This window comes from Flavobacterium nitratireducens (assembly GCF_029625335.1).
Classification (GTDB): Bacteria; Bacteroidota; Bacteroidia; order Flavobacteriales; family Flavobacteriaceae; genus Flavobacterium; species Flavobacterium nitratireducens.
The window spans coordinates 1,556,992-1,614,662 of the sequence record NZ_CP121111.1 but is presented as its reverse complement, the minus strand read 5'-3'; the positions used below and the strand labels follow the sequence as shown (position 1 = coordinate 1,614,662).

46 protein-coding genes, 4 pseudogenes and 1 riboswitch (2 of these 51 only partly in view) are annotated in these 57,671 nt (G+C 33.7%); of the genes and pseudogenes, 28 read left to right on the top strand and 22 right to left on the bottom strand.

Annotated features, from left to right (window positions below; all coding sequences use genetic code 11):
* Window positions 1–1,079: the 3' end of a carboxy terminal-processing peptidase gene (locus P5P90_RS07690; protein ID WP_278034162.1), read on the top strand. It extends 1,192 nt beyond the left edge of the window; only the last 1,079 of its 2,271 coding nucleotides appear in the window; its start codon lies off the left edge, out of view; its stop codon occupies window positions 1,077–1,079.
* A 73-nt stretch (window positions 1,080–1,152) separates the two neighbouring features.
* Entirely contained in the window at window positions 1,153–1,980 is an 828-nt protein-coding gene (locus tag P5P90_RS07685) for a DNA/RNA non-specific endonuclease (RefSeq protein WP_278034161.1), read from the top strand.
* A gap of 18 nt (window positions 1,981–1,998) precedes the next feature.
* On the opposite strand, the gene rodA is transcribed toward P5P90_RS07685, so the two are convergent.
* The 6 genes from rodA to purH all read right to left on the bottom strand — a co-directional run bounded on the left by rodA (window position 1,999) and on the right by purH (window position 9,203).
* Entirely contained in the window at window positions 1,999–3,231 is a 1,233-nt protein-coding gene (rodA, locus tag P5P90_RS07680; protein ID WP_278034160.1) for a rod shape-determining protein RodA, read from the bottom strand.
* A gap of 15 nt (window positions 3,232–3,246) precedes the next feature.
* Window positions 3,247–5,190, bottom strand: a complete 1,944-nt coding sequence (mrdA, locus tag P5P90_RS07675) for a penicillin-binding protein 2 (protein WP_278034159.1) — start codon at window positions 5,188–5,190, stop codon at window positions 3,247–3,249.
* Window positions 5,187–5,693 (bottom strand): rod shape-determining protein MreD, encoded by a 507-nt coding sequence (locus tag P5P90_RS07670; protein ID WP_278034158.1) that lies wholly within the window; start codon window positions 5,691–5,693, stop codon window positions 5,187–5,189. Before P5P90_RS07670 ends, mrdA begins: the two co-directional genes overlap by 4 nt.
* Window positions 5,686–6,513 (bottom strand): rod shape-determining protein MreC, encoded by an 828-nt coding sequence (gene mreC / locus P5P90_RS07665; protein ID WP_278034157.1) that lies wholly within the window; start codon window positions 6,511–6,513, stop codon window positions 5,686–5,688. Before mreC ends, P5P90_RS07670 begins: the two co-directional genes overlap by 8 nt.
* 80 nt (window positions 6,514–6,593) lie before the next feature.
* The gene (locus P5P90_RS07660) at window positions 6,594–7,622 is read right to left on the bottom strand and encodes a rod shape-determining protein (RefSeq protein ID WP_066328646.1); all 1,029 of its coding nucleotides are present in this window, start codon (window positions 7,620–7,622) and stop codon (window positions 6,594–6,596) included.
* A gap of 54 nt (window positions 7,623–7,676) precedes the next feature.
* Entirely contained in the window at window positions 7,677–9,203 is a 1,527-nt protein-coding gene (gene purH / locus P5P90_RS07655) for a bifunctional phosphoribosylaminoimidazolecarboxamide formyltransferase/IMP cyclohydrolase (protein WP_278034156.1), read from the bottom strand.
* A 195-nt stretch (window positions 9,204–9,398) separates the two neighbouring features.
* Between purH and P5P90_RS07650 the strand changes: the two genes are divergently transcribed.
* Window positions 9,399–10,649, top strand: coding sequence for an ABC transporter permease (locus P5P90_RS07650; protein ID WP_278034155.1), 1,251 nt, complete (start codon window positions 9,399–9,401; stop codon window positions 10,647–10,649).
* A gap of 259 nt (window positions 10,650–10,908) precedes the next feature.
* On the opposite strand, the gene P5P90_RS07645 is transcribed toward P5P90_RS07650, so the two are convergent.
* The 4 genes from P5P90_RS07645 to tamL form a co-directional block, all read right to left on the bottom strand.
* On the bottom strand, window positions 10,909–11,502 hold the full coding sequence (locus P5P90_RS07645) for a hypothetical protein (protein WP_278034154.1): 594 nt from the start codon (window positions 11,500–11,502) through the stop codon (window positions 10,909–10,911).
* Window positions 11,503–11,551: 49 nt separating this feature from the next.
* Window positions 11,552–12,406 carry an acetyl-CoA carboxylase, carboxyltransferase subunit beta gene (accD, locus tag P5P90_RS07640; RefSeq protein WP_278034153.1) on the bottom strand — a complete coding sequence of 285 codons (855 nt, stop codon included), beginning with the start codon at window positions 12,404–12,406 and terminating at the stop codon, window positions 11,552–11,554.
* Window positions 12,407–12,478: 72 nt separating this feature from the next.
* Entirely contained in the window at window positions 12,479–13,546 is a 1,068-nt protein-coding gene (gene fbaA / locus P5P90_RS07635; protein ID WP_278034152.1) for a class II fructose-bisphosphate aldolase, read from the bottom strand.
* 69 nt (window positions 13,547–13,615) lie between these two features.
* The gene (tamL, locus tag P5P90_RS07630; protein WP_278034151.1) at window positions 13,616–16,171 is read right to left on the bottom strand and encodes a translocation and assembly module lipoprotein TamL; all 2,556 of its coding nucleotides are present in this window, start codon (window positions 16,169–16,171) and stop codon (window positions 13,616–13,618) included.
* Between the two features lie 37 nt (window positions 16,172–16,208).
* Here tamL and P5P90_RS07625 point away from each other — a divergent pair, with 37 nt between their 5' ends.
* Entirely contained in the window at window positions 16,209–16,940 is a 732-nt protein-coding gene (locus tag P5P90_RS07625) for an RNA methyltransferase (protein ID WP_278034150.1), read from the top strand.
* 7 nt (window positions 16,941–16,947) lie between these two features.
* Here the strand turns inward: P5P90_RS07625 and porT are convergent, their stop codons facing one another.
* From porT to P5P90_RS07605, 4 genes and pseudogenes are all read right to left on the bottom strand, one after another.
* Entirely contained in the window at window positions 16,948–17,649 is a 702-nt protein-coding gene (gene porT / locus P5P90_RS07620) for a type IX secretion/gliding motility protein PorT/SprT (protein ID WP_278034149.1), read from the bottom strand.
* Window positions 17,650–17,661: 12 nt separating this feature from the next.
* Window positions 17,662–18,392: pseudogene (gene ubiE / locus P5P90_RS07615) on the bottom strand (bifunctional demethylmenaquinone methyltransferase/2-methoxy-6-polyprenyl-1,4-benzoquinol methylase UbiE).
* Window positions 18,393–18,920: 528 nt separating this feature from the next.
* Window positions 18,921–19,418, bottom strand: a complete 498-nt coding sequence (locus P5P90_RS07610) for a dihydrofolate reductase (protein ID WP_278034148.1) — start codon at window positions 19,416–19,418, stop codon at window positions 18,921–18,923.
* Between the two features lie 6 nt (window positions 19,419–19,424).
* The gene (locus tag P5P90_RS07605; RefSeq protein ID WP_278034147.1) at window positions 19,425–19,760 is read right to left on the bottom strand and encodes a 2TM domain-containing protein; all 336 of its coding nucleotides are present in this window, start codon (window positions 19,758–19,760) and stop codon (window positions 19,425–19,427) included.
* Window positions 19,761–20,000: 240 nt separating this feature from the next.
* Here P5P90_RS07605 and P5P90_RS07600 point away from each other — a divergent pair, with 240 nt between their 5' ends.
* Window positions 20,001–20,297, top strand: coding sequence for an isoamylase early set domain-containing protein (locus tag P5P90_RS07600; RefSeq protein WP_278034146.1), 297 nt, complete (start codon window positions 20,001–20,003; stop codon window positions 20,295–20,297).
* A 21-nt stretch (window positions 20,298–20,318) separates the two neighbouring features.
* Here the strand turns inward: P5P90_RS07600 and P5P90_RS07595 are convergent, their stop codons facing one another.
* The 4 genes from P5P90_RS07595 to P5P90_RS07580 form a co-directional block, all read right to left on the bottom strand.
* A complete protein-coding gene (locus tag P5P90_RS07595; protein WP_278034145.1) occupies window positions 20,319–21,143 on the bottom strand; it encodes a thymidylate synthase in 825 nt (274 codons plus the stop codon).
* A 58-nt stretch (window positions 21,144–21,201) separates the two neighbouring features.
* Window positions 21,202–21,822, bottom strand: coding sequence for a bifunctional nuclease family protein (locus P5P90_RS07590; protein WP_278034144.1), 621 nt, complete (start codon window positions 21,820–21,822; stop codon window positions 21,202–21,204).
* Window positions 21,823–21,956: 134 nt separating this feature from the next.
* The gene (locus P5P90_RS07585) at window positions 21,957–22,925 is read right to left on the bottom strand and encodes an electron transfer flavoprotein subunit alpha/FixB family protein (RefSeq protein ID WP_278034143.1); all 969 of its coding nucleotides are present in this window, start codon (window positions 22,923–22,925) and stop codon (window positions 21,957–21,959) included.
* Between the two features lie 108 nt (window positions 22,926–23,033).
* Window positions 23,034–23,780, bottom strand: a complete 747-nt coding sequence (locus P5P90_RS07580) for an electron transfer flavoprotein subunit beta/FixA family protein (protein WP_278034142.1) — start codon at window positions 23,778–23,780, stop codon at window positions 23,034–23,036.
* Between the two features lie 260 nt (window positions 23,781–24,040).
* Here P5P90_RS07580 and P5P90_RS07575 point away from each other — a divergent pair, with 260 nt between their 5' ends.
* The 4 genes and pseudogenes from P5P90_RS07575 to P5P90_RS07560 all read left to right on the top strand — a co-directional run bounded on the left by P5P90_RS07575 (window position 24,041) and on the right by P5P90_RS07560 (window position 30,779).
* A complete protein-coding gene (locus tag P5P90_RS07575; RefSeq protein ID WP_278036496.1) occupies window positions 24,041–25,027 on the top strand; it encodes a pyruvate dehydrogenase complex E1 component subunit beta in 987 nt (328 codons plus the stop codon).
* Between the two features lie 70 nt (window positions 25,028–25,097).
* A complete protein-coding gene (locus P5P90_RS07570; RefSeq protein ID WP_278034141.1) occupies window positions 25,098–27,587 on the top strand; it encodes a DUF5686 and carboxypeptidase-like regulatory domain-containing protein in 2,490 nt (829 codons plus the stop codon).
* 112 nt (window positions 27,588–27,699) lie between these two features.
* Complete coding sequence (locus tag P5P90_RS07565; protein WP_278034140.1) at window positions 27,700–28,230, top strand: inorganic diphosphatase; 531 nt, start codon at window positions 27,700–27,702, stop codon at window positions 28,228–28,230.
* Window positions 28,231–28,338: 108 nt separating this feature from the next.
* Window positions 28,339–30,779 (top strand): annotated as a pseudogene (locus tag P5P90_RS07560) (sodium-translocating pyrophosphatase).
* A gap of 63 nt (window positions 30,780–30,842) precedes the next feature.
* Here the strand turns inward: P5P90_RS07560 and P5P90_RS07555 are convergent.
* Both P5P90_RS07555 and metK read right to left on the bottom strand, forming a co-directional pair.
* Window positions 30,843–31,456, bottom strand: a pseudogene (locus P5P90_RS07555) (deoxynucleoside kinase).
* Window positions 31,457–31,626: 170 nt separating this feature from the next.
* Complete coding sequence (gene metK, locus P5P90_RS07550; RefSeq protein WP_278034139.1) at window positions 31,627–32,877, bottom strand: methionine adenosyltransferase; 1,251 nt, start codon at window positions 32,875–32,877, stop codon at window positions 31,627–31,629.
* Window positions 32,878–33,803: 926 nt separating this feature from the next.
* Here metK and P5P90_RS07545 point away from each other — a divergent pair.
* From P5P90_RS07545 to P5P90_RS07520, 6 genes are all read left to right on the top strand, one after another.
* Entirely contained in the window at window positions 33,804–34,010 is a 207-nt protein-coding gene (locus P5P90_RS07545) for a hypothetical protein (protein ID WP_278034138.1), read from the top strand.
* Between the two features lie 172 nt (window positions 34,011–34,182).
* A riboswitch (SAM riboswitch) is annotated at window positions 34,183–34,289 on the top strand.
* Window positions 34,290–34,353: 64 nt separating this feature from the next.
* The gene (locus P5P90_RS07540; RefSeq protein WP_340696381.1) at window positions 34,354–35,316 is read left to right on the top strand and encodes an alpha/beta fold hydrolase; all 963 of its coding nucleotides are present in this window, start codon (window positions 34,354–34,356) and stop codon (window positions 35,314–35,316) included.
* A 23-nt stretch (window positions 35,317–35,339) separates the two neighbouring features.
* Window positions 35,340–37,751, top strand: a complete 2,412-nt coding sequence (gene thrA / locus P5P90_RS07535; protein ID WP_278034136.1) for a bifunctional aspartate kinase/homoserine dehydrogenase I — start codon at window positions 35,340–35,342, stop codon at window positions 37,749–37,751.
* A gap of 130 nt (window positions 37,752–37,881) precedes the next feature.
* Window positions 37,882–38,316 (top strand): OsmC family protein, encoded by a 435-nt coding sequence (locus P5P90_RS07530; RefSeq protein WP_278034135.1) that lies wholly within the window; start codon window positions 37,882–37,884, stop codon window positions 38,314–38,316.
* A 110-nt stretch (window positions 38,317–38,426) separates the two neighbouring features.
* Window positions 38,427–39,599 (top strand): trans-sulfuration enzyme family protein, encoded by a 1,173-nt coding sequence (locus P5P90_RS07525; RefSeq protein ID WP_278034134.1) that lies wholly within the window; start codon window positions 38,427–38,429, stop codon window positions 39,597–39,599.
* 161 nt (window positions 39,600–39,760) lie between these two features.
* Window positions 39,761–40,171, top strand: coding sequence for an RrF2 family transcriptional regulator (locus P5P90_RS07520; RefSeq protein ID WP_278034133.1), 411 nt, complete (start codon window positions 39,761–39,763; stop codon window positions 40,169–40,171).
* A 74-nt stretch (window positions 40,172–40,245) separates the two neighbouring features.
* On the opposite strand, the pseudogene P5P90_RS07515 reads toward P5P90_RS07520, so the two are convergent.
* Window positions 40,246–40,970, bottom strand: a pseudogene (locus P5P90_RS07515) (sulfite exporter TauE/SafE family protein).
* 390 nt (window positions 40,971–41,360) lie between these two features.
* Between P5P90_RS07515 and P5P90_RS07510 the strand changes: the two are divergent.
* From P5P90_RS07510 to metF, 10 genes are all read left to right on the top strand, one after another.
* A complete protein-coding gene (locus P5P90_RS07510; RefSeq protein ID WP_278034132.1) occupies window positions 41,361–42,071 on the top strand; it encodes a phosphoadenylyl-sulfate reductase in 711 nt (236 codons plus the stop codon).
* Between the two features lie 87 nt (window positions 42,072–42,158).
* The gene (gene cysD, locus P5P90_RS07505) at window positions 42,159–43,058 is read left to right on the top strand and encodes a sulfate adenylyltransferase subunit CysD (RefSeq protein WP_278034131.1); all 900 of its coding nucleotides are present in this window, start codon (window positions 42,159–42,161) and stop codon (window positions 43,056–43,058) included.
* Window positions 43,059–43,160: 102 nt separating this feature from the next.
* Window positions 43,161–44,405 (top strand): sulfate adenylyltransferase subunit 1, encoded by a 1,245-nt coding sequence (locus P5P90_RS07500; RefSeq protein WP_278034130.1) that lies wholly within the window; start codon window positions 43,161–43,163, stop codon window positions 44,403–44,405.
* Between the two features lie 77 nt (window positions 44,406–44,482).
* On the top strand, window positions 44,483–46,573 hold the full coding sequence (locus tag P5P90_RS07495) for a nitrite reductase (RefSeq protein WP_278034129.1): 2,091 nt from the start codon (window positions 44,483–44,485) through the stop codon (window positions 46,571–46,573).
* Window positions 46,574–46,583: 10 nt separating this feature from the next.
* Window positions 46,584–47,213, top strand: coding sequence for a precorrin-2 dehydrogenase/sirohydrochlorin ferrochelatase family protein (locus P5P90_RS07490; RefSeq protein ID WP_278034128.1), 630 nt, complete (start codon window positions 46,584–46,586; stop codon window positions 47,211–47,213).
* 151 nt (window positions 47,214–47,364) lie between these two features.
* Window positions 47,365–48,417: an NAD(P)/FAD-dependent oxidoreductase gene (locus P5P90_RS07485; protein ID WP_278034127.1), complete on the top strand. Its 1,053-nt coding sequence runs from the start codon at window positions 47,365–47,367 to the stop codon at window positions 48,415–48,417.
* Window positions 48,418–48,766: 349 nt separating this feature from the next.
* On the top strand, window positions 48,767–49,768 hold the full coding sequence (locus P5P90_RS07480) for a homocysteine S-methyltransferase family protein (protein ID WP_278034126.1): 1,002 nt from the start codon (window positions 48,767–48,769) through the stop codon (window positions 49,766–49,768).
* Between the two features lie 21 nt (window positions 49,769–49,789).
* Window positions 49,790–50,323, top strand: a complete 534-nt coding sequence (locus P5P90_RS07475) for a hypothetical protein (RefSeq protein ID WP_278034125.1) — start codon at window positions 49,790–49,792, stop codon at window positions 50,321–50,323.
* Between the two features lie 228 nt (window positions 50,324–50,551).
* Entirely contained in the window at window positions 50,552–53,236 is a 2,685-nt protein-coding gene (gene metH, locus P5P90_RS07470; RefSeq protein WP_278034124.1) for a methionine synthase, read from the top strand.
* A 104-nt stretch (window positions 53,237–53,340) separates the two neighbouring features.
* On the top strand, window positions 53,341–54,294 hold the full coding sequence (metF, locus tag P5P90_RS07465) for a methylenetetrahydrofolate reductase [NAD(P)H] (protein WP_278034123.1): 954 nt from the start codon (window positions 53,341–53,343) through the stop codon (window positions 54,292–54,294).
* A 93-nt stretch (window positions 54,295–54,387) separates the two neighbouring features.
* On the opposite strand, the gene gldA is transcribed toward metF, so the two are convergent.
* Window positions 54,388–55,284: a gliding motility-associated ABC transporter ATP-binding subunit GldA gene (gene gldA / locus P5P90_RS07460; RefSeq protein ID WP_278034122.1), complete on the bottom strand. Its 897-nt coding sequence runs from the start codon at window positions 55,282–55,284 to the stop codon at window positions 54,388–54,390.
* A 373-nt stretch (window positions 55,285–55,657) separates the two neighbouring features.
* Here gldA and P5P90_RS07455 point away from each other — a divergent pair, with 373 nt between their 5' ends.
* The 3 genes from P5P90_RS07455 to P5P90_RS07445 all read left to right on the top strand — a co-directional run.
* Entirely contained in the window at window positions 55,658–56,314 is a 657-nt protein-coding gene (locus tag P5P90_RS07455; RefSeq protein WP_278034121.1) for a M20/M25/M40 family metallo-hydrolase, read from the top strand.
* A gap of 245 nt (window positions 56,315–56,559) precedes the next feature.
* On the top strand, window positions 56,560–57,396 hold the full coding sequence (locus tag P5P90_RS07450; RefSeq protein ID WP_278034120.1) for a prephenate dehydratase: 837 nt from the start codon (window positions 56,560–56,562) through the stop codon (window positions 57,394–57,396).
* A 76-nt stretch (window positions 57,397–57,472) separates the two neighbouring features.
* On the top strand, window positions 57,473–57,671 hold the start of the coding sequence (locus P5P90_RS07445; protein WP_278034119.1) for a pyridoxal phosphate-dependent aminotransferase. It continues 947 nt past the right edge of the window; only the first 199 of its 1,146 coding nucleotides appear in the window; its start codon is at window positions 57,473–57,475; its stop codon lies beyond the right edge, outside the window.

Genomic DNA, 57,671 nt, shown 5'->3' with positions numbered 1-57,671 from the left:
ATAAAAACGGACTTAAATATGGAGTGATTTACTTGCCTAAATTTTATATCAATTTTGAAAATAAAGATGGAAGAGATGCAGGTAAAGATATCGCTATTGAAGTTGCCAGACTAAAACAAGCTAAGGTTGACGGAATTGTATTAGATGTTCGTGATGATGGAGGAGGTTCTTTGTCTACCGTAGTGGATATTGCAGGTTTATTTATTGAACAAGGTCCTATTGTTCAAATCAAATCGGCAGGTAGAAAGAAAGAAGTTCTATACGATAAAGATAAAAAAATCGAATGGGATGGGCCATTAGTAATCATGGTTAATAGTTTCTCTGCTTCGGCTTCTGAGATATTAGCTGCTGCTATTCAAGATTATAAACGTGGTGTGATCATAGGTAGTAAACAAACTTATGGTAAAGGTACAGTTCAAAACGTGATCGATTTAAATCAATTTGTTCGTAGTAATGAATTAGGTGACTTAGGTGCGCTTAAAACCACTACTCAAAAATTTTATAGAATTAACGGAGGTTCAACACAATTAGAAGGGGTAAGCAGTGATGTTGTTATGCCTGATCGTTATTCGTATTTAAAAATGGGAGAGCGTGATGTTGAAAACGCAATGCCATGGGATAAAATTGATCCTGCTGAATATAGTGTTTGGAAAAGCAATGAAAATTTTAATAAGGCTGTTTTAAATAGTAAAGAGCGTATTGCAGCAAATCCTCAATTCAAATTAATTGATGAAAACGCAAAATGGATTGATGCTCGTAGTGACGAAAACGAGTATAGCTTAAACATTGATAAGTTTAGAAAAGCACAAGCTGCTATCGAAGAAAAAGCTAAAAAATTTAAACCAATTTTTGATTACAAAAACAATTTAAAATTTACATCTTTGCCTCATGAATTAGAACAAATGAGTAAAGACAATATCTTAAAAGAAAAAAGAGAGCGTTGGCACGAAAGTTTGTCTAAAGATATTTATATAGAAGAAGCTTTAAATGTTTTAGATGACTTACAAACCAGAGTTAACTTGAAGAAAAATGTTATCCCTGCTAATAAATTAAAAAAAGAAAAATTAGCTAAATCCTAATCGATTTGAAATGATATAAAGAACGCTCTGAAAAACATTAATTTCAGAGCGTTTTTCTTTTACTGTTATATAAATGAATACAAAATTTGGAATTATTTTAGGAGCTTTTGTAATGTTGCTTTTAGCTTGTAAACAAAACGAAGTTTTACAAATTGAACTTTTTGGTAAATCAAATAAAATTGAAGTTGATTTTAAAACCCAATCTCATTTACCTACTAATTCTGATATTGACTACTTGCCTAAAGCCACTCAATCCCAAATAGTGTATCACCACTATTTTACTTTGTCTTATAATGAAAAAGCCGAACAAGCCGAATGGGTAGCCTATGAACTAAAGAAGGATTATATTAAAAGAAGTGATTTTAAGCGCCCTTTTTTTATTCAAGACCCAAAAGTAAAAACGCAATCGGCTGACTGGCGCAATTATAAAAAGTCTGGTTATGACAAAGGACATTTGTGCCCTGCTGCCGATATGGAGTTTGATTTAGATGCTTATAATGATACTTTTTATACCTCAAATATTAGTCCTCAGCAGCCTGAATTTAATTCCGGTATCTGGAATCGAATAGAGCAAAAAATGAGGTTTTGGGCGGTTAAATTCGACGGACTTTTTATCGTCACTGGTGGAGTACTAAAAGGAAATAAAAGAACAATTGGTACGGAAAAAGTTGTTGTGCCTAATTATTTCTACAAAATTGCTTTAAATCATAGCAATGGAAATTATAAATTAATTGCTTTTTTAGTGCCTAATGAAAAAAGTACTAGGTCTATTTTCGATTATGTTGTTTCTGTTGATGAAATTGAATCTTTAACAGGAATTGATTTCTTTCCTAAATTGGATGATCAGATAGAAAACAGATTAGAAAAGATTGTTGCTATTGATTCGTGGCTAAGAAAGTAACTTTGAAGAGCGATTTCTTTACCACTCATTCACCTTATTAGCATCCATTTTAAGGAAGATAAAAAGTAAAATGGTAAAACCCCATAAACCGGATCCTCCGTATGAAAAGAAAGGTAGAGGTACTCCAATGGTCGGGAAAATTCCAATGACCATAGCGATATTTACAAAGAAATGAATGAATAAAATACCAGCGGTACAATAACCATATACTCGACTGAATTTAGTTTTTTGTCTTTCAGCTAGGAATATAATTCTTAATAATAGGGTTACAAATAAGGCAATAACAACTAATGAGCCTATGAATCCCCATTCTTCGCCAACCGTTGTAAAAATATAATCGGTGTGTTGCTCTGGTACGAAACCTCCTTTGGTTTGTGTGCCTTCCAAAAATCCTTTTCCAAACCAACCGCCGGAACCTATTGCAATTTCCGATTGGTTAGTGTTGTATCCAATCCCTTTCAAATCGACTGTTTTGCCTAATAGAATATTAAAACGGTCTCTATGATGTTGTTTAAATACATTGTTAAAAACATAATCAACGGATAATACAAAGCCTGAAATAAGAACAAATATGATGCTACTGGCAACGATATTTCTATCGGCTAATCTGGATTTGAAATACACAATAACAATAGTAATAAGTGCTATTAAAATGACATATTGTGTTTCAAAAATCAAGGTGAAAACGAATAAAAGTATAGCTACAAATCCAGTCCAAATGTACCAAGCAGGTAATCCTTCACGGTATAAAACAACTAAGAAGATACTATAAATTAAGGCACTCCCAGGGTCGTGAGGAACAATTAAAAGTATTGGTAACCCTAAAATAGAAAGGACTTGGAATTGTCTATTGGTGTCTTTTAGATTGATTTGGCTATCACTCATGTATTTAGCAATTGCTAAAGCCGTAGCCGTTTTTACAAACTCGGAAGGTTGAAGACCAAACGAACCAAATGAATACCAGTTTGTTTGTCCTTTAATGGTTTTACCAAAAACAAATAATCCGGCAAGAGAGAGTAATCCAATTATGTAGATTACACTAGCATATTTTTCGTAAAATTTACCATCAACAGCTAGAATTATAAAAATTAAAGGTATAGTAAAAGTAATGAAAATCAATTGCTTTATGTAGGTATCTTCAATGGAGGATAATGAAGATGAATAGATATTTAGCCACCCTAAAATCACTAAGGTGCTATAAATAATAACACATATCCAATCAATATTTTTCTTTACACTTTGATTTTTCATTTGTGAATGAATCGCTTAGTTAATTTTTTTCTTGGTAGTATCTATTACCAAATTTGTTTTGATCTCTTTCGTTTTTATACCCGATGAATCTTTTGGTGTAGTCTCTATAGCACTAGCTTCTTTGACTCCGCCTAATTTTGCATATTCACTTCTTAAACTCTTTTCAAGTACTCTTTTTTCTAAATCGGTGCGTGTGATTTTCTTTCTTAAATATTTTTCAATCATTAAGCTGGCAATTGGTCCTGCAATTGTAGCACCAAATCCTCCGTTTTCTACCATGACAGCAATTGCAATTTTTGGATTATCTTTTGGAGCAAATGCAACAAATATGGAATGGTCCTCAAGCTGTACTCTTTTACCATCAATCTTTGCAAAGTTTTCTGCGGTACCTGTTTTTCCGCAAATATCAATGCCATCTACTCTAAGTCCTCTAGCAGTTCCTAAATTATATACATCAAATAATCCGCTTATAATTGGATTAAAATGTTTTTTGTCAATTGTCGTTTCGTGTTTGACTTTGAATTTAGGGTCTATTTTTTCGCCTTTAATTTTCTTAATGATATGAGGAGTGTAGTAATAGCCTCTGTTTGCAATTGTCGCCATCATATTGGCTAATTGGATAGGTGTTGTTAAAACTTCGCCCTGACCAATAGCATTAGATACAATCGCAGTACTTCGCCATCCACCATTAGGATATATGCGTTTGTATGTTTTAGATGTAGGGATACTTCCTCTTCTTCCTGTAGGTAAGTCATAACCCATATAATCTCCTAGTCCAAAACTTTTTACGTGATTACTCCAGACATCTACGGCGTAAGATGGTTTTACATATTTGTTAATGGTTCTCATGTATGCAGTTCCAAAATAAGCATTGCACGATTCATAAATACCACGATGCAATTGTAGCGCACCTCCATGACAGTGGCATCGCATAAAACGGCCTCTAGCATAGCTAAATCCATGGTGGCAAAATACAGTGAATTGTTCGTTGACTACCCCTTCTTGTAGTGCCACTAAACCTGTCAAGATTTTAAATGGTGACCCTGGAGGGTATTCGGCAAGTAATCCTCTATCGTATAATGGTTTTGCAATCGAATCACGATACAAAAGTGTATAGTTTTTAGAACGCTGTCTTCCCACTAAAATTGATGGATCATAGGAAGGAGCTGTTACCAATGCTAAAATTTCTCCTGTTTTAGGTTCAATTGCAACAATCCCACCTCTTTTGTTTATCATTAATTGTTCTCCGTAACGCTGGATATCGGCATCAATGGTTAGGTTGATATCTTCACCTTGTACAGCAATGGTATCGTATTTTCCGTCTTTATAAGAACCAATTTCTCTATTGTATTTGTCTTTGAGGAAATATTTTACCCCTTTTACACCGCGTAAAATTTCTTCGTAATATTCTTCAACTCCTTGTTTGCCAATTAAATCACCACTTTTGTAATAAGGATTTTCCTTGATGATTTTTTCATTTACCTCTACTATAGAACCAAATATATTAGCCCCAAAATCAACTTCGTAGTCACGAAGTGAACGCTTTTGAACATAAAAACCATTAAATTTTCTGATTTTTTCCTGAAAGGCAGCGTATTCGGTTTTGTTTAATTGAGGCAAAAATACTGATGGTAATCTAGGGCTGTAAACTTTAGCTTTTTCTATCTTTTTTAAAAAATCTTCTTTGGTGATGTCTAATAATTGACAAAGTTCCAAGGTGTCTATATTTTTAATTTCTCTTGGAATGACCATGATATCATAAGAAGCTTGATTGGCAACTAAAAGTTTGCCATTTCTATCGTATATATAGCCTCTTTCTGGATATTCATATTTTATTTTGATAGCATTATTCTCTGATTTTAATTTGAAAGTATCGTTGATAATTTGCAAATAAAAAATCCGAATTAGGAGCAAAGATGCTGCAACAATAATTATAGAAGGCAGCAGTAGTTTTCTCATCGTTTGTTTGGCTTAATAAGGTAAATTATTATAATGCAGCTAATAATTGTAAATACGGTACTCAATAATGTTCTGAGTAAAATGTCTAAAATGAAACTTACTTGAAAGGCTTCTAAGATAAATAGGGTAAAATGATGCAATACCACAGCTAGTAATATAAAGGTAAACCTTTCAGGAGTTAAAGATTCATTTAATTTTATCGTTTGGTATTCGTAACTAACACCAAAGGCAAATTTAAAAATATAAGGGCGATAATAAGCTAAAACTACACAGGCTGTTGCATGAATACCACCCGAGTTTGAAAATAAATCCATCATTAAGCCTAAAAGAAAGCTACTTACTAGTAAACCAGCTCTGTTTGAGTTTACAGGATATAAAATAAGGAATAGCATATAGGGTAATGGCAATATAAAGCCTAAAAATGTCATGTTGTTAAATATGACAATTTGTACAGTTAATAATAAAATAAACCGTAGTATATTGAGTAACAAAGTGCTATTCATCTTTTAAGGTTTCTTTTTCTAAATTATTAACTTCATCTCTATCTTTACTCTTAATGATGTATACATGTCCTAAATTAGTCATGTCATTAAATAGCTTAATATTTAAAACATAATAATTGGTTTCTTCTTCTTTGTATACTTTGTCAACGGTTCCAATATTGATATTTTCAGGGAAAATAACAGATTGGCCACCTGTGACAATGGTATCACCTTTTCTAACATTAGCTAATCGAGGAACATCGATAAGTTGCACAAAGCCCGTGTTTTTTCCGTTCCATACTAAAGAGCCAAAATGATTGGATTTCTTTATTTTAGCATTGATTTGTGATTTGGTATTTAAGATACTAATTACAGTTGAATATTTAGGAGATGTCTTGTCAATAATACCAACAATCCCTAAACTATTAATCACACCCATATCTGTTTTTACACCATCTTTGGCACCTGAATTAAGTGTTAGGAAGTTTTCGTGTCGGTTATAGGAGTTGTGGATTACTTTAGAAACAATGATGTCATCTGGTGCTGTTCCTTTTAGGTTTTGAGGAATTGGTACTTTAGTGGTGTCCTTAGTGTTGAAAATGATGCTTTTAAGTCTGGCGTTTTCAAGTGCTAGAGCTTCATTTTCAGACTTTAGGTTTAGATATTCGGTTATGTTGTTGATTTCTTCGTAAACACCACCTGTTAAAAAATTGGCAGAGCTGATAACTCTGCTTTTGTGATAAGAATGAGACTGTATGGTGAGCAAAAGCGAAAGGCTTAATAACAGCAAAAACAGTAACTTGTTACTGTTTTTGAATATAAAATTAAATATTTGCTGCATTCTCTTAGTTGGTTATTAGTTTCAGATTTGCTGAGTATAAAAGATAAACTTAATACAATTTCCTTTTCTAAGAAATGGATTTATTTAATTAAGATGCTTTTAAATTTACCAATATTTTTAAGTGCCATTCCAGTACCTCTAACAACGGCTCTTAATGGATCTTCTGCGATATAAACAGGTAAATCTGTTTTTTGTGAAATACGCTTGTCTAAACCTCTAAGCATAGAACCTCCACCTGCTAGGTAAATACCTGTATTGTAGATGTCGGCAGCTAATTCTGGTGGGGTTTGAGACAAGGTTTCCATTACAGCGTCTTCAATTCGTTGAATTGATTTGTCTAAGGCTTTAGCGATTTCTCTATAGGAAACATCTACTTGTTTAGGTTTACCCGTTAATAAGTCTCTACCTTGTACAGACATATCTTCTGGAGGAGTTTCTAAATCTTCGATAGCTGCTCCAATTTGAATTTTTATTTTTTCAGCAGTACTTTCACCCACAAATAAGTTGTGTTGTGTACGCATGTAATAAACGATATCATTTGTAAAAACGTCTCCAGCAATTTTTACGGATTTATCGCAAACAATTCCGCCTAATGCAATTACAGCAATTTCAGTAGTACCTCCTCCGATATCAACAATCATGTTTCCTTTTGGTTGCATGATGTCAATTCCAATACCGATTGCTGCTGCCATTGGTTCGTGAATCAAATAAACTTCTTTTCCGTTTACGCGTTCACAAGATTCTTTTACAGCTCTCATCTCTACTTCAGTAATTCCAGATGGAATACAAACCACCATTCGTAAAGCTGGAGTAAACATTTTCTTTTTTAATGCTGGTATGCTTTTGATAAACATACTAATCATTTTTTCAGAGGCATCAAAATCTGCAATTACACCATCTTTAAGTGGTCTAATGGTTTTTATGTTTTCATGCGTTTTACCTTGCATCAAATTGGCTTCTTTACCAACAGCTATAATTTTACCAGAAATTCTATCTCTAGCAACGATTGACGGGCTGTCAATGACTACTTTATCATTATGTATGATTAGCGTATTAGCGGTACCAAGGTCAATTGCAATATCCTCGGTCATGAAATCAAAAAATCCCATACGATTTTTAGGGGTTTAAAAGTTAAAAATTAGGAGCGTACAAAGTTAAACAAATTAATGTTTGAAATGACGTGTTCCTGTAAATACCATTGCCAAATTATTTTCGTTACAATAGTCAATACTTAATTGGTCTTTAATAGAACCTCCCGGTTGGATTACTGCTGTAATTCCAGCTACTTTTGCAAGAGCAACACAATCAGGGAAAGGGAAGAAAGCATCGCTTGCCATTGAAGCTCCTGTTAAATCAAATCCAAAGTGTTTTGCTTTTTCAACTGCTTGTTGTAAAGCATCTACTCTTGATGTTTGACCTGTTCCAGAAGATATTAAAGTTCCATTTTTAGCAAAAACAATTGTGTTAGATTTTGTGTTTTTACAAATTTTAGATGCAAAAATCAAATCTTCGATTTCTTGTTCAGTTGGACTTGTAATGGTAACGGTAGTTAAATCGTTTTTATTGTCAGTGATGTTGTTTCTATCTTGAATTAAAAGTCCGTTTAAACAAGTACGAACTTGTCTTTGTGGTAATTCAACATCGTTTTGAACTAAAATAATTCTGTTTTTCTTTTCTTGTAAAATAGTCACAGCTTCATCCTCATAAGCTGGAGCAATTACAACCTCGCAGAATAATTGGTTGATTTCTTTAGCAGTAGCAACATCAATTGTGGTATTTGAAATTAGTACTCCACCAAAAGCAGATGTTGGATCACAAGCTAAAGCAGCTAAATACGCTTCGCAAATAGTGTTTCTTGAAGCTAATCCACAAGCGTTGTTGTGCTTCAAGATAGCAAATGTAGGTCCGTCGTTTTTGAATTCTCCAATCAAATTCACTGCAGCATCTACATCTAATAAGTTGTTGTATGATAATTCTTTTCCGTGTAATTTTTTGAACATGGCATCAAAATCACCGAAGAAAAATCCTTTTTGATGTGGGTTTTCTCCGTAACGTAATACTTGACCATTGTCGATGCTTGCTTTGTAGATTGTTTCATCTGTGTTGAAGTAACCAAAGATAGCTCCGTCATAGTGTGATGATACGTGGAAAGCTTTAGTAGCTAATAATTTTCTATCTTCAAGAGTTGTTGCTCCGTTTTGTTTTGTAATCATATCTAAGAACAAAGCATATTCGTTCATCGATGGAACAATTACAGTGTCTTTGAAATTTTTTGCAGCAGCACGAATCAATGAAATTCCTCCAATGTCAATTTTTTCAATAATATCTTGTTCACTAGCTCCAGAAGCTACTGTTTTTTCAAATGGATATAAATCTACAATAACTAAGTCAATCTGTGGAATATCATGTTGTTTCATTTGTGCAACATCACTTTCGTTGTCTTGACGATTTAATATTCCTCCAAAGATTTTTGGATGTAGTGTTTTAACACGACCTCCTAAAATTTCAGGAAAAGCAGTAATATCTTCAACAGCAACAACAGGTATGCCTAGATTTTTGATAAATTCCTCAGTTCCTCCAGTTGAATAAAGTGTAACATTTTGGCTGTGTAATAATTTAACAATAGGCTCAAGACCTTCTTTCGAAAAAACCGAAATTAATGCAGATTGAATTGTTTTAGATGTGCTCATGAATAGATTTAATTATAAAGTGCAAAAATAGTTTTTTAATGTTAAAATTTGCTATCAAAAAATAAGATAATTTTCAATTGCCTCATTTTTTTTATTTCATGTTGAAATCGCTGTTTTTTATTGTGTTAAAAGAATTTTATATTAGGTTTTTGAATATTATTTACAGAATTTTACCATATTATAAACGGATTTTTTATGTTGCTATATCTTCGATTATTGAAAGAGAGTTTTGCTTTTGCTATCAATGCACTGCGAAATAACAAATTACGCACCTTGCTTTCCTTACTTGGAGTTACAATTGGTATCTTTTCCATTATAGCAGTATTAGCAGCTGTCGATTCTCTGGATAAGAAAATCACGAGCGATTTGAGTGGCTTGGATAAAAACACCATTTATTTGATGAAATTTTCTTTTGGACCATCTGATATTCCCAGTTGGAAGCGCGAGCAATTTCCTAATGTAAAATACGATGAGTATATTTATATGAAAGGGGCTATGACGAATACGGCAGAGTTAGGCTATCAAATTTTTACCAAATCAGAAAATATTAAATACGATTCTAAAATAGTAAGTGATGTAAATATTGTACCAGTTTCGCATGAATTTATAGATATTCAGGGCTTGGAATTTGAAAGAGGACGTTTTTATAATGAGTCTGAATCTAGTTCAGGAGCTAAAGTCATTGTGTTAGGAAAGGATATAGCGACTAATTTATTTGACGATTTGGACCCAATAGGTAAAGAAGTGCGCTTGTATGGACAACGTTTTAAAGTTATTGGGGTTTTGAAGAAAATAGGGGCTAGTATTTTTGGGCAGAGTAATGATACGGCCGTTTTTATTCCTGTTAATTTTGTGCGACAAAGTTTTGGTGATAACAATACATCTTTGACCAATGTAATTATTTTTAAACCGGTTGATGGAGTAGATATGGAAGCTTATAAGGCCGAAATTTCGCAAAAATTAAGAGCTTATCGCGGAATAAAAGCAGGTGAAATTGATGATTTTTTCATTAATGTTTTTTCTGGTTTTACTGATTTTATTGATGGAATTATAGGAAGTATGAAAATAGGAGGTTGGGTGATTAGTGGATTTTCGCTGTTAGTAGGTGGTTTCGGGATTGCAAATATCATGTTTGTTTCAGTTAAAGAACGCACGCACTTAATAGGAATCCAAAAATCATTAGGGGCTAAAAACCGATTTATTTTGTTTCAGTTTCTATTCGAAGCTATTATTTTATCAGTGATTGGTGGTTTAATTGGCTTGTTATTAGTCTGGGGAATCGCTGTTGGTTTAACCAAAGCCTTAGATTTCGAATTTGTACTTGGCTTAGATAACATTCTTCTAGGAACCGGATTAGCGGGGATTATCGGTCTGATTTCTGGGATTTTGCCTGCGATTTCTGCTTCGCGATTGGATCCTGTTGAGGCTATTAGAACTGGGATGTAATTTGAAGTTAGAAGTTAGAGGTTAGAAGTTAAGTGTTGTAATGTTAGTTTTAGTGAGCAGTATCAGTTTTTAGTTTTCAGGTACAGTTCGCAGTGTTATTCTGAGAAACTAAGCTATCACATAAAATAGATTCTAGAATGTAGATTTCAGAATTTAGAATTTTCCACAAAGTTGTCTTTCCGACGGAGGAGGAATCTCAAATAAGTTTAATTAGTTTTATGTGGAAGTTTAATTCTTAAGGTGTCCCATTTAATTTCATTTAAAAGTAATATTTCTCATTATTTTTATAATAAAGAACAGTGTCTTCTTCTTGAGTAGTTCTTCTGATAAGGGAAGTAGGTGTTTTGTTGTTTTTTAAAAATTTCAAGAACGCACTATTTTTTATGGTGTATTTTTGAGATGCAATGATTAAAATTTGTCTGTTTTTTTCTTTAGACAAAATGTTTTCAGTTAAAAAATCATTTAAACTTTTTTGAGGAATTTTGATGAAATCCTTAGGGTGTAAATCCTTAAAATGTGGAAGTGTGTCGTATTCTTGTCCAAAGCTGCAAAAGTTTATAAAATATTTGTTTTGATAGAAAAATAGATTGTTGTTTTTATCAATGATAAGTTGATGTTCTGCGTAAAATCCTTTGTGGGGTGGAGGTGGTGGTTTTATTTTGCTTTTTTTGTCTATTGAATCATAGTAATTTTGGAGTTTTTTATCTTCAAAAGAAATAATATAAGAATCTCTTTTTGGTGTGATATTTTCTGTCTTTTTATTGCAATTTGCAAAAAGTAAACAAATAAAAATTCCTATAACTATTCTTTTCGTATTCAAATGATTTAAGATAAAGATATAAAAAAATCCCATTTGCAATTATTTTAGCAAATGGGATTTTGTATTTATAGAAATTCTAAAATTATCGAATTTCGTTGTTTTGAATCAAATCAATAAACAAGTTGATTTTGTCTTTTAATTCTTTTCTGGCTGTGATAAAATCTAAGAAACCGTGCTCTAAAAGGAATTCGGCAGTTTGGAAACCTTCTGGTAAATCTTTACCAGTTGTGTCTTTAACAACACGTGGTCCAGCAAACCCAATTAAGGCGCCCGGCTCAGCAATGTTGATGTCTCCTAACATAGCGTAAGATGCAGTTGTTCCTCCAGTAGTTGGGTCAGTGCATAAAGAGATGTACGGTAATTTAGCTTCAGAAAGTTGGGCTAGTTTTACCGATGTTTTAGCTAATTGCATTAAAGAATAAGCCGCTTCCATCATACGTGCACCACCAGACTTAGAGATCATTACAAATGGTAATTTGTGTTTGATCGCGTAATCAATTCCTCTGGCAATTTTTTCTCCTACAACAGCTCCCATAGAACCGCCAATAAAAGCAAAATCCATAGCGCAAACTACTAAGTCTTTTCCTTTTGATTTTCCAACCGCGGTACGAACAGCGTCTTTAAGCTTTGTTTTTTCCATAACATCTTTCAAACGATCAGCATATTTCTTTGTATCTACAAAGTTCAAAGGATCTTTTGAAGTGATGTTAGGATCTAATTCAGTAAATTCATTGTTGTCGAATAAGATTTCGAAATAAGTAGCACTACCTATTCTCACGTGGAAACCATCTTCTGGACTTACAAATAGATTGCGTTCCAGTTCTTCTGCATCAATAATTTTTCCAGTAGGAGATTTGTACCAAAGTCCCTTTGGAACATCCATTTTTTGTTCGGTAGGAGTTGTGATTCCTTTTTCTTGTCTTTTAAACCAAGCCATATTTCAATTGATAATTGATAATTAACAATTGATAACTTCTACAATTATCAATTGTTAATTGTTAATTGTTAATTATAACGTGTTAACGTTGTTCAAGTCAGCAAAAGCTTGCTCAAGTCTTGTATTGAATGTTACTTCACCTTCACGTATCCATTTTCTTGGGTCATAATACTTTTTGTTTGGAGCATCAGGACCAGTTGGGTTACCAATTTGTGTTTTTAAATAATCAATATTGTTTACCATGAAATCACGAATTCCTTCAGTGAAAGCAAATTGTAAATCAGTGTCAATGTTCATTTTAACTACTCCGTAGCTAATTCCTTCTCTGATTTCTTCTAATGTAGAACCAGAACCTCCGTGGAATACGAAATCAACAGGATTGTGTCCAGTATTGAATTTTTGTTGAACGTAATCTTGAGAGTTTTTTAAGATTTTTGGAGTTAATTTTACGTTTCCTGGTTTGTAAACACCGTGTACGTTTCCAAAAGCTGCAGCGATTGTAAATCTAGGACTTACCTTAGAAAGTTCTTCGTAAGCATAAGCTACTTCTTCTGGTTGTGTGTATAATTTTGAGCTGTCAACATCAGAGTTGTCTACACCATCTTCCTCACCTCCAGTGATTCCTAGTTCGATTTCTAATGTCATACCAATTTTGCTCATTCTTTCTAGGTATGTTTTGCAAATTTCGATATTTTCTTCGATTGGCTCTTCTGATAAGTCAATCATGTGAGAACTGAATAAAGATTTTCCTGTAGCAGCAAAGTGCTCTTCAGATGCATCTAATAAACCATCGATCCAAGGTAATAATTTTTTTGCACAGTGGTCAGTATGTAAAATTACAGTAGCTCCGTATGCTTCTGCTAAGGTATGGATACTTTTTGCACCTGCAATTGCACCTGCAATAGCTGCTTTTTCACCTGCATTAGAAAGTCCTTTACCTGCATTAAATTGAGCTCCACCATTTGAAAATTGGATAATAACTGGTGCATTTAATTTTGCAGCTGTTTCAAGTACACCATTAATTGTATTTGATCCTGTAACATTTACAGCTGGAAGTGCAAAACCTTTTTCTTTTGCATAATTAAAGATTTCTTGAACCTGATCACCAGTTGCTACACCTGCTTTTATGTTGTGTGCCATTTTGTTTTTGTTTTTGTGTTAGATTTTAGATTTTTTGTTTAAGTTCGCAAAAATAAGAATTAATTAGCATTAGAAAGGATAATTTATTCCAAAATTTAAAACTGAATGTGCGAAATTATAATCTCTAAACCATTTTTTTCCAGATTCATCCGCAGGATTGAAGGTTTTAAATCCAAAATCAAATCGGACAACAAAGAAATTTAAATCGTATCTAAGTCCAAATCCAGAGCCTAATGCCAGATCTTTTAAACTGGACAAATTGTTAAAAGTTGCTTTTTCGTCAGTTACATTATCAAATACATTCCAGATGTTTCCTGCATCGGCAAATAAAGCTCCTTTTAAGTCTCCAAGAATTTTAAATCGATATTCAGCACTAAGCGCAATTTTCATGTTTGCTTCATTGAAATCCAATAAGGATTCTGTTTTTCCAGGTCCTAAACTATAGGGTTGCCAAGCTCTGTTGTCATTTGATCCTCCTGCAAAATAACTTCTTGAGAAGGGAATGTAATCTGAATTTCCAAAAGGGACAGCAATTCCAAAAAAGCTTCGAAAGGCAAACACATTTTGTCTGGATAAATCCCAATGTTTGATGTAATCAAATTCGGCTTTTCCATATTCTGAATATTCTAAGTTGAAAATTTTATAATTTCCAGCATTGTTTTTATTTAATCCAATTGTTTTTGAAATCAAGGAAAGTAAAGAACCTGCCGATTCTATTTTGGCCTTAAACTGATAAAAATTGTTGTCTTTTAGATCTTTTTTGGTCGTTTTTGAAAATGTAAAACTTGAAGCCAATATAAAATTATCTTCGCTTAGTCGTTCTCTTCTTTCAGTAATACTTAAAACTTCTTTGTAAGCGGGGTCTTGGGGAGTTAAATTAGTATTCAGAGTCAAGGCATCGTTTGTGAATCCAATTGTACCTTTGTCAATAATTAAATTGTTGTTAGCATCTACATAATTTGGATTGATATTGTAGGTTTTTGCAATTTCATTTAAGGCATTGTACGAAGAACTATATACGTTAAAGTAATTTAATGGATTCAGATTACGAACATATTGGATATTGAACAAATCAAATCTAGAGGTGTTGTTTTGTTTTGGATTCCAGTTATACGTAAAAATTCCAGTGAAATTTTCTTTATCAAGTCCAATATTTTTTTGCGAAGTATAACCAATTCCTATTTGTGTGGAAGGAATCATGCTTTTAGGGATGATTTTTTCGGTAGAAAAAGGGAAAAATATTCTAGGAAAATTTAATTTCATATCCACACCATATTCAGAAACATTGAAGAATTGGTTATTGGGGTTGGCTAAGTCTTTTGAGGAACCTACATTGGCTCTGGCCGATATTTCTAAAGTTTCAGCACCATTAAAAATATTTCTAATGGTTAATGCTGGGGTAAATGAGATACCAAAATCTTGTATGTTCGAATGGGTAAAATCAGAAGAAGCTTGAAAGCTGTATTTCTTTCTAGGAGTAAGATATATTTTTGCTATTAAAGAATTGTTTAATGTGTCTTTTTTGACAATTTCGTATTGGATACTTGGAGCATTAAAAATTTTTAAATTGCTCAAGTATCTTGATGTAAGTACGGTTCTGTAATCGGCAAATAGATTTCCTTTGTTTATAAAAATGGCATCTGTAATTGCTTTAGGGCGGTATTTAATTTTTTCAATTCCGTATAATTTGAAATTCTCGTAGCTAATACTATCGGTTATGTTTTGCTTATTTGTGTTGGGTTTAAAGTCGGTGTAAATGGCAACATCACTTATTTTATAAAGTTTATAAGGTTCCGTTTTGGTCGAATCTTTGTCTTGGTAACTGTTATTTCCTATTTTAATATTCACATTGGCTTTGTTTTTTTTGCCAATAGTATCTATGTCGTATACAATAGAGGTTGGTTGAAAATAATAAGCTCCGTGATTTCTGAAATAGTTAGAAAGACGGTTTTTTTCATCCGAAAAATCGATCGTTTTAAATTGGTTCCCAGGTTTAATTAATGGATTTTCTTTTGCTGTTTTGTATAAGGAATCTAGTTGTGGCGAACTAATAGTAGCCGTTATTGTATCCAACAAATAGGCGTTGTTAGTTGTGATTTCGTATTCAATTTTTCCTCTTTTAGGTTTTATGGTATCGTGTTTAGAATTGACTACCACATCAAAATAACCATTATTGAAATAATAATATTTAAGTCTCGCTACCGATTTCTTTGTTTTTGTAGAATCAATAATGACAGGTGGTTCCCCCGTTTTTTTTAAAAAATCATGAATACCGTGATACCAAAAGGATTTGCCAAGGCGATCCACTTGTTTGGCTGATAGCCATTTGGATTTTCTTTCGTATTTACCAGGATTGTTAGTGAATTTTGCTTGGTATGTCGAGTCAGGATTTAGATTAGCTAAATTATAGAGATTTAATCGTAAGCGAAAGCCTAATAAGGTGCTGTTAGGTTTTTGGTATAATTGTTCGTGAATATCTTCGTTGTTGGTTTTCTTGCCATTTACTGCAATTTGAGTACTTGCAAGAAGTTGTTTTCCTTTTGGAACTCTTTTTTCTGCGTTACAAGCAGCTATAATTATTCCTATTAGAATAAATAATGATATTTTTGCTGAAATTTTTTTCAAGACGTCTAAAATATTTAATTCAAAAGTACATATTTTTATGGTTAGTAAAAACCAAATAAAACTAATAACTAGTTTACAGCAAAAAAAGTATAGGATTATCAATCAAATGTTTTTTGCAGAAGGTGTAAAAGTGATTCAAGAACTTTTGAATTCTAATTTCGAATTAGAACATTTGTATACTACCCAGTATGATTTTGAGGACGTTTTAGGTAAAAAAAAATCCTTAATACACGAAACCGATTTGAAAAAAATCAGTGCTTTAGCTACACCTAATAGCTGTTTGGCATTGTTTAAAATTCCAGAAGAAAAAACAATTATCGAATCCGGTTTAATAATTGCGTTGGATGATGTGAGAGACCCAGGTAACTTAGGGACTATATTACGTCTATGTGATTGGTACGGAGTAGAACAAGTAATTTGTTCTAAGGAGTCGGTTGATATTTACAATCCAAAAGTAGTTCAGGCAACAATGGGATCTATAAGTAGGGTAAATGTAACTTATGTGGATTTAGAAGCATACATTTCTCAAACGAATTTAAAAGTTTACGGCACTTTTATGGAGGGAGAAAATATATATAAATCTTCCCTTCCTCAAGAAGGAATTATTGTTATGGGAAATGAAGCTAATGGTATTTCAGAAGAAATTGAAGCTTTAATAAAAAACCGTATTACTATTCCTCGTTTTGGGAAATTACAAAAGGCAGAAAGTTTAAATGTTGCCACTGCAACGGGTATAATTTTGAGTGAATTTAAGCGAAATCTGGCTTAAATTTTTTTTAATGGAAAGTAAAATTAATAAAGACGGCTCTTGTTTTTAATGATTCGATATTTCCTGTCCAAGGGCTATTAGGGTCATTATCACGGATAAGTTCGTCTTTAAGGCTGAAACAGCCACGAATAGAAGGGGAAAAGATAAAGTATTCAGAGAAGATGTCGATTCCAAAACCCAACTCGTAATTCGTACTCCATGGTTTTACTCTGAATTTTTGTTGGAGATTATCGTCTTTGGATTTTGAGTTGGAAGATAAATTTAGAGTAGTAGACAATCCACCTACAATATAGGGACGAATGTTCCCAGTTCTTACAGAGGAAAATTTGAGTAATAAAGGAAAATGAATATAAGTACTGTTTACGTCGCGTACTGCGTCAATTTCTCTTTCAAAATCTGGAAAATATAAGGTTCTTTTAGTGTAATATAATCCGGGTTCAAAACGAAGGTTTACGTGTTCTTGAAGTTTTAAATCAGCTACAACTCCTACATTGAAACCGGTGCTTTTTTTTACTTGGATGTCTGGACTTACCGTTTTGTAATCGAACTTAAAATCAAAAGAACTAAACCCTAAATAATAGCCAAAATACAGTCGTTGTTTTTGAAAATTTTCTAAATTGATAATAGGATCTTTACTAAACATTCCTTTAGTTTGCGACTGTCCTAAAGTGAATATTAATAAGAAAGTAAAGGCAATTATCTTTTTCATGACCGGGAAAGTTTATTTTTTGGATGCAACATAAATGGTGGCAACCCCAAAAGTTTGTGGCATTGCTTTTACATCTATAAACCCTGTTTTTCTTAAAATATTGTTTAAAGCTTCACCATAAGGAAAAGCAGCCGCCGATTCGGATAGGTATCCATAGGCAACGTTGTCTTTAGAAAATAATTTCCCGATGATTGGTAAAATGTTTTTGCTGTAAAAATTGTAACCTTGTTTGTAAGGTGTTTTTTCAGGAACTGAGGTTTCTAGAATAACAAAAGTTCCGTTAGGCTTTAAAACTCTTAATATTTCTGCTAAACCTTTTTCTAAGTTTTCAAAGTTACGTACACCAAAAGCAACAGTAATGGCATCAAAGTAATTGTCTTCAAAAGGAATACTTTCGGAATCTCCCAAAATCATTTCGATACGTTCAGAAAGATTTTTTTGCGCAATTTTTTTATTCCCACGTCTAACATTCCTTCCGAAATGTCTAATCCTGTTATTTTTTTGGCATTGGTTTGTGCCATTAAAATAGCTAAGTCTCCTGTGCCAGTTGCAATGTCTAAAATAGTTTCTGGTTTATTTTTATTGATGATTTTGAGTACTTTTTTTCTCCATTTAACATCAATTCCAAATGAGATAACTCGATTTAAATTATCGTAGTTGCCAGAAATGGTATCAAACATTTTGGCGACTTGTTCTTTTTTGCCTAAGGTAGAATCTTTATATGGGGTGATATTTTTGTCCATTTTTTAAATTTTAGCAAATATACTATAATGCCTTTTAAAATGTTCTGGTATTTTGAAATTCAATTTTGGTTTGGTTTTTTTTATTTTTTGAAAAATCACCAAAAGTGGGTATTGTATGACAATTTTTTTATATTGAAATTTACAACCTGAATTACTTATCATGATTAATAGAGAATTACTTATTCAACTCGGATGGCTGTTTTTTGCGTTGGCAATTTCATTTGTTCTTGTTATTTATTTTGACGGCTCTTCTTTAATAAGAGGTAGAGACTTTATTGAAACGCAAAATACGTTCTTAGGATTAAATTTGTTTTTGGAAATTTTAATTTTCACCTCCTTTAGTATCTTTGTGGTATTTGGTATTAAAGGGGTTTTCGAGATTTTTTCTCGAAAAATTGCAAATAATATTATTCTTATTTCGGGTATGAGTTTATTATTTGTCAATTTATTGTTGTTATGTCAAATTGTTTTTCAAGACTAGAATAGTTTCAAATTAATTTTAAAGTGATTCAAAGTAAAAAAACACCTCTACTGAGGTGTTTTTTCTTTTTTAATATAGGTTTCAAATGTGAAATCGTACAAATGTTTTTCATCTTTAGTTTGAAATTCGCTATTAGTTAGTTCCCATTCATTTTTATTTATTTCAGGAAAAAAAGCATCTGCTTCAAAAGTGTGGTGTACAACAGTCAATTCAATTTTATCGGCAAATGGTAGGCTTAAATTGTAAATTTCGCCACCTCCTATGATAAATGATTCTTCGTTTTTAGGGCAAATTTCAATAGCTTTTTCGATACTGTTTACAACGATACAGCCCTCTGCTTCATATCCCTTTTGTCTTGTAATAATAACATGGGTTCTATTTGGTAGGGGTTTAGGGAAACTTTCAAATGTTTTTCTACCCATTATAATGTAGTGTCCTGTTGTGAGGCTTTTAAATCGTTTAAAATCGTTTGGTAAATGCCAAACTAGCTGGTTGTCTTTTCCAAGTGCCCTGTTTTCGGCAGCAGCAGCGATCATTGTAATCATTCGTTTTTAATTAGTAGGGTTTTCTTCGTTTAGGTTGTTGCTCAATTCTTCAATTTTCTTTTTTTGTAAATCGACTAAGCGGTCAATTTGTTCTCTTTCCCAGTTTTTATCCATGAATCGATCAGTGATAAATACTTTTATGAAATGCAAAATAAATAAAAACAACCAAGCTGTAATAAGCCAAATGTGCCAACTTGCGTTTTCGTTGAAGTGAAAAACGGTTGTGGCTACAAATAAAAATAGGCTAGCTAAAAACAATAAAACAAAATGAAAATAAACTCTTTTTTTCTGTTTTATACGTTTTCTAGCGTACTCGTATAATTCATGTTGTTCGGTTTTCATAGGGAGCTGTTTTTTTGTTTATAAAGATAAAATTTAATTTCTAAATGTTGATTTGTGTGGGAAATTATTTGTATTTCATTCTTTCTTTTTTTGTTAATTAGGAAAAATACCAAAGATAAATTATAAAATTGATTTGTTTTTAACACTTTATTATGTTTTGTCTTAAAAGTTCATTCAAGGTGTTTAAACTTCAAAATAAAATGACTTACTTTGTTACAGAAATCTAAAAATGAAACAGTTATGTCGATTAAAAAACAGTTTGTAAAGTCAAAACCAGTTTGTAAAGTTACGTTTTCAATAGAGGCTAAGGAAGCTACAAGTGCTGCTGTAGTAGGTGATTTTAACAATTGGAATCCTGAAGAAGGTGCTTTAAGTAAATTGAAAAACGGTACTTTTAAAGGTGTTTTTGATTTGGATAAAGATGCAACTTATGAATTCAAATATCTGATTGACGGAGAATATATAAACGAAACAGAAGCAGACTCATTTAAGTGGAATGAATTTGCAGGGGCTGAAAATAGCGTTTTAGAGGTTTAATCTAAAACGCTTTTTTTTTGTTTATACTGCCACGTTGCCTTTAATGGTCTCGTGAGGTTCATAGCCTACGAGAGTGAAGTCGTCATAGTCAAAATCAAAAATGTTTTTTATCTCAGGATTTAAAATCATTTTTGGTAATGGCCTAGGCTTACGTGATAATTGTAGTTCGATTTGATCAAAGTGATTGTTGTATATGTGTGCGTCACCGAACGTATGGATGAATTCTCCTGGTTCTAAGTCGCATACTTGTGCTATCATCATCGTTAGCAAAGCGTAAGAAGCAATATTAAACGGAACACCTAAGAAAATGTCGGCACTTCTTTGGTATAATTGGCAGGATAATTTTCCGTTAGCTACATAAAATTGGAAGAAAGCATGACAAGGCGGCAAAGCGGCTTTGTTGTTAGCTACATTTTCTTCGAATGATTTGGATGTGTCTGGTAATACTGATGGGTTCCAAGCCGAAACAAGCATTCTTCGGCTGTTGGGATTGGTTTTTAATTCTTGTATTAGATCGGAAATTTGATCAATTTCTTCACTGTTCCAATTACGCCATTGATGTCCGTATACTGGACCCAAATCTCCATTTTTATCTGCCCAAGCATCCCAAATTTTTACATTGTGTTCTTTAAGGTAGGCTATGTTAGTGTCGCCTTTTAGAAACCAAAGCAATTCGTAAATGATTGATTTAAGATGAAGTTTTTTAGTAGTTACCATAGGGAAACCTTCGCTTAAATCAAAACGCATTTGGTAACCAAAAACACTTTTGGTTCCCGTTCCTGTTCGATCGCCTTTTTGGCAACCATTTTCCATTACATGTTTTACTAAATCTAGATATTGCTTCATTGGGATATGTTGATTTATGCAAATTGTTATACTATAGCACTCAAAAATAGCACTTAAATTAGGATTCTCTTTTTGAAATTTCGTCTCTTATTTTTGCTGCTTTTTCGTAATCTTCTTGTTCAACAGCTTGAATTAATAAGTCATTTAATTCTTGTAAGCTATATTTTATATAAGTTCTGCCGCTTTCTGCTTCAGCCGAAAAAGATTCCGGATTAGAAATGACATCTTCCATTGGTTGGTTTTCTTTGTCTGAATCAGTTGGGCTTGTTTTTAAATAAATACCTGCTTTATCTAAAATGTTTTTATATGTAAAAATTGGCGCATTGAATCGTAAAGCTAAAGCAATTGCATCAGAAGTTCTGGCATCGATTATTTCTTCGATTTTATCTCTTTCGCAAATAATACTAGAGTAAAAAACACCATCTACTAATTTGTGTATGATTACTTGTTTAACTACGATATCAAATCGCTCAGCAAAATTTTTGAATAAATCATGAGTTAGTGGACGTGGCGGTTTTATTTCTTTTTCTAAAGCAATTGCAATAGATTGAGCTTCAAAAGCACCTATTACTATAGGTAGTTTTCTCTCGCCGTCTACTTCATTCAAAATCAAAGCGTAGGCCCCATTTTGTGTTTGGCTGTATGAAATTCCTTTTATGGATAATTTTACTAAGCTCATAATTGTTGAAATGAAAAATGTAGTTTTGGTTTTTAGTTTTAGGTTGCAATATTAATTAAAAATTCTGCCAATAAGCAAAGATACGATTATCTTATTTTATTAGGCAGAATTATATTATTGTTTAGCTTGTAAGCTTAATTGTTTTGTGACTTATACGTTTTTAATTTTTCAATTAATCTTGGTACAACATCAAAAGCATCACCCACGATTCCGTAATCTGCAACCTTAAAGAAAGGCGCTTCGGCATCGGTATTGATTACTACTTTTACTTTAGAAGCATTGATTCCGGCAATATGTTGAATCGCTCCAGAAATTCCAATCGCAATATATAAATTAGTAGCAACTGGTTTTCCTGTTTGTCCTACGTGTTCAGCGTGTGGTCTCCAACCTAAATCGGATACAGGTTTAGAACAAGCAGTCGCCGCACCAAGAACTGCAGCTAAATCTTCAATTAATCCCCAGTTTTCAGGCCCCTTTAATCCGCGTCCTCCTGATACTACAATTTCAGCATCTGCAATAGAAACTTTTCCAGATGATTTTTCAACAGATTCTACTTTAATACCAAAGTCATTATCGCCAATTATCGGATTGAAAATTTCTTCGGTTAATGTGGATTCGTTTTCAAAAATACCGAATGAGTTTTTTGCTAAACCAATCACTTTTACATCAGTATTGATTTCAGTTATATTGAATGCTTTGTTTGAAAATGCATTTCTTTTTACTTGAAAAGGAGCGGTACTAACCGGTAATGCAACTACATTAGAAGCGTAACCTGCATCTAAGTTTACAGCTACCAATGGAGAAAGATAAATACTATCGGTGCTTGATGATAGAATTACCAGTTTAGTGTTTTCCTGTTGAGCAGCTTGTTTGATAACATCTGCGTAAGCTTTTGCGTTAAATTGATTCAGTTTGTTATTAGCTACTTTTAAAACTTTGTCAACTCCGTATTTTGCTAATTCCGAATTGTTATCGTTATTAATGGTCAAAGCAGTTACAGTTGTTCCTAATGATTCGGCTACTTTTTTAGCATAAGATGCGATTTCAAAAGCTACTTTTTTAAATTTTCCTTCGGCCGATTCGGCATATATTAATATTGACATGATGATTTATGATTTTAGATTAACGATTTGTGATTTTAGATTTTAATTAAAGTGTTGAATTGGATTTTGTTTTGCATATCTGCAGTCAAAAATCTTCATTCAGTAATCTTAAATCACTTTGGCCTCGTTGTGTAATAAGTTAATTAATTCATCTAAATTGTCAGCTGAAATCATTTTTACAGCCGATTTTGGAGCTGGTTTTTCAAATTTAATTGCTTTAGTATTTGTAGATGCTTCAGTTGCTTCAATTACATTTAGCGGTTTAGTTCTCGCAGTCATAATTCCTCTCATGTTAGGAATTCGTAAGTCTTTTTCTTCAACGATTCCTTTTTGACCACCAATAATTAAAGGTAAAGAAGTGCTAACGGTTTCTTTTCCGCCGTCGATTTCACGTACAGCAGTTACATTTGTTCCGTCAACTTTAACATCAATACAGGAGTTTAAAAAATTGTATCCTAAAATACCAGCTGTCATTCCAGGAACCATCCCTCCGTTATAATCTAATGATTCTTTTCCAGCAATAACTAAGTCGTATCCTCCTGATTGTATTACTTGAGCTAATTGTTTCGCTACAAAAAAACCATCAGTAGGAGTCGCGTTGATACGGATGGCATCATTGGCTCCAATAGCAAGTGCTTTTCTTAATGTAGGTTCGGTTTCCGGACCTCCAACATTTACTACTGTTACAGTAGCGCCTTGTTGTTCTTGGAACCAAATAGCACGTGTCAATCCAAATTCGTCATTAGGATTGATTACATATTGAACACCGTTAGTGTCAAATTCAGTATCACCGTTTGTAAAATTAATTTTAGAGGTAGTATCAGGAACATGACTGATGCAAACTAGTATTTTCATGTTTTGAAGATTTTATGTGTTTTTTGAAGATTGAGTTACAAAATTAGAACAATATTTCGAATATTTTGGCATTGAATAGGTACTTAAGGAGATTCGTATAATAATTTAGTCTTTTTGTTAGGAATATAGGAAGTTAAATTGCAAGATATTCACATACGAATCCTAAGATGTTAGAATTTAAGGTGGATTATTTAGGTTAAATTGTGTTTTAAATGGTTTAAAATATTTATTTTTGCTCTTTTGAAAATTATATACATACTATATCTAATATGAGAACGATACAATTTAGAGAGGCCATTTGCGAAGCGATGAGTGAAGAAATGCGTCGTGATGAGTCCATTTATTTAATGGGTGAGGAAGTTGCTGAGTACAATGGAGCTTATAAAGCATCTAAAGGAATGCTTGCTGAATTTGGAGAAAAAAGAGTTATTGATACTCCAATTGCAGAGTTAGGTTTTTCGGGAATTGCTGTAGGTTCAGCAATGAATGGTTGCCGACCAATTGTAGAATATATGACTTTCAACTTCTGTTTAGTTGGTATTGATCAAATTATTAATAATGCTGCTAAAATGCGTCAAATGACAGGGGGACAATTTAATGTGCCAATCGTTTTTCGTGGACCAACTGCTTCTGCAGGTCAATTAGGAGCTACACACTCTCAAGCTTTAGAGAACTGGTTTGCAAATACTCCAGGTTTAAAAGTTATTGTTCCGTCAACTCCTTATGATGCTAAAGGTTTATTGAAAGCGGCTATTCGTGATAATGACCCAGTAATTTTCATGGAATCTGAGCAAATGTATGGTGATAAAGGAGAAGTGCCAGATGGAGAATATGTAATTCCTATTGGAGTTGCTGATATCAAAAGAGAAGGAACAGATGTAACAATTGTTTCTTTTGGAAAAATCATTAAAGAAGCATTTATTGCAGCTGATGAATTAGCTAAAGAAGGTATTTCATGTGAAATTATCGACTTAAGAACAGTTCGTCCTATGGATAAAGACGCTATTTTGAAATCGGTTAAAAAAACGAATCGTTTGGTAATTCTTGAAGAAGCTTGGCCAGTGGCTAGTATTTCTTCTGAGATTACTTATATCGTTCAAGAACAAGCATTCGATTTCTTAGACGCGCCAATTCAAAGAATCACTACAGCTGATACTCCAGCACCATATTCACCAGTGTTGTTGAAAGAATGGTTGCCAAATGCATCTGATGTAATCAAAGCTGTTAAAAAAGTAATGTATAAATAATACATAACAAACACTATTAAGGCTTCATCTTACGTTTAGTTTGATGAAGCTTTTTTTTAAAATTTACTGTATGAGTAAAAAATATCTTTTTTTAGTAATTATTTTTATTGTGTCTTTGTTTTCTACACTTTTTGCTCAAACAAAAGTGAGCGGAATGGTTCTAGATAAATCAAATCAGCCTGTCCCTTATGCAAATATTGTGTTTAAAGGTTCAAATCAAGGGGTTATGTCTAATGAAGACGGGCGTTTTTATATCGAATCTCCTCAAACTTATGATGTTTTGTTGATTACATCTGTAGGCTTTTCAGATAAAGAAATTACTTTGGAAAAAGCAGTAAATTATAATTTTACGGTTGTTCTGAAAGATGCAGAGGCGTTAAAGGAGGTAGTGGTTTTTACAGGTAAAACTTCTAAAAAAAACAATCCCGCTCTTGATATTCTTAGGAAAATTTGGGAAAGAAAACGTAAAAATGGCTTGTATCTGTTTGATCAATATCAAATGGAAAAATATGAGAAGGTTGAATTTGATATGAATACCATTGATAGTGCTTTTATGAAAAGCAAGCTTTTCAAAGGAATGGAGTTTGTTTTTAAGCATGTTGATACTTCAAGGGTAACTGGGAAGACCTATCTCCCTATTTTTATTAACGAATCATTATCGGATGTATATGGTAATAATAAGTTGGGAAAGGTAAAAGAGAAATTGAAAGCCAATAAAAATTCTGGATTTAGCGATAATCAACAAATATTATCTTTTGTAAAAGACTTGTATTCTAATTATGATATTTACAATAATCACATGACTTTTTTTGATAAGAGTTTTACGAGTCCTTTGTCAAAAACAGGTATTGATACCTATAATTATGTCTTGCGTGATAGTGCTTTCATCAATAAGAAATGGTGTTACAATATTTTGTTTTATCCTCGTCGTAAAAACGAACTTACTTTTAAAGGGGATTTTTGGGTTAATGACACCACTTTTGCCATCAAGAAAATTAATATGGCTGTAACTAAAAGTGCCAATATTAACTGGGTAAAAGATATTTATATCGAACAAGAATTTGAAGTTCAAAACGATTCGGTTTTTTTATTGACACGTGACCACATGATGTCGGATTTTGCCTTGAATAAAAAAGAAGAGTCTAAAGGGGTTTATGGTAAACGTACCACATTGTATCAAAATCATCAATTTAATGTAGAGAAACCAGTAGCTTTTTATAAAGAAGAAGTCAATTACATCGATAATGAAGTCTATAATCGAGATGAAAAATACTGGGAGGAGAATCGATTTGAAAATCTAAATAAAGATGAAAAAGGTATATACAAAATGTTAGAAACCTTGCAAACGGTCAAGAAATTTAAGAAGTTGTATAATTTGGTTTCCATTTTAGGAAGTGGTTATATCCAATTTGGACATTTTGATTATGGGCCTATTTTTTCAACTTTTGGATACAATGAAGTTGAAGGTGTTCGTATTCGAACAGGAGGTCGAACCTATTTTGGCCCAAACGACACTTGGAGACTTCAAGGCTATACGGCTTATGGATTTGATGATAATAAATTCAAATATGGTTTGTCAGGAAAATGGATGGTTGATAAGAAAAACAGAATCATTCTTTCAGGAGGTAATCGACGTGATGTCGAGCAAATTGGGGCGAGCTTGACTACTACCAATGATGTTTTGGGGCGAAGTTTTGCTTCTTCCTCTTTGTTTAATACAAGTAGTAATGGAAAATTGACCAATATCAACTTGTCTAATTTTGCTGTTGAAATGGAACCCGTAAAAAACCTGACCTTTCAATTAGGGTTTTCTTATAGAACATTAGAATCAGCGTCTAATACATTTAGCTTGGATTATTATACAGATGCTACTTATACTACAACAAGAAAGGATGTAAAACAATCAGAAGCTAATGTACAGGTTGAATTTAGCCCAAATCGAAAAATGATTGGTTTCGGGGTAGAAAGAAATGTAGTTGATAGTCCGTTCAGTCGATTTTATGTGAATTATAGTCATGGATTTAAAGGTTTATTAGATAGTGATTTTGACTATGATAAATTGCAATTGTATTATAAACAACCAATAATTATTGGTCCATTAGGACGAACCAATATTACTTTAGAATTAGGTAAAACCTTTGGAACAATTCCTTTAGGTTTAATGAGTGTGATACCAGGAAATCAATCTTATTTTACGATAGAAAATACATTTAGTAATCTTAATTTTTACGAATTTATCTCGGATCAATATGCTACGATGCAGTGGGAACACAATTTACAAGGAAGATTATTTGCTCGAATTCCTTTTATGCGAAAATTAAATTGGAGAGAGATTATTGGTGCCAGAGGAGTGTATGGAACTATTACCGATGCTAATCGTGCCATTAATGCTTCGGGATTGAATTATACAGCACCGGAAAATGTGTATTGGGAATATAGTGCTGGTATTGGGAATATTTTCAAGGTTTTCCGAATTGATTTTACTTGGAGAGGTAATTATTTGAATGCACCCGATGCGCAACGTTTTTCTGTAAAAGGCGCCTTTGGTTTTTATTTCTAAACTAATAAATAGGATTAAAAGTTTTGAGTATCTTTTAGATAGAAATATTTTGTTATAAAAGACTATTTAAATTACTTTTGTGCCCAAATTAAATCAACTTAAGATAATTAAAATGACTGCAGACAAAATAAACACTTTCGATGTACTTATCGAAATACCAAGAGGAAGTAGAAATAAGTACGAGTATGATTTTGAAATCAAAAGAATGCGTTTTGATAGAATGTTATTCTCTTCAATGATGTACCCTGCTGATTACGGATTTATTCCTGAAACTTTAGCTTTAGATGGAGATCCATTAGATGTTTTGGTTTTAGTTAATGAGCCTACTTTTCCTGGTTGTGTTATGGAAGTGAAACCTATCGGTGTTTTCCATATGGCTGATGATAAAGGACCAGATGAGAAAATTGTTTGTGTACCTGTTTCTGACCCAATTTGGAATAAATTAAATGATTTGTCAGATGTTAATCCTCACTTATTAAAAGAAATCGAGCACTTCTTCCAAGTATACAAGGATCTTGAAAATAAACAAGTAGATGTTGAAGGTTGGGGAGATTTAAGTGAAGCAAAAACAATCATCAAAGAATGTACAGATCGTTTCAATGCAATTGAAAACAAACCAGAAGGATTATTTAGTATTAAATAATTTAAGTTTATAAAAATGTAAAAAAAGCAATATTCGGTCAGAATATTGCTTTTTTTGTTTAAATTCGTTTGTATAGTATTGATTATTAACCTTAACCAAAACGAATTTATGAATACAATTATGATTTGGATGCCAGTGATTATGGCATTAGTTGGATTGGCTTTTATGTTTTACAAAAGAGCTTGGGTTTTAAAACAAGATGCCGGAGATGGTAAAATGGCGGCTATTTCGGATTATATTTACGAAGGAGCCTTAGCCTTTCTCAAAGCAGAGTACAGGTTGCTCTCTGTTTTTGTTTTATTAGCCAGTATTGTTTTAGCAGCTATTACTTTTTTGCCAGGTGTTAAAACGCATTTATTAATTGTAATCGCCTTCGTTGTTGGTGCATTCTTTTCTGCTTTAGCTGGAAATATGGGAATGAAGATAGCAACAAAAACGAACGTAAGGACTACTCAGGCGGCTCGTAGTAGTTTGCCTCAGGCGTTAAAGGTTTCTTTTGGAGGAGGAACCGTAATGGGGTTAGGTGTTGCTGGATTGGCAGTATTAGGTTTGACTTCTTTTTTATTTTCTTTTTTCATTTTTTCATGGATGGCTCATGGACTTCTACCGAAGATATGACGGTAGTTCTTGAAACACTGGCAGGTTTTTCATTAGGAGCCGAATCGATTGCTTTGTTCGCTAGAGTAGGTGGGGGAATTTATACTAAAGCTGCCGATGTAGGTGCTGATTTAGTAGGTAAAGTAGAAGCGGGAATTCCAGAGGATGATCCACGTAATCCTGCAACAATTGCTGATAATGTAGGGGATAATGTGGGCGATGTGGCCGGAATGGGAGCTGATTTATTTGGTTCTTATGTGGCTACAGTACTGGCAGCAATGGTTTTGGGAAATTATGTTATTAAAGACATGGGTGGAATTATTCAAGATGCATTTGGTGGTATAGGTCCAATTTTGTTACCTATGGCTATAGCTGGTTTTGGAATATTGTTTTCAATCATAGGAACGATGTTGGTTAAAATCTCAAGTGATGATGCAAAAGAATCTCAAGTGCAAAAAGCTTTGAATATTGGAAATTGGGTTTCAATTGTTCTTACAGCTGTTTCTTGTTTTTTCTTGGTTCAATATATGCTTCCTGAAGTTATGACTATGGAGTATTTTGGTGAAGGTGCTCAAGAAATTTCATCAATGCGTGTTTTTTATGCTACTATAATTGGTTTGTTTGTTGGTGGAGCAATCTCTTCTGTCACAGAATATTATACGGGATTGGGGACGAAGCCCGTTCTAGCAATTGTTCAAAAATCATCTACAGGAGCAGGGACTAATGTGATTGCAGGTTTAGCAACAGGAATGATTTCGACCTTTCCAACCGTTTTATTGTTTGGTGCGGCGATATGGTCAACCTATGCTTTGGCTGGTTTTTATGGAGTTGCTTTAGCGGCCTCAGCAATGATGGCTACTACAGCTATGCAATTGGCAATTGATGCATTTGGACCAATTTCAGATAATGCTGGAGGAATTGCTGAAATGAGCGAATTACCAAAAGAAGTTCGTACTAGAACAGATATCTTAGATTCAGTAGGAAATACAACTGCAGCTACGGGAAAAGGATTTGCGATTGCTTCGGCTGCATTAACATCTTTGGCACTGTTTGCTGCTTATGTGACTTTTACAGGAATTGATGGGATTAATATTTTTAAAGCACCTGTTTTAGCCATGTTGTTTGTTGGCGGAATGATTCCTGTAGTTTTTTCTGCATTGGCGATGAATTCTGTTGGTAAAGCAGCCATGGATATGGTGTATGAAGTGCGTCGTCAGTTTAAAGAAATACCAGGTATCATGGAAGGAACAGCAAAACCGGAGTATGCGAAATGCGTTGATATTTCAACCAAAGCGGCTTTGCGCGAAATGATGTTGCCGGGAGTTTTAACCATTGGTTTTCCTATTGCAATTGTTTTACTTGGAAAATTAGTTTATACTGATAATAATCAGTTGATTGCTGAAATGCTTGGAGGTTACATGGCGGGTGTAACGGTTTCAGGTGTGCTTTGGGCTGTTTTTCAAAACAATGCTGGAGGTGCTTGGGATAATGCGAAAAAGTCATTTGAAGCGGGTGTAATGATTAATGGCGAGATGACTTATAAAGGTTCAGATGCGCATAAAGCGGCAGTGACAGGTGATACCGTGGGTGATCCATTTAAAGATACTTCTGGACCTTCGATGAATATTTTAATCAAGCTAACTTGTTTAATTGGTTTGGTAATTGCGCCAATATTAGGAAATGGAAGTACAACGCATACTGGGAAAAATAGGCATATCATGGAAATGAATTCTTGTCATATGGGTATTCATGGTGGGAATCATATGTTGATGGGAAAATGTGATATGTCAATATGTGCAAAAATGACTAAAGACGAATGTGCAAAAATCTGTGATGAAAAGGGATGTACGCCAGAAGAAAAAAAGGCTTGTTTATCACATTATGACAGCAACGGAAAGTTTGTTGCTCCATCTAATTCTGTAAAAAAAGAATGTTGTGCTCACAAAAAATAAATTATGTTAATAATAAAAAATGCCTCGCAATTGCGAGGCATTTTTTGTCTGTATATTATAGGATTAAAACAATCCGTTTAATTCGGCATTGATTCTTTCGATGATGTTTCCTAAGTCTTCAGGGTTGTCCACAAAGTTTATTTTGTCTACATCTATTATTAATAGTTTTCCTCTGTTGTACGTTTGAATCCAAGCTTCATAGCGCTCGTTCAAACGGCTTAGATAGTCAATTGAAATAGAGTTTTCGTATTCGCGTCCACGTTTGTGGATTTGTCCTACTAAATTTGGAATAGAACTTCTTAGGTATATCAATAAATCGGGAGCTTTAACTGTAGATTCCATTAATTCGAAAAGAGAAGAATAGTTTTGGAAATCACGAGTAGTCATTAGTCCCATTGCATAAAGATTAGGAGCAAAAATATGGGCGTCTTCATAGATGGTTCGGTCTTGGATTACTTTTTTCCGCTTTCGCGAATTTGCATCACTTGACGAAAACGACTATTCAAGAAATAAATTTGTAGATTAAAAGACCAGCGTTCCATCTGGTGGTAAAAATCATCCAGATAAGGGTTGTCTACTACGTCCTCGTAATGAGGTTCCCATTTGAATTGTTTGGATAGTAAAGCGGTTAATGTTGTTTTGCCTGAACCTATATTTCCTGCTACTGCTATGTGCATTATATTGTTAGCGTTTTATGATTTGTATTTGTCTTTGGATGTAAAAATAGAAAAAAAACAGTCTACGGTAAGTTAAATAGGATTGATTTTGAATTTTATTAATGCCCAAGTGTATAAAAAAAAGCCATTCGTTTTAGGGAATGGCTTAAAAGATGCTTTATAATGATTGTTTACAATCCGAATGCTGTTTTTATTTGGTCAACATAGTCTAATTTTTCCCAAGTAAATAATTCAACAGTTACTGTTTTTTCTTCTCCTCCAGGAGCAGAGAATGTTTTAGTAACTACTTCTGGTGTACGTCCCATGTGTCCGTAAGCAGCAGTTTCACTGTAGATAGGGTTTCTTAATTTTAAACGTTGCTCGATAAAGTAAGGACGCATGTCAAAAATGGCTTCTACTTTCTTAGCAATTTCTCCATTGGTTAAATTAACTTTTGAAGTTCCATAAGTATCGATAAAGATTCCCATTGGCTCAGCAACACCAATAGCATAAGAAACCTGAACTAAGATTTCATCTGCAACTCCAGCGGCAACTAGATTTTTAGCAATATGGCGTGTAGCATAAGCGGCACTACGGTCTACTTTACTAGGGTCTTTTCCAGAAAAAGCACCACCACCGTGAGCTCCTTTACCGCCGTAAGTATCAACGATAATTTTTCTTCCTGTTAAACCAGTATCTCCGTGAGGTCCTCCAATAACGAATTTTCCTGTTGGGTTGATGTGGTAGTTGATTTTATCGTTAAATAAGTGAGCGTAAACAGGATATTTAGCGATGATTCTAGGAATCAAAATTTCGATGATGTCTTTTTTAATTTTAGTAAGCATTGCTGCTTCTTCATCAAAATCATCGTGTTGTGTAGAGATAACAATCGCATCAATACGAATTGGTGTATTGTCATCACTATATTCTAATGTTACTTGAGCTTTTGCGTCTGGACGTAAATAGGTAATTTCATTATTCTCACGTCTTAATTCAGCTAATTCTTTCAATAGGTTATGTGAAAGGTCTAATGCTAAAGGCATGTAGTTTTCAGTTTCATTAGTTGCATAACCAAACATCATACCTTGATCTCCTGCACCTTGTTCTTCTGGGTTTTTTCTGTCAACACCTTGATTAATGTCTGCAGATTGTTCATGAATTGCCGAAAGAATTCCACAAGAATTAGCTTCAAACATATATTCACTTTTAGTGTAACCAATTTTACGGATTACATCACGCGCAATTTGTTGAACATCTAAGTAGGTATTTGATTTTACCTCTCCAGCTAAGATTACTTGACCGGTAGTTACTAAAGTTTCACAAGCTACTTTTGAATCGGCGTCAAATGCTAGGAAGTTATCAATTAATGCGTCTGAAATTTGATCTGCAATTTTGTCTGGATGTCCTTCGCTTACAGATTCTGACGTAAATAAATAGGCCATAAATTATTTTTTTAATATTAAGCGAGGAAAAAATAATTGCAAAAAGGACTAAAGGAGGGTTTCTGCTTTAGCATTTTTTTCTACTGAAAATCTTCAGTATTCATAATCAACTAGGTTCATTATGAAGAGGTTGCAATCAGTTCAAATTTTTCCTCTTGTATTTTGAGGTGCAAAGGTATGAAACCATTTTTGATTTGTAAATGAAACTGAACTAAAATTTTAAATATTTAAGAGAATTGAGATTGTTTGGGAAAATGTAACTACAAATAGATGGTTTTAGGTTGGTTTAAGATAACTTTAATTTAAAAATCAATTAACATGTGTTTCTGTTTTTGGTAGTATATTTGAATATCAAATCAAAAGGGTGGAATAAGGTTAATTTAGTGAATTTTCCGAGCGAAAAAGCTCTTTTTTGATTTGTTTTTACATTCAATCTCTTAAAATAGATATAAAAACTCATAATTAACTGTTAATTAGCTTTTTTTGAGTTTAAAATTTTAAAAATGTAGTTGGTGGTAAAGTTTTTTTTATATCTTTGTAACACAAAACAAAAAAGGAGAAATGAAACTTATTATTTGTAAAAAAGCTATGGTTCAGTCTAAAGGGATTTGCAGGAGTGCAATTGCTTAATGTTTTTTTATTAAATAAATAAAATATAGCAAAAGCCTCCTAAGAAATTAGGAGGCTTTTTTTTAAAACAAATAATAGATAAATTAAGGAAAAAACAATAATGATTACTATCAACAATAAGATGAAAAAACAATCTTCGGCAGCTGTACTTTGCGTACAGAAGCTAGTCTGTTGATGGCCAAAAGTATCGTTTATAATTAAATATATAAACCCTTTTGGTCGCTATCAAAAGGGTTTTTTTATACAACAAATAGAATTCAAAATACAAACAACAAGTCACATTAAATTTAAACATTATGAACACAAGAAGAATGATTACAAGAGCATTGGACTTTATAAGAGGAATAAGGCCAAATAATAGTGAAGAAAATAGAAATAGAATAGAATTGACCACTACAAGATTTGGTGTCAATTTAGAGATGGATGCTAAAAGTCAAAAAAAAGTATCTAATTCATTAACCTTTTTGATGTATTCTAAAGAAAATGAAGCACTGTTTATCTAATTGTAATTTCGTAAATATAGATTTCAAACGCAGGTGATTTCTGGATTTTGTGTTCAGTGATGGCTTGCGTTTGTTTGTTGTATTACTGTTGGTTTAAAACTAAATCAGCAAAATTTGTTTGTTTGAAAAAATAGTAGTTACTTTGTGCCTTTAAGTTCATAAACGTATTGAAATGTTATAAAGAAAGGACGAGGGAATAGACCCGATGATGCCTTAGCAACCCTTCGATTCATCGAAGAAGGTGCTACATTCTATCTGCTATGGCGGAAAAGATAACAATGCAAATTCTTCTAGTTTATTGAGCTTTCTTTATAATGTTTCCATCATCAAATAAGATTTGAAATTGGAAAATAAACCCAATCCTATTATAATTAAAAATTTCACTACTGAATGTGGTGCTTTATATCCTGTTGTTCATTTAAGTTACCAAGTCTTTGGCCCTGCACTTAATACAGCACCAGTTATTGTTGTGAATCATGCTTTGACTGGTAACTCTCAAGTAATTGGTGAGAATGGTTGGTGGAATGATTTAATAGGAGAAAATAAAACTATTGATACGCATAAATACAGTATTTTGGCATTTAATGTCCCTGGAAATGGGTACGATGGTTCAATTATTGAAAATTATGCCGACTTTACAGCTAGAGATATTGCCCGACTTTTTATAGAAGGCATTAACTACTTAAATGTTCAGCAATTGTACGCTATTATTGGTGGTTCAGTAGGAGGAGGAATTGCTTGGGAAATGATTGCATTAAAGCCAAAATTGGCTTTACACGTTATTCCTATTGCGACCGATTGGAAATCTACTGATTGGTTGATTGCTAATTGTTTTTTGCAAGAGCAAATTTTAAAAAATTCATCAAATCCAATACAGGATGCCCGAGTTCATGCTATGTTGTGTTACAGAACTCCAGAATCTTTTAAACTGAAATTTGATAGAACCATAAATGAAGAATTAGCGATATTTAATATCGAAAGTTGGCTACTTCATCATGGTAAAAAATTACAAAAGCGTTTTCAGTTGGCTTCCTATAAAATGATGAACCAATTATTAAAAACAATAGATATCACCAGAAATAGTGATTCTTTTGAAGTGTTTGCTTCTAAAATTGAAGCGACAATTCATATCATAGGTATAAATTCAGATTTGTTTTTTACCGCAAAAGAAAATAAAGAAACGTATCAGGAGTTAAAAAAGCATAATGTTAAGGTGTTTTATAAAGAAATAGAATCCATCCATGGACATGATGCATTCTTGATTGAGTTTGAACAATTAAACAACTTACTTGCTCCTATTTTTTAGTAGCAATACAAAATACAATTGAAATGAAAATATTAAAATTTGGAGGTAAATCTTTATCGAATGGTGAAGGAATCAATAAAGTTGTTTCTATAATAACAGATAAAGTAAATCAAGGTGAGCAAATTACGGTGGTAGTTTCAGCTCGTGGTAATGCAACAGATGAATTAGAAGAAATCTTAGCTGTTGCAACTAAAAATGGTGATTATAAAACATTGTTGGATAAATTTAAACAATACCAACAAGATAATTATTTGGCTGTAAATCTATCAGAGGAATTTTCAGTTTTAGATAAATTATTCGAAGGAGTAAGCTTAATCGGTGATTATAGTTCTAAAATTAAAGATCAGGTTTTGTCAATTGGAGAGGTATTATCGGCTAAATTGCTAACGGCTATTTTAATCGAAAAGGGAATCAATGCGAAGTTTGCCGATTCTAGAATTTTCTTAAAAACTGATTCGAAATTTGGTGATGCGCAACCTTTGGAACAAGTTTCTAAGAAAAATGTTGTTCAATATTTTAAAGATAATAGTGAGTTTATCAATATTGTAACTGGTTTTATTGGTTCTAATATTAATAACGTAACAACTACTTTGGGGCGTAACGGAAGTAATTATACAGCTTCATTGTTAGCTAATTATTTGAATGCACAAGAGCTTCAAAATTATACCCATGTAGATGGAATTTATACGGCTAATCCTGATTTAGTTGCTGATGCTAAGAAAATTGACCATTTAACTTTTAATGAAGCGAATGAGTTGGCTAATTTTGGTGCGACTATTTTACATGCAAAAACGATTATCCCTTTATTGGAGAAAAATATTCCTTTACGTATATTAAATACGTTTAATCATGAAAATGAAGGAACTTTAATCACTGCTACATCAAAAGCGGGTGGGATTAAGACTCTTTCAGTTCTTGAAGATCTCGCCTTGGTAAATCTTGAAGGGAGAGGTTTATTAGGTAAAACGGGAGTAGATGCTCGAATTTTTAAAGTAATGGGAGATAATAATATTAGTGTAAGTATTATTTCTCAAGGTTCTTCGGAAAGAGGAATTGGATTAGTGGTTGCTGCTTCTCAGGCTACTAAAGCGATGATAGAATTGGAAAAAGAATTTGAAAATGATTTTTATTCTAAGGATGTCAATAAGATTTCAGTAACAGATGATGTGTCTGTCATTTCGATTATCGGGCAGGATTTGAGTACGTTTCATAAGCCTTATACCGCTTTGATTCGCAATAAAATTATCCCAATATTGTTTAATAACACTGTTACAGGGAAAAACGTGAGTTTAGTAGTTAAGAAAAACGAACTAAATAAAGCGTTAAATGTGATACATGGAGAGATTTTTGGAGTTTCAAAAAAAATCAATATTGCTGTTTTTGGTCACGGATTAGTTGGAGGAACTTTAATTGATCAAATTTTAGAATCGGCTAAGGCTATTGAGAAAAGAAAAGATATTAAACTGAATATTTTTGCGATTGCTAATTCTAAAAGTGTGTTACTAAATAAAGACGGAGTGACGCCTAATTGGGTAAACGAAATCCAAACGAATGGTTTTTCATACACTATTAAAGATGTAATTGAATATGCTAATGAGCACCATTTGGCCAATTTAATTGCAGTTGATAATACGGCTAGTGCTGCATTCGTAGAGAATTATATTACTTTAGTTGAAAATGGTTTTGACTTGATTTCATCTAATAAAGTAGCAAATACTTTGAGTTATGGTTTTTATAAAGAATTGCGAAAAGTATTGGCTGAAAACCAAAAGAATTATTTGTACGAAACCAATGTGGGTGCGGGATTACCATTAATTGATACCATTAAATTATTACATCTATCTGGAGAGAATATCACTAAAATTAAAGGAGTGTTTTCAGGAACATTGAGTTATTTGTTTAATAATTTCTCTGCAAAAGATGTTCCGTTTAGTGATATTTTGAAAGAAGCTATTGATAATGGATATACGGAACCAGATCCACGTGAAGATTTATGTGGAAATGATGTAGGTAGAAAATTATTGATTTTAGCCAGAGAATTGGATTTGCAAAATGAATTTGAAGAAGTTGCAATTCAAAACTTAATTCCGGAGCATTTAAGGGAAGGTAGTGCGGCTGATTTTTTAACGAAGTTAAAAGAATTTGATCCAATTTATAGTAAAATTAAAGAGGAGCAAGAGCCAAATCATGTATTGCGTTACATAGGTGAATTGTCAGGTGATTTGCAAAATGACAAAGGAAATCTTGAAGTAAAATTAGTTTCTGTTCCATCTGATACCGCATTAGGAGGATTAAAAGGTTCGGATTCCTTTTTCGAAATTTATACCGAATCTTACGGAGACCGACCAGTTGTAATTCAAGGGGCAGGTGCTGGTTCGGCAGTAACGGCAAGAGGAGTTTTTGGAGATATTTTAAGATTATCTGATAAAGGATAAGATTTAAGATTGCAGATTTTAGAATTTTTTTAGGCGAACTTGTCATTTCGACGAAGGAGAACACGAGTGATAGCGAACTGGCGTAGCAATCTCATCAAGAATAAAAATAGTATTTTAAAATAACAACGTGATGAAAATAACATTAGATAGAGTAAACGAAAACTTCCACTTTCAATTAAAAAATGAAAGAGGACATATAGTAAATGTAGATGCACGTCCAGAATTTGGAGGTAATGATATGGGCCCAAGTCCAATGGAATTGGTACTAATGGGAGTGGCTGGTTGTAGCGGAATTGATATGATTTCGATTCTGAAAAAACAACGCCAAGAAATCACTTCTTTCAAAGCCGATGTAGAAGGAGAGCGTGTTCAAGTGGGTGAAGCAAAACCGTTTAAAAATATTTTTGTAGTTTTTTCTTTGGAAGGAAATATCAAAGAAGATAAGGCTGCTAAGGCTGCACAATTATCCTTTGAGAAATATTGTTCAGTTTCTAAGACGGTAGAACCTACGGCAACGATTCATTACAAAGTAATTTTGAACGGAGTAGAATTAGCTAAAGAATAATTAAAATTGAAATAGACTGAACTAATCTTTTTGGAAGGATTTTTTTAGTAAAATTTATAACAATAAGAATTTGTGCAAATCTGTACAATTCGTGTAAAAAATAAAAAAAAATGGACGAACAAGAATTTGGTTTTGAAACCCAAGCCATACGTACACATATCGATAGATCACAATATCAAGAACATTCAACCCCTTTGTATATTTCTTCGAGCTTTGTGTTTGAAGATGCTGAGGACATGAGAGCTTCCTTTACAGAAGAAAAAGTACGTAATATTTATAGTCGTTTTTCTAACCCAAACACAACGGAGTTTGTAGATAAGGTTTGTGCAATGGAAGGAGCTGAGGCAGGTTATGCTTTTGCAACTGGAATGGCTGCTATATATTCCTCTTTTGCTGCTTTGTTAAGTTCAGGAGATCATATTGTATCGGCGGGAAGCGTTTTTGGTTCTACGCATGCTTTGTTTATGACTTATTTCCCAAAATGGAATATTACCACTTCTTATTTTGATATCAATAAGCCAGAAACAATTGAGAGTTTCATTCAACCAAACACGAAGATTTTATACGCTGAAACGCCTACAAATCCTGGTGTTGATGTAGTAGATTTAGAATTGTTAGGTCAGATTGCTAAAAAACACAATTTGATTTTAATAATCGATAACTGTTTTGCAACGCCTTATATACAACAGCCAATTAAGTACGGGGCGCATATTGTGATTCACTCGGCTACCAAATTAATGGATGGTCAAGGGCGCGTTTTAGGAGGAGTGGCAGTAGGTAATGCCGATTTGATTCGTCAAATTTACCTTTTCTCAAGAAATACAGGTCCAGCAATGTCACCATTTAATGCTTGGGTATTGTCTAAAAGTATGGAGACTTTAGCACTTCGTGTGGATAGACATTGTGAAAATGCAGTGAAAGTGGCTGAGTTTTTAGAGGCGCATCCTAAAGTAAATAGTGTGAAATATCCTTTCTTGAAATCACATCCAAAGTATGAAATTGCTAAGAAACAAATGCTTTTAGGTGGGAATATTATTGCTTTTGAAATCAAAGGTGGATTAGAAGCTGGAAGAGCTTTCTTAGATAAAATAAAATTATGTTCGCTTTCTGCCAATATTGGAGATGCAAAAACAATTGTAACACATCCGGCTTCTACAACACATAGTAAATTATCTACTGAAGAGAAATTAGCAGTAGGTATTACAGAAGGATTAGTACGTGTTTCTGTAGGTTTAGAAACAGTAAAAGATGTGATCGCTGATTTGGAGCAAGCACTTTCTTAAAAATTTCAGATTATAGATTAACGATTTTTGATTGCAGATTTTCTGTAAATCAAAAATCGTTTTTTTATGTTTATTTAATCAAAAAAATTACTTTTGTTGAATTCCTAAAAACAAAAATCGTTAAACTTTAATCATAAATCTAATTTCTAATATCTTATTGAATGCTATCTAAGAAAACAAAATACGGAATTAAAGCTTTGACTTTTCTGGCGCGTCAGGAAGATCAGACACCTGTTGCTATAGCTGATATTGCAAAATCCGAACACATTTCGATTAAGTTTTTGGAAAGTATTTTGTTGTTATTACGTCATTCGGGTTTTTTAGGAGCTAAAAAAGGAAAAGGTGGTGGTTATTATTTAATCAAAGAGCCAAAAGATATCAATATGGCAAAAGTGTATCGTATTCTAGAAGGACCTATTGCTTTGCTACCTTGTGCTAGTCATAATTTCTACGAACCTTGTGATGATTGTACAGACGAAGCGACTTGTGCAGTACGTAAATTGATGATGGAGGTTAGAGATAATACTTTAAAGATTTTGGAAAATAATTCCTTAGCCGATATTGCTTTTTAAAGTGAAAACTATACAAAACAAAAATGCCTTTCAAGTTTTGAATTTGAAAGGCTTTTGTTTGAAATAATATAAGATTAAAATACTAATTTGTATCCAACGAAGAAAAGCATCACTGCTATTGCATTTCTAAGTAATAAGTCTGGAACCTTACCACTAAGCATACTACCGATAAAAATTCCCGGAAGTGAACCCATTAATAATTGAGTTAATAAGGTTAAATCTAAATTTCCCATCGAAGCGTGACCCAATCCAGCCACTAAAGTTAATGGTACAGCGTGTGCGATTTCAGTGCCAACTAATCTTGGAGTTGGTAATAATGGGTATAAGAAGAACAAGGTTACGGTTCCTAAAGCACCTGCTCCAATAGAAGTAAGTGTAACTGTAGCTCCTAATAAAACTCCAATTGCGACTGTTAAGAGATTTTGTGTTTTACTCTCACTGTGGAATTTGTCACCAGCATGTTTTTGAGAAAGAACTAATAATTTCTTTTTAAATATAATCGCTACCGAAGTAAATAATAACGCCCAGCCGAGACTATACTTTATGACCGAATTGATGTGCGTGATATCTGTTTTTATGCTATCTAATATCCATAAAGTTAAGAGTGCAGCTGGAACACTTCCTAGGGAAAGCCATCCTGTGATAGTCCAACTAATGTTTTTTTCTTGTGATGTACAAAAACTCCACCTATCTTTGTAAAAGCTGCATATAGTAAGTCGGTACCTACGGCTGTTGTTGGGGGAATTCCAAAATATAATAATATGGGTGTCATTAATGATCCACCACCCACACCAGTCATACCAACAATAAAACCTACTGCTAAACCTGCAACTACTAATCCTATTTCAATGTCCATTATAAAAATATTTGTTGCAAAAATACAATTATTTTATAATAATCCTATGGATTTAGTAGAATTTTAAAATTTTATGTTTTTGTCAATAAAGGTTACTTGTAATCGATAATACAGGGTTTGTTTTTGAGGTTTATAATAGAAAAAAGTTCCAATTTTTAGCTTTTTTTAGGTTGTTTATTCTTGCTTGTTATTGTTAAAAATTCCAAATTACTTTATTCCTTGTGTTTGTTGTCTAAAAAAGATGCAATATGTTTTTGTATGTTAGAAATAAATATTATTTTTGCCGAGTAATCTACTAAACCGATAGGGTAATAGTTTTAATAAAAAAAGGTGATGAGCGAAGCAGTAGTTCAAATATTATTAGAAAAAACACAAGGGTTCTCAATAGAAGAAACTTTTGCGTTTTTAGCAAATGAATATGGTGACAAAGTGGTTTTTTCAACTTCTTTTGGTCAGGAAGATCAAGTAATCACTGATTTGATTGATAAAAGTGGTGCTGCAATTACTATTTTCACATTAGATACTGGGCGTTTGTTTCAGGAGACCTATGATGTTTTTCATAGAACACAAAAAAAATATAAAACAGCTATTAAGGTTTATTTTCCTGAGGCTAAGGCTGTAGAAGAATTATTGGAGAAAAAAGGACCTAATAGTTTCTTTGAGTCGGTTGAGAACAGAAAGGAATGTTGTTTTATCCGTAAGGTGGTTCCTTTAAAGAAGGCATTGGCCGGGAATAAGCTTTGGATAACAGGTTTAAGAGCTGAGCAATCAGAGAACAGAAGCAATTTGCATTTGTTTGAATATGATGCTAATTTTGACATCGTAAAATTCAATCCGTTGTTGAAATGGACATTGGAAGAAGTACAAAAATATATTGACGATCATAATGTGCCACAAAATAGTTTGCACAAAAAAGGATTCGTAAGTATTGGTTGTGCCCCATGTACCAGAGCCATTGTAGAGGGTGAAGATATTAGAGCCGGAAGATGGTACTGGGAACAAAGTCACAAAGAATGCGGTTTACACGGAGCAAAAAAAGAGTAAGAGACAAGATAATAGAATAAAGAAGATAGATTTTATAATTCGAAGAATTTTACAATCATTAAATCTTTTAATTTTTAAATTAAAAAAATGAGTTCAGTTTTAAAAACAAATGCTTTAGAAAGCGAAGCGATTTACATATTTAGAGAAGTTGTTTCTCAATTTGAGAAACCTGTATTGCTTTTTTCAGGGGGAAAAGATTCAATTACATTAGTGAGATTAGCTCAAAAAGCGTTCTTTCCTGCAAAAATTCCTTTTCCATTGTTACACGTTGATACAGGACACAACTTTCCTGAGACTATCGAATTTAGAGATAAATTAGTGAAAGAATTAGGATTAGAGTTAATCGTTCGTAATGTTCAGGATGCTATCGATCAAGGTAAAGTTGTAGAAGAAACAGGACGTTATGCAAGTAGAAATAGTTTGCAAACAACAACTCTTCTGGATGCTATCGAAGAATTTAAATTTGATGCTTGTATTGGTGGGGCTCGTCGTGATGAAGAAAAAGCAAGAGCTAAAGAACGTATTTTTTCTGTTCGTGATGATTTTGGTCAATGGGATGAGAAAAACCAACGTCCTGAGTTGTTTGATTTATTGAATGGTAAAATTGAATTAGGACAAAATGTTCGTGTTTTCCCAATTTCAAACTGGACAGAATTAGATGTTTGGAGCTACATCGAACAAGAACAAATTGAAATTCCATCTATTTATTTTTCACACAAACGTAAAGTATTCGTAAGAGACGGAATGATTTGGTCACACTCACCATTTGTTTATCAAGACGAAGATGAGGTAGTAGAAGAAAGAGTAGTTCGTTTTAGAACTGTGGGAGATATGAGTTGTACTGCTGCTGTTGAATCTTATGCTGGTACTATTGCCGAAGTTGTTGGTGAAATTAGACAGTCAACTATTTCGGAGCGTGGAGCGCGTATTGACGACAAACGTTCAGAAGCAGCGATGGAGAAAAGAAAACAACAAGGTTACTTTTAATAAGTTAGAAGTTAAGAGTTAGAAGTTAGAAGAATCAAAAAAACATACAGATTTAAGTTTCGAATGAAGTTGGAACTTTAAGCCTGAAACAAAATAGTTAGAATGGAAGTTTTAAAAATAGCAACAGCAGGAAGTGTAGATGACGGAAAGAGTACATTAATCGGAAGATTATTGTACGATACACAATCGTTAACAACAGATAAATTAGAAGCAATTGAAAGAAGTAGTAAGCAAAAAGGATATGATTATTTAGATTTTTCTTTGGCTACTGACGGATTAGTTGCAGAAAGAGAACAAGGAATTACAATTGACGTAGCACATATTTATTTTTCTACAGCTAAGAAAAGTTATATTATCGCAGACACTCCAGGACACGTAGAATATACGCGTAACATGGTTACCGGAGCTTCAACTTCGCAAGTATCTATCATTTTGATTGATGCTCGTAAAGGAGTAATTGAGCAAACCTACCGTCACTTTTTTATCAATAATTTATTGAGAGTAAAAGATGTAATTGTTGCGGTAAACAAAATGGATTTGGTTGACTATTCTGAAGAAGTATTCAACAAAATTAAAGCTGATTTCCAAGCATTGAATGCAAAAAGTGATTATAAAGAGCAAAATGTAAGCTACATTCCTTTAAGTGCTTTAACAGGAGACAATGTAGTAGATTCATTAGGGAAAATGCCTTGGTACACAGGACAAACTATCCTACAACATTTAGAAGCGTTAGAGTCTAAAGATATTTACGATACAGGAAAAACACGTTTCCCTGTTCAGACTGTTATCCGTCCTAAAACAGAAGAGTACCACGATTTCAGAGGATATGCAGGAAAATTATACGGAAACAATATTAAAGTTGGAGATGCTGTTACTGTATTGCCTTCTTTAACGGAGTCAAAAGTGTCTAAAATCCATTTCTTTGATCAACAATATGACGAAGCTGTAGCTGGTTCATCTATCACTATTGAATTGGAAAATGATATCAATGTAACAAGAGGTGATATGATTGTAAAATCAGACGAATTACCAAAAATTGAAAAAGATATTACAACAACGGTTTGTTGGATGGATAGCAAAAAATTAGTTCCTGGAACAAAATATTTGGTACAACACAATACAAACAGAGTTTTGGCAAAAGTAGATAGCATTAAAAATGTAATTGCTACTGATTATTCAGGGGCTACACCAGCATCTCAATTAGGGATTAATGAGATTGGTGAAGTTTCTATTAAATTAAGTAAGGCCTTGTATTTTGATTCTTATGTAGATAATAAATCAAATGGAGCTTTTATCTTAATAGATCCAAACACGAACACAACTGCAGGAGTAGGGTTTATCAAATAGTTTATAGTTTGTAGTTTTTAGTTGATAGTTTTGCTGTCAACTCTAAACAATAAACTCCAAACAATAAAGAAAAAGAAATGGAAAGTTTTAGAACAGAAATAGAAAATCCGATTGTCCAAAAAGAGATTATCGATTTAGAGAAAAAAATTCACGCATTCCGTGGTGGGAAAATTGACGATGAGCGTTTTCGTAGTCTTCGTTTAGCTCGTGGTATTTACGGACAACGTCAGGAAGGTGTTCAGATGATTCGTATCAAATTGCCTTACGGAAAAGTTACTAGTGAGCAATTAAGAAGAATTACTGATGTTTCAGAGAAATATTCTACAGGTCGTTTACACATTACGACTCGTCAGGATATTCAAATTCACTATGTGAGTTTAGACAGAACGCCTGAATTATGGGCTGATTTGGCTAAAGATGATATTACTTTAAGAGAGGCTTGTGGAAACACTGTTCGTAATATTACAGCGAGTGAATTAGCAGGTGTAGATGTAGATGAGCCATTTGATGTGACTCCTTATGCACATGGTTTGTTTCAATATTTGTTGCGTAACCCAATCTGTCAGGAAATGGGACGTAAATTTAAAATTTCGTTCTCATCTTCAGAAAAAGATACTGCTTTAAGTTATTTACACGATTTAGGATTTATTCCTAAAATTGTAGATGGACAAAAAGGATTCAAAATTATGTTAGGTGGAGGATTAGGTTCTCAACCATCTCATGCTGAATTACTTTCTGAATTCGTTCCTGTAAACCAAATTATTCCAACTGCTGAAGGGGTTATTCGTATTTTTGACCGTTATGGGGAAAGAGCTAAACGTCTTAAAGCACGTTTGAAATTCTTAATCAAAGATTTAGGTCGTGATGAATTTTTACGTTTGGTAGAAGAAGAGAAAAAAGCTTTGCCATTCCATAGTTACGAAATTGATACTACTGCTTTTGAAGGTCCAATTGCTGAGCCTTTATTAGAAGTGCCAACAGTAACAATTGATGATGTTGCTGCTTACGAAGCTTGGAAAAAATCAAATGTGATTGCTCAAAAACAAGCGGGATATGTTGCGATTGGTGTAAAAGTACTTTTAGGAGATTTTTACATTGACAAAGCAAGATTATTAGCTGATTTGGTTAAAAACTACGGAGCAAATGAACTGCGTTTTTCATTACGTCAAAACATTGTAATCCGTAATATTAAAGAAGAAAATTTACCGTTCTTCTACCAGGAATTAGCCAAATTAAATATGGTTAATTTAGGTTACAATACTATCGGAGATATCACGGCTTGCCCGGGTACTGATACTTGTAATTTAGGTATCGCTAGTAGTACTGGTATTGCTGATGAATTAGAAAGAGTAATTAAAACAGAATACCCACAATATCTTAATAATACTGAAATTGCTATCAAAATTAGTGGATGTATGAATGCTTGTGGGCAACATAATATGGCGCCAATTGGTTTCCAAGGAATGTCAATCAATGCAGGAAAATTAGTAGCGCCAGCTTTACAAGTATTGTTAGGTGGAGGAAATTTAGAAAACGGAAACGGACGTTTTTCTGATAAAGTTATCAAAATTCCTAGCCGTCGTGGTCCTGAAGCTTTGCGTTTAATTTTAAATGATTTTGAAACCAATGCTAATGGAGCTAAGTTCTTAGAGTATTATGATGCAAAAGGAGAAAAGTATTTCTACGAATTCTTAAAACCATTAGCTGATGTTACGAACCTTACCGAAGCTGATTTTGTAGACTGGGGTAATGCTGATAACTATGTGAAAGCAGTGGGAGTTGGAGAATGTGCCGGTGTAGTAATCGACTTAGTAGCTACTTTATTATTCGAAGCTAAAGAAAAAATCGATTCGGCTAATGAAGCTTTGAAGGAACAAAAATGGTCTGATGCTATTTACTTAGCTTATGCAGGATTTGTAAACGGAGCTAAAGCATTATTGCTTGCTGAAAAAGAAAAAACAAATACTCATGCTGGAATTATTGATTCATTTGATACGGTTTTTGTAGCTTCGAACAAAATTAACTTAGAGACATCTTTTAGAGAATTGGTTTACCAAATCAATAAAAATGAACCTACAGAAGCTTTCGCTAAGCAATACATTCAAGAGTCTATTTCGTTTTTCGACAAATTAGAAGCTTACAGAACAGAAGATTTAGTTAAAGCATAATTAATAAATTATGAGTGAGAATAAAGATAATATTGAAAATGGATCACAGTCGGCAGCGCTAGAACGTAATGAGTTGTATCCAGTGTTTTTAAAGTTGCACAACCTTAGTGTACTCATTGTGGGTGGAGGTAATGTAGGTTTAGAAAAGTTATCTTTCTTGCTTAAATCCAGTCCAAATGCTAATGTTGAAGTGGTTGCACCACGTTTTTTGCCTGAATTAGTTACACTTGCTGAAACACATCCTTCAGTAAAACTGACACAGAAAAAGTTCAGGAAAAAAATGTTGAAAAAACGCCATATGGTCATAGCTTGTACGGATGATTTAAAGGTAAATAAGCGCGTTTATGAGTTGTCTAGAAAAAGATATTTGATTTGTAATATCGCTGATACGCCTGATTTATGTGATTATTATTTAGGAGGAATTGTAACCAAAGGAAATGTCAAAATTGCTATTTCGACTAACGGAAAATCACCCACAACGGCTAAACGATTGAGGGAATTTTTTGAGGAAGTAATACCAGAAGACATTAATCAAATGGTACAGAATCTTAATGATTATCGCAAAACATTGAAGGGTGATTTTGAAGAAAAAGTTCAAAAAATGAATGAAATCACCGCTTCATTAAAAAATAAAGAATAAGACAAAGAATACACAGCTGATATTTGTCATTAAAAACAAAATAGAGCTTTCGTTTCTTTGCAGAAAATAAAATAAGTATAACACAAGCTTTCTGTTTAGTTTTCCTCTTCTGAATAGGAGGAGCCAAATAGAAGAATAATTAATAATAAAAATGATAGAAACAGATATCCTTATAATAGGAGCCGGTCCAACTGGTTTATTTGCCGTTTTTGAAGCAGGTTTATTGAAGTTAAAATGTCACATCTTAGATGCTTTGCCACAACCAGGTGGACAATTAGCTGAATTGTATCCAAAAAAACCTATTTATGATATTCCAGGATTTCCTGAAGTTTTAGCAGGAGATTTAGTTGATAACTTGATGGAGCAAATTAAGCAATTTGAGCCAGGATTTACTTTGGGAGAACGTGCTGAAACTATCGTTAAGCAAGAAGATGGTTCATTTATTGTAACTTCTAACGAAGGAACTGAATTTCATGCTAAAGTAATTGCTATTGCAGGTGGTTTAGGAAGTTTTGAACCACGTAAACCTTTAATCGAGGATATTGAATTCTACGAAAACAAAGGAGTAAAATACTTCATTAAAAATCCGGAAGAATTCAGAGACAAGCGTGTAGTTATCGCCGGAGGAGGAGACTCAGCTTTAGACTGGAGTATCTTCTTAGCTGATGTTGCTTCTGAAGTAACTTTGGTTCACCGTCGTAACGAATTCCGTGGTGCTTTAGATTCTGTTGAAAAAGTACAGGAATTAAAAAATGCGGGTAAAATCCACTTGATTACTCCTGCTGAGGTTGTGGGAATCAACGGAGCGGAGCACGTAGAGTCAGTAGATTTAGACGAAAACGGAGCACACCGTAATATTCCTTGTGATTATTTCATTCCACTTTTCGGATTGACGCCTAAATTAGGACCTATCGGAAACTGGGGGTTAGAAATCGAAAAAAATGCGATCAAAGTAAACAATGCTTTGGATTACCAAACGAACATTCCAGGAATCTTCGCTATCGGAGATATCAATACGTATCCAGGGAAATTAAAGTTAATTCTTTGTGGTTTCCATGAAGCAACTTTAATGTGTCAGGCGGCTTACCAAATTATCAATCCAGGAAAACGTTATGTATTGAAATATACTACTGTATCAGGAGTTGATGGATTTGATGGTACTCGTAAAGAAGCACCAAAAGCAGTCGTAAAAGCGATAAACTAAAACACACAGTTGTTTACAATTATAAATAGCCTTACTACTTGCAAGTGGTAAGGCTATTGCTTTACTTTGCATTTCCAAATTTTTAAAAATTTTTTGGAGCGAAACAACTGGATTACCAGTTAATAGGGATTCCCGCTTTCACCTTTATTCCCGATAAATAAAAACTACGGCTAAAAAGCCTTGTTTTTCTAAATCGGGAGATATCGGCTCTATCGGGGCTAGAGAGTAATAGTAGTATTTTCTTGAGAAAATAAAAAACCTAGCGCCTTTGTGTCTTAGCGGCAGATCAAACAAAAAAGTATAAAAAAAGCTTAGTGCCTTAGTGCCTTAGCGGCAAAAAAAATAAGTTATGCCAAGCATTCAAGAAGAAATCAAAAAAAGAATACTCGTTCTCGATGGAGCTATGGGAACCATGTTGCAACGCTACAATTTTTCGGAAGAAGATTTTCGAGGCGAACGCTTCAAGGATTTTCCACATTCTCTAAAAGGAAATAACGATTTGTTGTCACTTACCCAGCCTAAAGCCATTGCCGAAGTGCATGCCGCTTATTTTGAGGCAGGAGCCGATATTGTGGAAACCAATACGTTCTCAGGAACAACCATCGGTATGGCCGATTATCACATGGAAGACTTGGTGTATGAGTTAAACTACGAGTCGGCTAAAATTGCCCGTCAGGTAGCTGATGAGTTTACGGTTAAGAATCCGGAGAAACCTCGTTTTGTTGCGGGTTCAATCGGGCCAACAAACCGTACAGCATCGATGTCACCGGATGTGAATGATCCGGGATACAGAGCGGTAACTTTTGATGATTTGCGCATTGCTTACAAACAACAGGTTGAAGCTTTGATGGATGGTGGATGCGATTTGTTGTTGGTAGAAACAATTTTCGATACTTTGAATGCTAAAGCAGCACTTTTTGCTATCGAAGAAGTAAAAGAAGAAAGAGGAATTGATATTCCAATCATGGTTTCAGGAACCATTACCGATGCTTCGGGAAGAACACTTTCCGGACAAACGGTAGAAGCTTTCTTGATTTCGGTTTCGCATATTCCATTGTTGAGCGTTGGATTCAATTGTGCTTTAGGAGCCGATTTATTGAAACCGTATTTGCAAACCTTGTCTTCGCATACTTCATTCAATGTGTCGGCGCATCCTAATGCAGGATTGCCAAATGCCTTTGGAGAATATGACGAAACACCAGCAGAAATGCAGGCACAAATCAAGAGTTATCTGGATGATAATTTAATCAATATCATTGGAGGTTGTTGTGGTACAACTCCAGACCATATCCGATTAATTGCGGAAATCGCTAAGGATTATAAACCAAGAGTTTCAACGGCTAGTTTGTAGAATTTTTGAAAATAATTATTTATGGAAAATCATTTTTTTGAATTACCTGTTTATAGATGTTCTGAAGTGATATATTCCAAAGAATTGGATAAACTTCAAAAAAGAATTGATTTACAAGTTCCATATTTAAAAGGGCAAGAGAAAGAAACTGAAGTAATTAAAACAGATTTGTTTTATCGTTTTTCACATGGATATGCATATAATGAAGTTATTGGATGGATTCAACTATATGTTTTAGGAAATCAAATAAGGGGTAAATATTTTTTTGAAGTAAATCCGTATGATAAAAGAAAAATTAAAAAAAGGTTTGATAAATGTATAAGAAAAAAGCAATTCGAATTGATAGGAAAAGCTTTTGAATGTTCTATTTATGATGATATTTCGGATAAAATTTACTTAAAAATAATTAATCAAATTAATAATTTGACAAAGGAGAAACCTTTTGTAGGGAAAATTATTGATACTAGTAAGTTGGAAAAAATTTCAATGTTTGTTGATTGGAAAAAACTTTTAAAAGGTTTGAGTAAGTTTAGTCCCGATAGCACGGATTTGTAATCCGTGCCCACAAAGAGAATAAAAAATCACGCAGATTTCGCTGATTTTAGCAGATAATAAATCTGCTGTATCTGCAAAATCTGCGTGAAAAAAATATAAAAGCCCAGTTTGTGTCATTCCGAGGAACGAAGGAATCACATAACGGATATAACAGAGTGAGATTGCTTCCGCCACGGCGGACAAATCGTTCCTCGCAATGACTTGGACGAATAAAAATAAAATAAAAAAATGGCAGCAGAAGAAGCAAGAAGAAATTTAGTTTTATCGGGATTAGAACCGTTGATTATTACGCCGAAAAGTGTTTTTGTAAACGTGGGTGAGCGTACTAACGTAACGGGTTCGCGTAAATTTCTTCGATTAATCAAAGAAGAAAAATACGATGAAGCATTGGATATCGCCAGACAGCAGGTAGAAGGTGGAGCACAAATTATCGATATCAATATGGATGAGGGAATGCTTGACGGTGAATATGCAATGGTAAAATTCCTAAACCTTATTGCTGCCGAACCAGATATTGCCCGTGTGCCTATCATGATCGATAGTTCGAAATGGCATATCATCGAAGCCGGATTGAAAGTGGTACAGGGGAAATGTGTGGTAAACTCGATTTCGTTGAAAGAAGGAGAAGAAGCTTTCATTCATCATGCCCAATTAATCAAGCGTTACGGAGCTGCGGTAATTGTGATGGCTTTTGACGAAGTAGGTCAGGCTGATAATTACGAGCGTCGTATTGAAATTTGTCAACGTTCATATGATATCTTGGTGAATAAAGTAAACTTTCCACCGCAGGATATTATTTTCGATTTGAATATATTCCCTGTTGCAACCGGAATGGAAGAGCACCGATTGAATGCCTTGGATTTCTTTAGAGGAACCAAATGGGTTCGCGAGAATTTACCACACGCACACATTAGTGGTGGGGTGAGTAACGTTTCGTTCTCGTTCAGAGGAAACGATGTGGTTCGTGAAGCGATGCACTCGGTTTTCTTATACCATGCTATCAAAGCGGGTATGACAATGGGAATTGTCAATCCTGAAATGTTGACCATTTATGATGACATTCCAAAAGATTTATTAGAGCACGTTGAAGATGTAATTCTAGACAGAAGAGACGATGCAACGGAACGTTTATTGGATTTTGCGGAAAGCGTAAAAGGGACTGGTTCTAAAAATACCGAAGCGGAAGTGCAGGAATGGCGTTCAGGATCGGTTCAGGATAGAATTACACACTCTTTGGTAAAAGGAATTGACGCTTTTATTGAGCAAGATGTGGAGGAAGCTCGTTTGGCAGCAACAAAACCGATTGAAGTAATCGAAATCAATTTAATGGCAGGGATGAATGTCGTTGGGGATTTGTTTGGTTCAGGGAAAATGTTCTTGCCACAGGTAGTAAAATCGGCTCGTGTAATGAAAAAAGCGGTGGCTTATTTATTACCATTTATAGAAGCTTCGAAACAAGTAGGAGATAAAGAAGGGAATGGAAAAATATTGATGGCAACCGTAAAAGGGGATGTGCATGATATTGGTAAAAATATTGTTTCGGTGGTATTGGCATGTAATAATTATGAAATCATCGACCTTGGGGTGATGGTTCCTCCAGAAAAAATTATTGCAGCTGCTTTAGAGCATGAGGTAGATATCATCGGTTTAAGTGGTTTGATTACACCTTCTCTGGATGAAATGGTTTTCTTAGCGAAAGAATTAGACAAACGCAATATGAAAATCCCAGTTATGATTGGTGGAGCAACTACTTCGCGTGCGCATACAGCCGTGAAAATTGCACCTCAGTACAAGGCAACGGTAGTTCATGTAAACGATGCTTCTAGAGCGGTAACAGTAGCAGGAAATTTATTAGACGATAATAAAGAATCCTACACGGTTGCAATTCGCGAAGAATATGATAATTTAAGGGAGCAGTTCTTAAATCGTTCGAGAGATAAAAATTTCTTAAGTATTGAAGATGCCCGTAAAAATAAATTACAATTGGATTGGGAGCAATATTCACCAGTAAAACCAAAGCAGATTGGGGTACAAACTATTGAAATAGATTTGGATGTTTTAGTTCCTTATATCGATTGGATACCATTTTTTCAAACATGGGAATTACATGGTAAATATCCAGCAATCCTAACCGATGAAGTGGTTGGGGAACAGGCTTCGGCAGTGTTTAAAGATGCTCAGGCAATGTTAGAAGTAATTTTGAAAGAAAAGAAATTACAAGCTAAAGGGGTTTACGGATTATTTCCTGCAAATCAGGTGAATGATGATGATATCCAATTGTACGACGAAAATGGAAAAGAATTGGAAAAATTTTTAACCTTACGTCAGCAATCACAAAAAACAAAAGGAGCTCCAAATATTGCCTTGGCCGATTTTATTGCGCCAAAAGATAACGGAGTAACCGATTATATGGGAGCTTTCTGTGTGACTACCGGTTTTGGAGTTGATGAATGGGCTGATGAATATCGTGATAAATTAGACGATTATAATTCGATTATGGTGAAAGCCTTAGCCGATCGTTTTGCAGAAGCTTTCGCTGAATATTTACACGAAAAAGTGCGTAAAGACTTCTGGGGGTATGATGCCGAAGAATCTTTGACGAATGAAGAATTAATCAAAGAAAGTTATAAGGGAATCCGTCCTGCTCCAGGTTATCCGGCTTGTCCAGACCATTTAGAAAAACCTACCATTTGGAAATTGTTAAATGTAGAAGAGAAAATTGGTGTGACTTTGACAGAAAGTATGGCTATGTGGCCTGCTTCATCTGTTTCGGGATATTATTTTGGAAATCCTCAAAGTAAGTATTTCGGTCTTGGAAAAATAAAAGAAGATCAGGTTGTGGATTACGCAAAAAGAAGAAGTATTTCAACTGACAAAGCCACAAAATGGTTGAGTCCTAATATTGCAGATTAATCCCCACCCAACCTCCCCTAAAGGGGAGGAGAGAATAAAAAAAACAATTGTTTAATTAAATATACCCAATCTCCCCTCCTTTAGGAGGGGTGGGGGGAGGAAAAATGAAAGTAACAGAACATTTAGAAGCAGCCAAAGGAAAAGCGTTGTTTTCCTTCGAAATTGTACCACCTCAAAAAGGAAGTAATATCAAAGACTTATATGCCAATATAGATCCGTTAATGGAATTTAAGCCACCATTTATTGATGTAACTACTTCCAGAGAAGAATACGTTTATATTGAAAAAGACGGGCTTTTTGATCGTCGCATTACTCGTATGCGTCCGGGGACAGTTGGTATATGTGCTTCTATCCAACATAAATATGGTGTAGATGCTATACCTCACGTTTTGTGTGGTGGTTTCACTAAAGAAGAAACCGAATATTTATTGGTTGATTGTCACTATTTAGGAATTGATAATTTAGTGGCGCTGCGTGGTGACCCGATAAAAGGGGAGAAATATTTTGAACCAACAGTAGGAGGAAATGCTTATGCTGTAGATTTGGTTAGACAAATCAAGGCGATGAATAATGGTAAGTTTTTACACGGAGAATTGCCTCTTGAAAACGCACCTGATTTTTGCGTAGGGGTTGCTGGGTATCCAGAAAAACATATCGAAGCACCTAGCTTAGAGGCTGATTTGAAACGTCTAAAAGAAAAGGTAGACGCTGGTGCCGATTATATTGTCACTCAGATGTTTTTTGATAACCAACGTTATTTCAAATTTGTTGAAGCTGCCCGCGCTATTGGTATCAATGTACCTATTATTCCGGGTATTAAGCCGGTATCGGTAAAACGTCATTTGCAATTATTGCCTCAGGTTTTCTGGTTGGATATGCCGCAAGACTTGATTTCTGCTATTGAGCAGGCAAAAGATAATGCGGCTGTTCGTCAGATAGGAATTGATTTTGCAGTACAACAATCAAAAGAATTGATTGACTTTGGTGCTCCTTGCGTACATTATTATTCAATGGGTAAATCAGATAATATTCAGCAGATAGCAAAACAAGTTTTTTAGTCAATACTAAAACAATAAAATAAGCCTCGTTTAAATGGATTAAACGAGGCTTATTTATATGTGGCTAACTGTGCCTAAAAGTTTGGAGGAGAATTATTTTGTAATTTCTCTAAATACCGCTTCAAGATTTTTATTTTTCTGATTGAGTTGCAACGTTTTTAATCCGTTGTCATGGGCAAAGTCAAAAACAGCTGGGCGCATATCTTTATCGGCAACAAAAGTGAGTTCCCAAGAAAAATCATGAGTGTTTACATAGGATTTTAGATGAGGTATTTTGGCAATTGCCTGCGCTTCGATTTGGTAATCAAATTCCACTTCAATAATCTGTTCTTTATCGGCAGTAATCAAGGTGTTTAGTTTTTTGTCTGTTACAATTTGTCCTTTGTTAATGATTATTACGCGGTCGCAAATAGCTTCTACTTCTTGCATGATGTGAGTAGAAAGAAAAACCGTTTTGTCTTTGCCAGCATCTCTAATCACATTTCTAATTTCTAATAATTGATTAGGATCTAATCCAGTTGTTGGTTCGTCTAAAATTAAAACATCAGGATTGTGTAGTAAAGCATTGGCTAAGCCTACACGCTGGCGATATCCTTTAGAGAGTCCGCCTATTTTTTTGTGACTTTCTGTGTTTAAGCCAGTCAATTCAATGACTTCATCAATTCTAGATTTGGCTACTTTGTAAACATCGGCATTAAAACCAAGATATTCTCTAACGTATAAATCCAGATACAAAGGGTTGTGTTCTGGCAAATAACCTATGGAAAGTTGAACTTCTTTTGGATTGCTAAGAATATCGTTTTCATTTACCATTGCAGTGCCTTCGTCTGGAGTCAAATAAGTGGTCAATATTTTCATTAAGGTCGATTTTCCAGCTCCATTAGGTCCTAGAAACCCCACTATTTCTCCTTTTTGAATTGAAAATGAAATATTATCTAAGGCTTTTTGAGTGCCATAACTTTTCGAAATATTTTTTACTTCTATTGACATAGCTAGTTATTTGTCTGCAAAAGTAATTAGAAAATTGTTTGTATTTTAAAAACATAGGCTTTGGATTTATATATTTGGAAAAATTAAAATATCTAATAAATAAACGATGAGAAAAATAAGTGTTTTGCTATTTGCTTTTTTGGGTTGTCTTACTCAGGCACAGAATGTTCCGGGAATTGAAAAGAATAATATCGTAAGAATTGAAGAGGCTTTGGCTTAGGATGCGATGGAAGGAAGAGCGATGTTTTCAGCTGGAATCGAAAAATCTTCCGCTTTTATTGAAAATTAATTCAAGAATATTGGTCTTTCATTTTATGCTGATTTAAAAAATTACCGTCAGGAGTTTAAAATAAAAGGAAAAGCTGCGAATAATGTGGTAGGAGTACTTCCTGGAAAAAGTAAGGCCGATGAGTATGTGGTATTTTCAGCTCATTATGATCATTTAGGTTTGGTTGAAAGTGGAGAAGATAAGGTATACAATGGAGCTAATGATGATGCTTCCGGAACAACGGCTGTAATTGCATTAGCAAAGTATTTTAAGGAAAATAAATTAAATGAAAGAACGATTGTTTTTGTTGTATTTACTGCTGAAGAAGTGGGTGGATATGGTTCGAAAGAATTTTCAAAAAGTATCGATGCTAGTAAGGTAGTGGCAATGTTTAATATTGAAATGATTGGAACTGAAAGTAAGTGGGGTAAAAATTCGGCTTATATAACCGGTTTTGATAAATCTAGTTTTGGAACAATTTTGCAACAAAACTTAGCACAATCTAATTTTAAGTTCTATCCAGACCCATATCCAGCTGAAAATTTATTTTATCGTTCGGATAATGCAACTCTGGCGGCTCTAGGGGTTCCAGCGCATACCATTTCTACTTCAAAAATGGATATCGAACCTAATTATCATAAGTTGTCTGATGAGGTAAGTACGCTAGATTTGGATAATATGTCAGAAATTATCAAAGCAATTGCTATAAGTTCAAATAGCATTATTAATGGTGTTAGTACTCCTACGAGAGTAAAAAGATAATTTTTTATAAAAAAAACTTAAATATTTTTTGCGTAATTGGATTTTTGTCATAAATTTGCCAGCGTTAAAAAAAGTAATTCAAGATAATTTATACTTTAAGATGTCAAATAACCGTTTTTATTTTAGCAATTCATTTTATTTCTTTAGCGAGAGATAAGGATTGTGCTATGGTAATTTGAAAATTAAAATAAACAAATAAAACTAGTATACAATCCTGATGAAAATCAGGATTTTTTTTTGAATAAATGGAAACAAAAATTGCGATACAAGGTATTTTAGGGTCTTTTCATCATCAGGTGGCTCAGGAGTATTATGGACAAGATGTAGTAGTAGATGAGTGTCTTTCTTTTGATGAATTAGTAGATAGTTTGTTGACAGGAAAGTCAAATCAAGCAGTAATGGCAATTGAAAATTCTATCGCTGGTCCCATTATTCCTAATTATGCCTTAATCGATAAAAATAACTTGCACATTATTGGTGAACATTATTTGAGTATTCATCAAAATTTAATGGCTTTGAAAGGTCAAACAATTGAGGACATTAAAGAAGTGTATTCACATCCGATGGCATTGTTACAATGTATGGATTATTTAAAACAATATCCCCATATTAAGCTAGTTGAAGATAAGGATACGGCTGAAACGGCTAGAAGAATTCAGCAAAACCAATTAAAAGGAGTTGCTGCCATTGCGAGTAAAGTTGCCGCTGAGATGTATGGTTTAGAAATTTTAGCTCCAGAAATTCAAACGATAAAAAATAATATGACACGTTTTGTGATTATTAACAAAGAAAATTCGTTTGTTCCGGAAAATGAAATCAACAGAGCTTCAATGAAATTTGAATTAGATCATAAAAGAGGAAGTTTAGCTGCGGTTTTGAATGTAATGAGTGATTGTAAAATGAATTTGACCAAAATTCAATCATTGCCCAAAATTGAAACTCCTTGGAAATATTCCTTTTTTGTGGATGTCACTTTTGAGAATTATGAAGATTTTGCTAAAGCAAAATCCTTGTTAGCCATTATGGCAGAATATTTTAAAATCTTAGGTGAGTATCGAAATACAAAGCCTTTGTTGAAATAATTACTATTAGAAAAGAAAATATAAGCAGATTGTTAATACTCGGAAACCGAGAATCGTTCAAAAAGCCAAAATAAAAATGATTACAACAGCCAATAGATTAAATACCGTTGAGGAATACTACTTTTCATCGAAGTTAAGAGAAGTGAGACAATTAGCTTCAGAGGGAAAACCAATTATCAATATGGGAATTGGAAGTCCTGACTTAGCACCTTCTCAGGCGGTTATTGATGCTGTAACTTTGGCAATTCAAGAGGAAAATGCTCATGGGTATCAAA

Excerpts from the sequence above, each read along its gene's own strand:
- P5P90_RS07685 (WP_278034161.1), top strand. The coding sequence starts at position 1,153 with ATGAATACAAAATTTGGAATTATTTTAGGAGCTTTTGTAATGTTGCTT.
- rodA (WP_278034160.1), bottom strand. The coding sequence starts at position 3,231 with ATGAAAAATCAAAGTGTAAAGAAAAATATTGATTGGATATGTGTTATT.
- mrdA (WP_278034159.1), bottom strand. The coding sequence starts at position 5,190 with ATGAGAAAACTACTGCTGCCTTCTATAATTATTGTTGCAGCATCTTTG.
- P5P90_RS07670 (WP_278034158.1), bottom strand. The coding sequence starts at position 5,693 with ATGAATAGCACTTTGTTACTCAATATACTACGGTTTATTTTATTATTA.
- mreC (WP_278034157.1), bottom strand. The coding sequence starts at position 6,513 with ATGCAGCAAATATTTAATTTTATATTCAAAAACAGTAACAAGTTACTG.
- P5P90_RS07660 (WP_066328646.1), bottom strand. The coding sequence starts at position 7,622 with ATGGGATTTTTTGATTTCATGACCGAGGATATTGCAATTGACCTTGGT.
- purH (WP_278034156.1), bottom strand. The coding sequence starts at position 9,203 with ATGAGCACATCTAAAACAATTCAATCTGCATTAATTTCGGTTTTTTCG.
- P5P90_RS07650 (WP_278034155.1), top strand. The coding sequence starts at position 9,399 with ATGTTGCTATATCTTCGATTATTGAAAGAGAGTTTTGCTTTTGCTATC.
- P5P90_RS07645 (WP_278034154.1), bottom strand. The coding sequence starts at position 11,502 with ATGGGATTTTTTTATATCTTTATCTTAAATCATTTGAATACGAAAAGA.
- accD (WP_278034153.1), bottom strand. The coding sequence starts at position 12,406 with ATGGCTTGGTTTAAAAGACAAGAAAAAGGAATCACAACTCCTACCGAA.
- fbaA (WP_278034152.1), bottom strand. The coding sequence starts at position 13,546 with ATGGCACACAACATAAAAGCAGGTGTAGCAACTGGTGATCAGGTTCAA.
- P5P90_RS07625 (WP_278034150.1), top strand. The coding sequence starts at position 16,209 with ATGGTTAGTAAAAACCAAATAAAACTAATAACTAGTTTACAGCAAAAA.
- porT (WP_278034149.1), bottom strand. The coding sequence starts at position 17,649 with ATGAAAAAGATAATTGCCTTTACTTTCTTATTAATATTCACTTTAGGA.
- P5P90_RS07610 (WP_278034148.1), bottom strand. The coding sequence starts at position 19,418 with ATGATTACAATGATCGCTGCTGCTGCCGAAAACAGGGCACTTGGAAAA.
- P5P90_RS07605 (WP_278034147.1), bottom strand. The coding sequence starts at position 19,760 with ATGAAAACCGAACAACATGAATTATACGAGTACGCTAGAAAACGTATA.
- P5P90_RS07600 (WP_278034146.1), top strand. The coding sequence starts at position 20,001 with ATGTCGATTAAAAAACAGTTTGTAAAGTCAAAACCAGTTTGTAAAGTT.
- P5P90_RS07595 (WP_278034145.1), bottom strand. The coding sequence starts at position 21,143 with ATGAAGCAATATCTAGATTTAGTAAAACATGTAATGGAAAATGGTTGC.
- P5P90_RS07590 (WP_278034144.1), bottom strand. The coding sequence starts at position 21,822 with ATGAGCTTAGTAAAATTATCCATAAAAGGAATTTCATACAGCCAAACA.
- P5P90_RS07585 (WP_278034143.1), bottom strand. The coding sequence starts at position 22,925 with ATGTCAATATTAATATATGCCGAATCGGCCGAAGGAAAATTTAAAAAA.
- P5P90_RS07580 (WP_278034142.1), bottom strand. The coding sequence starts at position 23,780 with ATGAAAATACTAGTTTGCATCAGTCATGTTCCTGATACTACCTCTAAA.
- P5P90_RS07570 (WP_278034141.1), top strand. The coding sequence starts at position 25,098 with ATGAGTAAAAAATATCTTTTTTTAGTAATTATTTTTATTGTGTCTTTG.
- P5P90_RS07565 (WP_278034140.1), top strand. The coding sequence starts at position 27,700 with ATGACTGCAGACAAAATAAACACTTTCGATGTACTTATCGAAATACCA.
- metK (WP_278034139.1), bottom strand. The coding sequence starts at position 32,877 with ATGGCCTATTTATTTACGTCAGAATCTGTAAGCGAAGGACATCCAGAC.
- P5P90_RS07545 (WP_278034138.1), top strand. The coding sequence starts at position 33,804 with ATGAACACAAGAAGAATGATTACAAGAGCATTGGACTTTATAAGAGGA.
- thrA (WP_278034136.1), top strand. The coding sequence starts at position 35,340 with ATGAAAATATTAAAATTTGGAGGTAAATCTTTATCGAATGGTGAAGGA.
- P5P90_RS07530 (WP_278034135.1), top strand. The coding sequence starts at position 37,882 with ATGAAAATAACATTAGATAGAGTAAACGAAAACTTCCACTTTCAATTA.
- P5P90_RS07525 (WP_278034134.1), top strand. The coding sequence starts at position 38,427 with ATGGACGAACAAGAATTTGGTTTTGAAACCCAAGCCATACGTACACAT.
- P5P90_RS07520 (WP_278034133.1), top strand. The coding sequence starts at position 39,761 with ATGCTATCTAAGAAAACAAAATACGGAATTAAAGCTTTGACTTTTCTG.
- P5P90_RS07510 (WP_278034132.1), top strand. The coding sequence starts at position 41,361 with ATGAGCGAAGCAGTAGTTCAAATATTATTAGAAAAAACACAAGGGTTC.
- cysD (WP_278034131.1), top strand. The coding sequence starts at position 42,159 with ATGAGTTCAGTTTTAAAAACAAATGCTTTAGAAAGCGAAGCGATTTAC.
- P5P90_RS07500 (WP_278034130.1), top strand. The coding sequence starts at position 43,161 with ATGGAAGTTTTAAAAATAGCAACAGCAGGAAGTGTAGATGACGGAAAG.
- P5P90_RS07495 (WP_278034129.1), top strand. The coding sequence starts at position 44,483 with ATGGAAAGTTTTAGAACAGAAATAGAAAATCCGATTGTCCAAAAAGAG.
- P5P90_RS07490 (WP_278034128.1), top strand. The coding sequence starts at position 46,584 with ATGAGTGAGAATAAAGATAATATTGAAAATGGATCACAGTCGGCAGCG.
- P5P90_RS07485 (WP_278034127.1), top strand. The coding sequence starts at position 47,365 with ATGATAGAAACAGATATCCTTATAATAGGAGCCGGTCCAACTGGTTTA.
- P5P90_RS07480 (WP_278034126.1), top strand. The coding sequence starts at position 48,767 with ATGCCAAGCATTCAAGAAGAAATCAAAAAAAGAATACTCGTTCTCGAT.
- P5P90_RS07475 (WP_278034125.1), top strand. The coding sequence starts at position 49,790 with ATGGAAAATCATTTTTTTGAATTACCTGTTTATAGATGTTCTGAAGTG.
- metH (WP_278034124.1), top strand. The coding sequence starts at position 50,552 with ATGGCAGCAGAAGAAGCAAGAAGAAATTTAGTTTTATCGGGATTAGAA.
- metF (WP_278034123.1), top strand. The coding sequence starts at position 53,341 with ATGAAAGTAACAGAACATTTAGAAGCAGCCAAAGGAAAAGCGTTGTTT.
- gldA (WP_278034122.1), bottom strand. The coding sequence starts at position 55,284 with ATGTCAATAGAAGTAAAAAATATTTCGAAAAGTTATGGCACTCAAAAA.
- P5P90_RS07450 (WP_278034120.1), top strand. The coding sequence starts at position 56,560 with ATGGAAACAAAAATTGCGATACAAGGTATTTTAGGGTCTTTTCATCAT.